Consider the following 57,671-nt stretch of genomic DNA (forward strand, 5'->3'; position numbering starts at 1 on the left):
TTCGACATTCGACATTCGACATTCGACATTCGACATTCGACATTCGACATTCGACATTCGACATTCGACATTCGACATTCGACAACAATTTATTAAACAACCCTTTGTTTGCGCAACAACTCACATGCTATATTCAGATGAATAAATTTAAAGCTTGTCGCTGAACATAATAAGAATAAAGAATAAAGGATAAATAGATGAAAAGGTCCTTAGGTTACGTGTTAATCGGTGTCATTAGCCTTACCGCATGTGGTGGCAGTAGTAACAATAATGACTCCTCTGGAGAGCTCACTCCTCCTCCCGTCATTCCTCAAGGTTTAGCTAGGTGTGATATACCCACTGAACTCAATCCTGTTGCAACAACCTCAGCGATTACCTTTTATACTGAAGACCAATACCTTGCCGAGCAACCAGGAGCAATAACGGTAACGCTTAACGGAAATAATGTGAGTGACTTTAGCTTTAACTGGACTCAACTATCCGGCCCTACGTTAACCTTAAAAAGTATTAAAAGCCCAGTATTAGCCTTTACCGCCCGCGAAAGTGGTAGTTACAAATTTGAAGTAACGGCTAGTAAAAATGACATAACCTATATTGAGTCAATCGAAATAAATTTAACTGCTGCCAGTGCAGAACAATTATCAGCTCGTGTTGATCATCAAGCAAGTGAAGGTAACTCGGTTAGCTTTAGGCTTGATACTCCAGAGACAAATCCACCCACTGAGATTAATTGGTGTCTAGCAGCGGGTCCAAGCTTAACAGTCGACATCAGTACGCCGGAACAAGCCTTACTTACCGCTCCAAGTGTCAACGAAGACACCATCAGTATCCTTAGAGCCACTGCTGTCATCAACGGCGAAACTGTAACCGATGACGTGCAACTTTTAATCACGAAAGAGGCAGCTATTACGTCCTCTTATTTCGATGAGAGAGTGGCTAAGACCTTTGCCTATAATGCTGATTCTCCCTATAAAAACGAACTACAACCCTGCGTTTATTCAAATCAGTTACAGCAGAGCTGTAACATTTCACGCCTGCCTCTGATTGGACAAAAATCAGGGATAGATAAACAAGCAATCTTAGACAGAGTATTGGTTTCGCACCAATGGATGGGGGAGAATTTCGAGCACTTTCTTGAAAACCTAGATCCGAATAGTGATTTTGCAACACTATTACAGTCGGTAACCGCTGTAGTTATTAGTTATGATGTAAGGCCATCATTTTATTGGGTAGTCACTGGGGCAATTTATCTAGACCCAAACGATCTATGGTTACTTGCACAAGAGCGGGACACCATTAATGAAGCGCCTGATTATCGAAGTGCCTTTGGTAATGATTTGAATTTTTTAATGCCATGGCGATATGTTAAAAACAACAGCTATACATCCTATATAACGCCTAGAAATGTAAGAGTTGACCGCACGGCCGAACAAATGATGCCGGATTTAGCATCCTTGCTCTATCATGAATTGGCTCACGCCAACGATTTCTTCCCAAATAGTGTACATGCCAGCCTATCAGGTCCAACATTACTCGATGATTACTTCCGTCGAAGTGATGCAAAGCAGTTAGTATCAGATCAACTTACTGCTCTTTACCCTCTAAATAGCCAGGAAATGACAAATTTAGCAGAGGTCAGCTTTAAAGGGGAAACGGCTAATGATCCCCAAAAAGCCTACATCGCTGCAGATATCACCAGTTTCTTCTCTCCCGATAGAGCCAGTGACTATTACGCCTATTCGACCAAACGCGAGGATGCCGCCATGCTGTTTGAAGAAGCCTTAATGAGTCATAGATACTCAATCCAGCGTGATGTAGCCGTAACAGATAAACCTGATAATCCCACAGCAAGCTCAATTAGTGTTAACTGGGGACAGCGTGGACGAATTGGTGATGCAAAACTTGAAAATCGCGCTGCATTTGTTATCAATCAAATGATGCCTGACCTTGATGGTGCAACATTAGTGAACCAGCTCCCAGACCCCATTGCCATGAAGCAAGGACAATCATGGGCGGATAACTTAGCCATATCACCAGTCAATAACGCAATAGAAAAATCTTTAGCCTTAAGTGGTAACGTCTCAGAGCCTACTTTTGTACCCAAGCTTAGATTTAGTGGAGACCGACACACTAAGCCCATGGATTAGAACTTGTATTTGAGCAATAGCAGACACAAAAAAGCCCAGACATCTCATCTGGGCTTTTTGTTATATCTGTTCAGCCTCATTAGGCAGAGGCTTTAATATCTGTTTATTAACTATTAACATAATGCTTAGTAGCACAAAGTTAAGTTTAGCAAACTCACACCCATCAAGCTTATGTTCATCAAGCTAGGTTATCAGTTTATAAACGCAGCATCTCTTTAATAAAAGGGATAGTCAATTTACGTTGATGCACCATAGATGCTTTATCGAGCCTATCTAACACGTCAAACAGTGTTCTTAAATCTCTGGCTAAGCGGTTTAATAAAAAGCGCCCTACATCTTCAGGTAACTGTAAGCCTCGCATCGCAGCACGGCGTTGCAGTGCCGCGAGTTTTTCTTCATCAGCCATAGGTTGTAGCTGGTAATTAAGCCCCCACTGCATTCGAGAGACTAAATCCGGTAAAGAGAAACCGCTATCACTTGGTGAAACACTTGCACTAACAATCAGCGAGCAGGTCTTCTGCTCAGAAATCCGATTATAGAGATCAAATATCGCCTCCTCCCATAAAGGGTGTCCTGCAATCGCATCGACATCATCAATACAGACGAGATCGAGTTTCTCTAAGCCTTCTAATAACGCTGTAGAAATACTCGCATGGATCCCTAAAGGAATATAAAAGCTACTTCGGCCTAGATCATTTGCATGAGCACAGGCGGCGTGCATAAGATGGGTGCGTCCGGACTTTTCTGGACCCCATAAAAAAACTGCACCTTCTGACCTACCCTCGGCACAAGCTTGTAAACTTTGAATAAGCTCATCGTTACCCGCTGCAGGATAATAACTATTGAAGGTTTCATCATCAGGTAGATGAACTGGTAATGATAACTGTAAAGGAGAGTTTGACTTCACTCAGGTGCTTCTCAACGACGCAATATTTCTATATTAGACACACATGGTAGCATGTGTGTCACTTGATTGGGAGTTATTGACCTTTCCAATAATAGATCTGTGTCTCTTTCTGAGCTTGAACTTGGGTCTCTATTGTTGAATAGTCCAAGTTTTGCAGGCTATTGCTCGATACCGACTCAATTCGAGGGTCAAGAGCCATTAATCGATGCAAGTCTGCTTCATTACCAAAAAGCCGCAAATTAAATTCAATCGTCTGTCCTTCAATACGGCTAATGCTTGCCGACTTGATGGCACTTAGCTGATCTAAGTAACGCTCAATCGCAACTAATTGCTTCATATCAGATATATCAGCAAAAGAAATCTTGGTGGTTTTCTGCTCCCCAGAGTCGGCTATCGCATACTGCCCCACATAATACTCACTGGTCGCTGCAACCATAGCGGCAACAGCCTCATCAATCGTAGCAGCCTCGCCACTCTTATTAATAACAGCTGTTAATTGCAGCGATTGAGGCGCTTTTTCACGTGGGTAAAGACTCATTTGATAACGGTATGTACTGCCTTGTGGCTCAATCGCAGCCATGATGAAGTAATTGGATTGATAACGTAAAGAGGCATCAGCCACATTGTCGCTAAAGTTACCACGAATATCATTTACACCGACCTTCATCGAGTCATCAAGATCCATTAACGGAAACAACACTGGCGCGCCTCGAGTCGCTGACTCACGATCAAAAACCTGGCGGCTAACATTGCTAGATGCATCACTTATTATTTCACGTTCACCATGTTCATTGATAACTAACCAGACTAAAGTCAAAGGTCTCTGTTTGCCCCAAACTGGCAACCCCGCTTCTCGTAACAGTGCAATAATACGTTTGTGGTCAAAGTTTACTTTCAAGAACAGTTCACCATTATCTTCAAAATATCCGTATTGCGTCATCAATGAGCTCGCATTACCAAGCTGCTTTTTTATTGCTTCGTTTGAAAGCGCGCTCTGAGTCCCTGAATTTTTTAAAATCACTTCTTCAAAGGCTTGTTTGATCCCTTGACTTCTAAGTGCCGTAGATCTTGAATCGATGGGCACAACACCTTCATCGAGGAACTTTACCTCGGCCGCAGTAACATGCGTTGAGAAGCCAACGAGAAAAGAGACAGTAATAAAAGTACGTAAAATGAGTTTTAACATGTTTTAGATTCAAAGACGGCTCGATAAATAAAATTGTATCACATCTATTATCACTTTTGCCGAGATAAAGAGACATCCTCATTAAAGGCTAAACCCCACTTTCATGTTCCACTTCACATACCAAAACATTAAAAACAGTTATCATTGATAGGTTTACTTAAAATAAGAGAGAAATAATGAAAAACCTGACAATGCCTTTGCAAGGAGCACAAATGCTGTTCGTAGCCTTTGGCTCGCTGGTATTAATGCCCTTGCTAACAGGCCTAGATACTAACGTTGCACTCTTTACCGCTGGTATCGGCACTCTGCTTTTCCAATTAATCACAAAACGTCAAATCCCCATCTTTCTAGCGTCTTCTTTCGCTTTTATCGCACCTATTATGTACGGCGTACAAACTTGGGGGATCCCATCGACCATGGGCGGTTTAATGGCTGCAGGTGTTGTTTATGTAATTTTAGCAACCGTCATTAAAGTTCGTGGTGGTGGCTTCATTAAACGCTTGTTGCCTCCAGTTGTTGTAGGGCCAGTCATCATCGTTATTGGCTTGGGCTTAGCGCCTGTTGCTGTCAACATGGCTGTCGGTAAAAGCGGCGACGGTAGCCTTGTGCTTATCGAGCAAAATACTGCATTACTTATCTCTCTAGCATCTTTATTTACCACCATCGCCGTCGCTATATTTGCCAAAGGCATTTTAAAACTAATGCCAATATTAGCCGGCATTACGGTAGGTTATGGATTAAGTTTGGCTTTCGGTATTGTTGACTTTACGCCAGTTAAAGAAGCAGCTTGGATTGCTATGCCCAACTTTGTGGCGCCAGAATTTAACTGGCATGCTATTTTATTTATGATCCCCGTTGCAATTGCCCCAGCGGTTGAACACATTGGCGATATCTTAGCTATCTCAAATGTAACAGGTAAAGATTACCTCAAAAAGCCAGGCTTACACCGCACCTTAGCAGGTGACGGTGTGGCGACTATTGCCGCATCAGCATTTGGTGGACCGCCAAACACAACCTACTCCGAAGTGACTGGCGCTGTAACACTTACTAAGAATTTCAACCCAGTGGTAATGACATGGACAGCTGTTACAGCCATTTTATTCTCTTTTGTCGGCAAGCTAGGTGCACTACTGCAAACGATTCCAGTACCCGTTATGGGCGGGATCATGTGTTTGCTATTTGGCTCTATTGCTGCTGTCGGTCTTAACTCTTTAATTAAGAATCAGGTAGACATGAATGAGCCACGCAACCTTAGTATTGTTGGTGTGACGTTAGTGTTTGGCATTGGTGGTATGGCATTTGGTATCGGCTCATTTAGCTTAACCGGGATCAGCCTTTGCGGGATCTTAGCTATCGTTATGAACCTCGTACTGCCAGATAATGCGGCCTCGCATACAAAAATTATTAATGAAGAGATCAATCCATCTTTGTAAAAGTCTAGACGTTTGCTCATATACGTTTAGGCCATAAAAAAGCCCCTAACGACTCACATCGTTAGGGGCTTTTTACAGACATAATCAAAATTAAGCTTGATCGTCTTCTGTTTTATATTTAGCAGCAGTTTCTTTAATAAGCGTTTGTAGCTCACCTTTTTGGAACATTTCAGTCAGAATGTCACAACCACCAATTAGCTCGCCTTCAATCCAAAGCTGAGGGAAAGTCGGCCAGTTAGCATATTTTGGTAGTTCAGCACGGATATCTGGATGCTGGAGGATATCAACAAATGCAAATTGCTCTTCACAATTAATCATGATTTGAGCTACTTGAGAAGAGAAACCGCAGCTTGGTAACTTTGGTGAACCCTTCATATATACAATAATTGGATTTTCGGCGATTTGCTGCTTGATCTTTTCTACTGTTTCCATTTTTCTTTCCTGATTAGAACTTCATTACAATCTCGACATTGTACGCCAGTCTTTGGCAGAACAAAAACCTACTTTTAATAGGGACAATAACTAATAGAAATAAACGATTAAGATAATCGCTCAATTTGAATAAACAATGATACACTTCACAAGTTTATTAGGTAAAATGTTCCGCAGTGAGCAAGAACGCACAAATAACAAACTAGAAGTTAACGGAGAAAACTAATGGCTTTTGAATTACCAGCATTACCTTACGCAAAAAACGCACTTGAGCCACATATCTCAGAAGAGACCATTAACTACCACTACGGTAAGCACCACAACACTTATGTTGTTAAGCTTAACGGTTTAGTTGAAGGTACTGACCTTGAGCAAAAGAGCCTAGAAGAGATCATTAAGACCTCTACTGGTGGTATCTTTAATAACGCAGCTCAAATCTGGAACCACACTTTCTACTGGAACTGTCTATCTCCAAATGGCGGTGGTGAAGCAACCGGTCCAGTTGCAGATGCAATCGTAGCGGCTTTCGGCTCATTTGAAGCATTTAAAGCACAGTTTACTGATTCTGCAGTCAACAACTTCGGTAGCGCTTGGACTTGGCTAGTAAAGAACGCTGACGGCACTGTTGCTATTGTTAACACAAGCAACGCAGCGACACCTCTTACAGATGAAGGTGTAACTCCAATTATGACTGTTGATGTATGGGAACATGCTTACTACATCGACTACCGTAACGTGCGCCCTGACTATTTAGCGCATTTTTGGGAACTTGTTAACTGGGAATTTGTTAACGCAAACTTCGCTGGTTAATCATTTAATTTCTCAGATAATAAAGAGGAGCCTTTAGGCTCCTTTTTTATTGTGTATTTACATCCCCTGCTTGCTTTATCTCAAGTGCAACTATTGCAAATGCAACTATTTCTTATTGTTTTTATTTACTTTTTTACTACACGGCTCACATTTAACGTCTAACATTAAAGATAGGGGGCCAAGTTAATTAGCCTCTAAACTTACCATTTGTGCGTTTCAGGGGGCCGGTTATGAGTATATTTGAGCATTACCAACAGCGCTATGAGAGAAAGCTTGATGAAGAATATTCATTAGAAGACTTTTTAACCATTTGTAAAAATGATAGAAGTGCATATGCATCTGCTGCAGAGCGCTTATTAATGGCTATTGGAGAGCCAGAATTCGTAGACACATCTAAAGATCCCATACTTAGTCGACTATTTTCCAATCGACTTATTTCTCGTTATCCAGCATTTAAAGATTTTTACGGTATGGAGGAAGCGATTGAGCAGATCGTTGCTTATTTAAAACACTCGGCTCAAGGTCTTGAGGAGTCAAAACAGATCCTTTACTTACTTGGACCAGTAGGGGGTGGTAAATCTTCACTTGCCGAAAAACTTAAAGCTTTAATGCAAGATGTACCTATATATGTACTGACTGCCGATGGCGTGCGCAGTCCTGTTAATGATCACCCATTTAGTTTATTTAATCTTGATGAAGATGGAAAGCTGTTAAAAGAAGAGTACGGCATTCCCGATCGGTATTTAAAAACAATCATGTCTCCTTGGGCCGTCAAGCGCTTACATGACTTTGGTGGTGATATATCCAAATTTAAGGTGGTAAAGGTCTACCCTTCTATCCTAGATCAACTCGCCATTGCTAAAACGGAACCCGGCGATGAGAACAACCAAGATATTTCATCATTAGTTGGTAAGGTCGATATTCGACAGTTAGAACACTTTGCTCAACATGATGCCGATGCCTACTCTTATTCTGGCGCATTATGTCGAGCGAACCAAGGTATGATGGAGTTTGTAGAGATGTTCAAAGCCCCCATCAAGGTGCTTCACCCATTACTGACGGCGACACAGGAAGGTAACTACAACGGAACAGAAGGGTTATCAGCCCTACCTTTTAGTGGCATTATTCTGGCTCACTCGAATGAATCTGAGTGGACAACCTTTAGAAACAACAAGACCAACGAAGCGTTTTTAGACAGGGTCTATATTGTTAAAGTACCTTATTGCCTCAGAATGACAGAAGAGGTACGGATTTACCAAAAGCTGTTGTCCAATTCAGAACTGGCTAACACCCCTTGTGCACCTGGTACACTAGAAACCCTCGCACAATTTAGTGTTCTTTCACGTGTAATTGCACCTGAGAACTCATCAATCTATTCAAAAATGCGGGTTTATGACGGTGAAAGTCTAAAAGACACCGATCCTAAAGCTAAATCCTATCAAGAGTACCGCGATTACGCAGGTGTAGACGAAGGGATGCAAGGTCTATCAACGCGCTTTGCCTTTAAAATCCTCTCTAGGGTGTTTAACTTCGATCATACCGAAATTGCCGCAAACCCAGTGCATCTGTTTTATGTATTAGAACGACAAATAGAGCAGGAGCAATTTCCATCAGAAACTGCTGAGCGTTATTTAGAGTTTCTAAAAGGTTATCTCATCCCTAAATATGTGGAATTTATCGGCAAAGAGATCCAAACGGCTTATTTAGAGTCCTACTCAGAATATGGTCAAAATATCTTCGACAGATACGTGACTTATGCAGATTTCTGGATCCAAGACCAAGAGTACCGCGACCCTGAAACCGGTCAATTATTCGATAGAGCAGCGCTAAACTCAGAGCTTGAAAAAATAGAGAAACCAGCAGGAATTAGCAACCCTAAAGATTTCAGAAATGAGATCGTTAACTTTGTCCTGCGTGCTAGGGCCAATAATGAAGGCACTAACCCATTATGGACAAGTTATGAAAAGCTCAGAACGGTCATCGAGAAAAAGATGTTCTCAAATACTGAAGATCTGTTACCCGTCATTTCTTTCAATGGCAAAACCTCTACTGATGATCAACGTAAGCACGATGACTTTGTGAATCGAATGATGGAAAAAGGCTACACCCAAAAACAAGTAAGACTACTCTCAGAATGGTATTTAAGAGTTAGAAAGTCTTCTTAATAAGCCCTAAGGGGAGTTTACTCCCCTTCTAATAGGCTAGGAGGTGCGCATGACAAGTTTCATTGATAGAAGACTCAATGCTAAAGGGAAAAGCACTGTTAATCGACAGCGCTTTATTAATCGATATAAGAAACAGATTAAAAAGGCGGTAAGCGACGCCGTGACTCATCGTAGCGTTACCGATGTTGATAAGGGCGAGAAAATTAGTATTCCGACCCGAGACATTAGTGAACCCACTTTTCATCAGGGTAATGGCGGCGTTCGAGAACGAGTCCATCCAGGAAATGACAAGTTTGCCAAGGGTGATCAAATTGAGCGACCACCTTCAGGACCGGGGCAAGGTGCAGGTCCTGGAGAAGCATCTGACTCTGGTGAAGGTGAAGATGACTTTGTATTTCAAATTTCAAAAGATGAGTATTTAGAATTGTTGTTTGAAGATCTTGAGCTACCTAATCTTCAAAATAACCGCTTAAATAAATTAGTAGAGTACCAAGTTTACAGAGCAGGCTTTACTAATGATGGCGTGCCCGCAAATATCAATATTGTACGATCTCTTCGTTCATCACTTGCACGAAGAACCGCAATGACGTCAACGAAAAGATCTAAATTGAAACTTCTAGAACAAGAGCTTAATGAATTGGAAAATACGCCAGGCTCTGAAGCTGAACGAATTTTAGCTCTAAAGTGTGAAATTAAAGACTTAAAAGAACGTATAAAGAAAGTACCTTTTATTGATACTTTTGATTTACGTTACAACAACTATGCCAAACGTGAAGTGCCTTCAAGCCAAGCGGTAATGTTTTGCTTAATGGACGTGTCTGGGTCAATGGATCAAGCAACCAAAGACATGGCAAAACGCTTTTATATTCTACTTTACCTTTTTCTCACCCGTACCTACAAAAACTTAGAAGTGGTATACATACGTCACCATACCCAAGCAAAAGAAGTTGATGAGCACGAGTTCTTCTACTCTCAAGAAACCGGCGGAACGATTGTATCGAGTGCACTTAAACTTATGCATGAAATTCAACAGAAGCGTTATCCAGAAAATGAATGGAATATTTACGCAGCTCAGGCATCTGACGGGGATAATTGGGCCGATGATTCCCCTTCATGCCATGAACTCTTAGAGAAGAAGTTACTACCTGTTGTTAGATACTTTAGCTATATAGAGATCACTAACCGCGCCCATCAAACACTGTGGCGCGAATATGAAGATCTTAAAAAGTCTCATGTCAATATTGCAGTACAACACATAAAACAGGCAGAAGACATTTATCCCGTTTTTAGAGAGTTATTTAAGAAACAGGCTGTTTAGGGGGCGTTTATGGATAGTCCAAATAAAAGAACACCAATGGATGATGGACCAGATTGGAACTTTGATCTGTTACAGACCTACCTTACCGAAATTGAACGAGTAGCGGGTATTTATCGTTTAGATGCCTACCCAAATCAGATTGAAGTTATTACTGCTGAGCAGATGATGGATGCCTATGCCGGTATTGGTATGCCTATTGGTTACACACACTGGTCATTTGGTAAACGCTTTATAGAGACCGAGCAAGGTTATAAACGTGGCCAAATGGGGCTCGCCTACGAAATTGTTATCAATTCAGATCCATGTATCGCCTATCTAATGGAAGAGAATACCATCACTATGCAAGCGCTGGTGATGGCACATGCGAGTTTTGGCCATAATAGTTTTTTTAAAGGTAATTACCTTTTTAAAACCTGGACCGATGCAAGTTCGATCATTGATTACTTAGTGTTTGCTAGAAATTACATTAGCGAATGCGAAGAGCTCTATGGCATTGAAAAGGTCGAAAGTATCATCGACTCTTGCCATGCACTCATGAGTTACGGTGTCGACAGGTATAAGCGCCCTAGTGAAATCTCATTCAGGGAAGAAAAGATTCGCCAAAAAGACAGAGAAGCTTACCTACAAAGCCAAGTCAATGAACTATGGCGAACCATACCCGAACTTCCGCAAGAAGAAGCAGAAGAGAAGCAAGCTTGCTTCCCTGCTGAGCCGCAGGAAAATATACTCTATTTTATAGAGAAAAATGCGCCTCTGCTTGAGCCTTGGCAACGGGAAATAGTGCGTATCGTCAGAAAAATGGGCCAGTACTTCTACCCTCAAAAACAGACGCAAGTCATGAATGAAGGCTGGGCCACTTTTTGGCACTATACCATTCTCAATCACCTATATGACGATGGACTGGTAACAGACCGTTTCATGTTGGAGTTTTTACAAAGCCACACTAACGTTGTCGCACAGCCTAGCTACAACAGCCCTCATTACAGCGGGATCAACCCCTATGCACTAGGCTTTAATATGTTTGTCGACATTAGACGGATCTGTGAAAACCCAACAGATGAAGATAGACAGTGGTTCCCGGAAATTGCTGGAAGTGATTGGTTAACCACGCTGCATTTTGCAATGGAAAACTTCAAGGATGAGAGCTTTATCAGTCAATACTTATCGCCAAATATTATTAGGCAATTCAAGTTATTTTCTATATTAGACGATGATAGGAAAAATCATATCAGTGTTTCAGCTATTCACGATGAAGAGGGCTATAAAGAGATCAGGCACAAACTATCTCAACAATATAACTTGTCCAATCTGGAACCTAATATTCAAGTTCAAAAAGTTGAAGTGACTGGGGATAGATCTTTAACGTTGAGATATATCCCAAGCGCTAGGATCCCGCTAGCAGGCACTTGCCAAGAAGTCGTTAAACACCTCCACCGCCTTTGGGGCTTTGATGTAAAACTCGAGCAATATAACGATGAGAGTAAAACGACTATCATCGCAGCCTGCCCTGAAGTCCTTGAGGAATAAAAAAGCTAAGCCTAGCTGCAGGTATAAAAAAAGCGCCTAATCAGGCGCTTTTATCAAATCAACTTAAAACTTAAGCGAATTTGAAGTCAACGTGTTCAATCATTGGCTTGAACGCGTGGCGTTGCATGTCTTGAACGCGAACTTTAACATCTTTACCTTCTAGAGCGATAGTTAGCTCAGAAGTGTAGAAATCTTGGTTCTCTTGAATGTTGATGATATCTTTGTGATCAAAAACAATAGAGATAGGCTCTTTACCTGGACCATAGATAACAGCAGGTACTTTGTTCGCGTGACGTAGGCGGCGGCTCGAACCTTTCCCGATTTCAGTACGAACTTGTGCAGCGATAGTGTAAGACATATTTAACTCACTTAATAAAAAATAACATAAAATTTAAGGTTATGATTTTCGACCAACCATGACCTGCTAAACGCGGGGCGGATTCTACCATAGAATATCCCGTTTAACAAAGATGATAATGCCCGTATTCTTTCACCACGCTAAAGCGACCTTACCAGTGTCTTACGGGGCCCGTATCAATATGGACAAAGCCTGAACTTGGGTAGTAACCCACGCCGCCAAGCTTAAGCTCAATAGCAGCCTCGCGTATATCAGCCAACTTTACGCCGGGCAAAGCAAGATCGAGTGCCATACCTTTCATATGGTAGCTCTTTTTCGCTACACCATTGCTTCTTTTCGCTAACATGGCATTCGTTTTTGGCGAACGATAGCCTGATATTACGTGTAATTCATCTTCAAAACTAAGTGACTCTCTCAATTGATAAGCAAAATCAAATAAGCGCTTATCCATTGGCGCAGCTTCATTTTGACGATGATCACGAAGAACTTGACTGAAGTCTGTCAATATTTCGTTTTGATAATCACCATCTATCCAGTAGCTTCCCTGCCCGCGTTCACCTGTATGGCGGTTATAAAAACCTAAATTTCTAACGCCTTTAGTTGAACGACTTGCGTGAGCTTTAGATGGCAACATTGAAAACATTGCAACACCACCTAGACCCAATAATAACTGTCTACGAGAGGAACATACTACTGACACACTTTCACCATCGATTACTTTTCCAACAACTGGCAGGCAAATTAACCCGAAGAATTGAAGAAAGCAAGTAATCAGGGTAAATTAGTTAAAACTGTTTTATAAGTCTTTGATTTCAGCAGTGGCACTGCCCGCAAGGGTATTTGAAGTTTGTAAATGGTAGATGTCATTTCTAAACTGGGCTTGATTGTCATCGTCGATCCAAGCGGTCCAATACACTAAATGAACATTTAATGTCGAATTTAGCGCAAACCACTGCGTTCGCGTTCTCTCTGCATGCCTATCAACCCAAGTCTGCTTATCCTTTATTAAATGAGCAGCCATCCAATTAGCAAGCCCCTCCACATTTTCCACACGTATACACCCTGACGATAGAGCACGATTGCTACGCTCAAATAGCTTGGGATCTGATGTGTCATGAAGAAAGATACTAAAATCATTGGGAAAGTAGAATTTATAACGACCTAATGTATTATTATTGCCCGGACGCTGTACAAATCGATACGGGAATGGACCTCTAGCTAAGTCACTCCATTGCTGAGCAGTCCTTACAACTAAATTATTATTACGGTCAAATACATCAAAATTTCTGTTTGTGATGTAATTACCATCTAACCTCACTTGCGGTAATAAGTCCTTATAAAGAATATTTTTCGGTACTCGCCAACTTGGATTGATCACAACATTTGATATTGCGCCGCTTAGTAAGGGCGTTGCTCTATAAGGTTTACCGACGATGACTCTGGACTCCAGTTCAATTTTACCTTTATTAAACAAAGCCATTTCAAATGCAGGTATATTAATAACTAAAAAGCGCTCATCTCGCTGAGCCATAAATTCAGCCTTCAACACAAAGTTGCTAGCTAACATCCTCGCCCTTTCATTGGGTTGAACATTTATCCATTTCATTGTTTCCGGGCCAATAATACCGTCTGGTTGTAAACCATGCCTTCGTTGAAATCGTTTTATAACCAATGCTAGCTCTTCATCAAGCATAGTAGATGTTGTTGCAGAGCCCTCTGCGTCCCCGAGTAACCACAAACGTTTAGCGATAGTTGGAATACTCGGGTGCTTTTTTCCTGGGCGGATCAGCTCGTCGATGATTATCGGTTGCCACCAGCCCTGCTGCGCTAACCATTGTAAATGACGAATTCTGTTTTGAATCTCAAGGTAACCATTGAGCTCTGGCTCTAATGCCATAGCCCTCATGAATGGATCTTCGAATTGATTTGCTGAGGAATTGCGAATGGGAATATGCCGCGTCAACCAAAATTGCGCAACCTCATGCTCAATCGGTTGCAACTCGGATTGAGAAAGGTCAGGTTGAGAAAGTAGTTGTTTATATTGGTCAAACTTGCTTTCACTGCCGACTAATGCCATTAAAGACACTTGCTGATACAGCATGTTTTGAGCCCGCATGAGTCGCTCATCAGCAACGCTAACAAAGGTGACGCAATACAAGGTAAAACAGCATAAATAACTACAAAAGCGCATCAAGCCCCCTTTCAATATCTCTATTTCAAGTATGGCAAACAATTATGTTTTGTATATGACGTTAGGCAGTATATAAGTAAGCAAATTTTCTATCTGACAAAAAATAAAAAGCCCCTTATATAAAGGAGCTTGATTTTATTAACTTTTAAAGAATATGTAAGCTGATTAAATACTCAAAGCACTTCGACCAACTTCGGTCTTTCCTGTTGCTGGATAGTATTTCAATTCCCAGTTCTCAGCACCTTTAGAGCGGTCATCTGCAATATAGTTGTAGTAGCAGTAAGTATTAGCATCAGTCATAGGCCCACCAGAGTACCAGTAAATAATATCATCGCCTTTATCAAAGGTATTGTTGATGTGGCTTTCTAATGTATATTCATCATTATCAAGCAAGCCCTGCCAAATTTCTTTGCAATTATCACCGTTTAAAAGTGTACCGTTTTTACTGGTAGAAGTATCTGTGCCTAAAGGATAACCAGTAACAGAAGAATCTAGAGTTCCATCACCATAACAAGCTAAATTCATTTGATAACCGCTTTTACCTGAAGTGAGCCAACAGCTATGATAGAGCTTCACCCCCGTGGTAAAACTAGCAAATGCACTCTTGATTGATGCATCGTGAGCATCCTGAGTCAAATTGATAAACCTTGGCGCTGCTACAACTGCTAATATCCCTAAAACAATGATCACAACGACAAGTTCAATTAGGGTAAAACCTTTAGCCATTACTTTCATAACACACTCCACGGCATTAAGATGGACGAGAATTTAACGAGTAAACACCACCATATAGCGTGTAATTAACTCATTTCAGATTAACCTACATGAGATTAAGTCATTTCAAAGTAGGTCATTCTATGTGATTTTAGCAACATAACACTCGCATGAAAACGGTACAAAAACAAACCCAGCTTCTAATGTGTTAGCTTTCTCTGTTGATGACTTGATGAAGACAGTCCCCGTGCCAGACTCGCTTTTATCAAAAAGAGTGACACGTTTATTCAGTGAGGGCGTCTGGATTTTAAGGTATACCATTATTTAACGAGCTAAATTTTAGGTACAAAAAAGCCCCGACATTGTCGAGGCTTATCTGCAACTCTCCGTAGAGGATTATTTGGTACCCGTGGCCAGACCTGTTTTATCAAATGAGTGGCACGCTTATTCAGCGAGGCATCTTTTATAAGAAATAAATCCCTTGTCGATTATTTCATTTTTCAGAATTATCTACTCAAACTCTAGACGTAAAAAAAACAGCTCAATGGCTGGTTTAGTCACTCTTAGTATGCAGATAGTCCCCGTGGCCAGACCTGTTTTATCAAATGAGTGGCACGCTTATTCAGGGCTTAATTTGAAATACAAAAAAGCCCCGACATTGTCGAGGCTTATCTGCAATTCTCCGTAGAGAATTATTTGGTACCCGTGGCCAGACCTGTTTTATCAAATGACTGGCACGCTTATTCAGCGAGGCATCTTTTATAAGAAATAAATCCCTTGTCGATTATTTTATGCTTCAGAATTATCTACTCAAACTCTAGACGTAAAATAAACAGCTCAATGGCTGGTTTAGTCACTCTTCGTATGCAGATGGTCCCCGTGGCCAGACCTGTTTTATCAAATGAGTGGCACGCTTATTCTGGGCTTAATTTGAAATACAAAAAAGCCCCGACATTGTCGAGGCTTATCTGCAACTCTCCGTAGAGAATTATTTGGTACCCGTGGCCAGACTTGAACTGGCACGCTTATTCAGCGAGGGATTTTAAATCCCTTGTGTCTACCGATTCCACCACACGGGCAAACTCTTTGACTTTGACGATACGTATTATCGGTATCAATACTGCCTGACTTCTTAATGATTAAGTGTCAAACTCACCAAACTCTTGTTCTTTATAACTATAAAAAGTTATGGAGGCGCGACCCGGAGTCGAACCGAGATCGACGGATTTGCAATCCGCAGCATAGCCATTCTGCCATCGCGCCATAACTTTAAATTGGAGCGACATATCGGGTTCGAACCGATGACCTATACCTTGGCAAGGTATCGCTCTACCAACTGAGCTAATGTCGCTTTTCAATTTAAACTGCATTCAAGTTCTTGCTTAGTTCGCTTCCCCTTGACTACGGAATGGCATTCTACCGATAAAATACCAAGAGTCAACGCTATATTTATCGATAAATGACTGTTTGCCCACTTATTGATCTCATTGTCCCTTTAACGAGCTATTCCGCAGTTAAATCGGCCCAAGCGGCCAAAATATAACTTACCATTGACCAAAATGTCAGTACAGCTGCAATATAGAACAAGCCGAAAGCTGCATAAGTTATCAACTCGTTTGGCTGCCAAATTAAACCGGTAATGGCCGCCATTTGAGCAGCGGTTTTATACTTGCCAATCCAAGAAACGGCAACTGCACCTCGTTTACCTATCTCAGCCATCCATTCACGCAATGCTGAAATGACTATTTCGCGGCCAATCATAAATAAAGCCGGTAATGTTAACCAAATATTGCTGTATTCGGAAATAAGTAAGACTAACGCCGTTGTTACCATGATTTTATCGGCAACGGGATCAAGAAAAGCACCAAAACGAGTCGATTGCTTCAACTTTCGCGCAGCGTAACCATCTAGTGCGTCAGTCACTGCTGCGAGCCAAAAGACAAATGCAGCGGCAAAAGGAGACCAGGGTTCTGGTATATAAAAAAGTACAACAAAAACAGGAAGCAGAGCTAACCTGAAAAGTGTTAACGCAATAGGAATGTTAAACGGCATTGTAGAACCTAATATTCAAAAGCAGCGCCAATCTTGCCTTAATTTTGTTACCCTCGCAATGCATCATGTATCGTTTGTGCCATTTCTAAGCTAATACCGGGAACTTTTACCAATTCAGACACACTTGCGCCTTTCACTTCTTGCAAACCACCTAAATATTGCAACAAAGCTTTACGTCTCTTAGGACCAACGCCAGCGATGGACTCTAACGTTGAAGTGTTACGCGTTTTTTGTCTTTTATTACGATGCCCTGTGATCGCAAAGCGATGGGACTCATCACGAATGTGTTGGATTAGGTGTAACGCGCCAGAATCTGCAGGTAAAGTGAATGACTCCTCATTCTCGCCATAGATTAATGTTTCTAAACCTGGCTTTCGTCCTTCGCCTTTAGCGACACCAATTAACGTTGGGGCATTGTCCAGTGCCACAAACTTTTCATCTACGACTTTTTGAGCAATCCGCAACTGCCCTATACCACCGTCGATAAACAGAATATCGGGAATTTTCCCGCTGCTACTGATTTTGTCAAAACGACGACTAATAGCTTGCTTCATCGCAGCATAATCATCACCAGGGGTGATACCAGAGATATTATAGCGCCGATAATCAGCCTTGCTTGGTCCCTCTCGATTAAACACCACACAAGATGCTACCGTGCTCTCTCCCATAGTATGGCTAATATCGAAACATTCCATTCGCTGGATTTTATTGGTCGACTCAATTGCTTCTTCTAACAATAAGAAACGTTGCTCTACCGTGTTTTTATGGGATAAGCGAGTATTGACTGCATTAGTCGCATTAGTGAGTGCTAGGCGTAAGAAACTGGCTCTTTCACCACGAACCTGAGTCTTTATTTCCACTTTCTTATGTTGCGCGGCCTCTATCGCCTCGGCCAATTCTGCTTGTTCTTCGAAAGCATTGCTGATCAAAATTTCTTTCGGTGTTATGCGTTGGCTATCCGAGTTTAGGTAGAACTGCAGCATAAACGAGCGTAAAACTTCTGAGACTTCCGTATCAACAGGTACTTTCGGATAATAACTGCGGCTGCCAAATATTTTTCCTTCCCGAATAAATAACAGATGAAAACACGCTACGCCGGATGCATAGTAAGCGCCGATAACATCCATATCACCAGTGGCATTCGACACCTCTTGCTGCTCTGACACCCGTCTTAATGCGGTAATTTGATCTCTAAAGAGTGCCGCCTGCTCATAGCGCATATCACTGGCCGCTTGCTCCATTTTACCCACCAGAACAGACATAACTTGGTGATCTTTACCTTTTAAAAATAAGGTTGCCAACCGCACCTGCTCTTGATAATCCTCAGCAGACACCTTACCTACACAAGGCGCACTACAACGACCTATTTGATATTGCAAACATGGACGTGAACGTGACTTGTAATAGAGGTCATCGCATTGCCTTATGGGAAAGAGTTTCTGCATTAAGTGCAAGCTTTCTCGCACCGCGCCACCATTGGGATAAGGCCCAAAGTACAAACCTTTATCTCGTTTGGGACCACGGTGATAGGCTAAGCGTGGATGCTTATGATTACTGAGTAAAATGTATGGATAGGATTTATCATCTCGTAGCAATACATTGTATTTAGGCATGTACTGCTTGATATAGTCATTTTCTAAAATTAACGCATCAGTTTCACTGTGTGTCAGCGTCACGTCAATATTAGCGATATGTGACACTAAAGCTTGGGTTTTCACATTGGCGAGGTTTTTGCGAAAATAGGAGGAAAGCCGCTTTTTTAAGTCTTTGGCCTTCCCCACATAAATCACAACAGCTTTGGCGTCATACATCCGATAAACACCGGGTGATGATGTCACTGTTTTTAAAAACTCATTTGCATTAAACGCTTCAGGCATAAATTTGTAAGCCAGTTATTTAAAATTGTCCTGTATCCAACATTTTATATCGAATAGCTAAACGAGTCAGCTCTACATCTCCCCCAATACCTAACTTGGCAAACAAGCGGTATCGGTAGCTATTGACCGTTTTGGGGCTAAGGTTTAACTGCTCTGAGATCTCACTCACCTTTTCACCATTGGTGATCATCAGCATTATTTGCAGCTCTCTTTCTGATAAAGACTTAAAAGGGTTCTCTTCAGATTGGTTAAACTGACTCAGTGCCATCTGCTGTGCGATTTCTGGTGACAAATACCTTTGCCCATGAGCAACCTGTCTAATGGCTTGTAGAACCTCTGGTGAAGTCGCCCCTTTTGTTAAATAGCCAGAAGCACCTGCTTGCATCACTTTTGTAGGAAAAGGGTCTTCTGTATGAATAGTAAGTACGATTATCTTAGCATGGGATTGAAAGCGAAGAATTTTGCGAGTTGCTTCTAACCCACCAATACCCGGCATATTCATATCCATCAAAATCACGTCGGCTTCGTTTTTTCGACACCACTGGACTGCGGTTTCGCCATCACCAGCCTCACCCACGACTTTAATGCCTCGTTCATCTTCGAGGATCCGTCTAATACCCGTTCTCACTAATTCATGGTCATCAACTAAATATACAGAAATCAAAGCCGTCTTACCTTTAGATGCTTGATTTAAATCCATGTAAAAAGATTCAAGTCAATAATGTTATAAAGGTTAATTTATCGCATCTAACTGCATATAGAAAGTAAAATCGCTCTAATCCTATAGAGATAGTCACAGAAAATATCACCAAATAACAATGACTTAATTTAAAAAGCAAAAAGGCAGCCATAAGGCTGCCTTTTCTAAATGTGGCGGAGAGATAGGGATTTGAACCCTAGATGGGCTATAAACCCATGCCGGTTTTCAAGACCGGTGCATTCGACCACTCTGCCATCTCTCCGAACGAAGTAGATATTATTCGTTTCCGGTAATCTTGTAAACCCATTTCCAACAAAATAGCGACTCAACCCGCTCTACCGCTTAACTATTGGACGACAGATAAGAACCGTTATCTGGGCAGCTTAAATGAGCCTAGAGAAAGTTAACCCTTGTCTTAAACACACTGGCAAATCGTTAACTGTCAAAGCCTGTCGAAAAATGTGCTAGTATCACCCTACTAAAAATAGACATATACTTTTATGAACTCAAACGTCATTCCTGCTTCTGCTCTTGTTCCCAGTTTCAACCTTCCAGCTGAACAGGCGTTCACCTCCAGCCCAAAGGCCGATCTTCTAGGTCAAGAACGCAGTCTCGATGCATTTCGACTACTTACTGTAACCGATAATCAGCACATGTTTTTAGCTGATTATTTTGGTTGCAATCGAAAGCGGATTATCGATGCCTTAGTAAAAGAACAAGGCCAGTTCCCTCCCCTTAGCTTAGTACTTGATGATAAAGTTACAGCTTGGGTTGAGCATGATGAACATAGCGACAATCGCCTTGCGACTAAGACTCACGAGTATCAGTATCTGTCCGGTTCAATACGTAAAGTCGATTTAGTCGGTCGCTACCATAGTGAATCACAAACTTATGAAGCTGGCTTACTTGCCAGCTGTCATTATCTGTTTATCTGTGCGGACTCCCTTTGGAAGAGGGAGAATTTGTGGGACCTATTGCTTGAGATCCTCGATAAACAGACTTATCAAGTCCACTCGCAGTTACCGGCTCTAGCATTAAACTGCAAAATCATCCTGATTGGGTCCAGCCATCAATATGGTAGCTGTTGGTTAGGTGAACCTAGCTTTTCAAGGCACTTCCCACTTCTTGGGGAGTTAATCAATGAGGTAGATCTCACTGAGCATTCAGCATTAGAGTACTGCCATTGGTTAGCGAGTATATTTAATAATCTTAATGTCAGTTTGACTTGCTCTGCTTTACTGTTATTACTGCAATACAGTGCAAAACTTGCCGACCATCAGCAGCGCCTTAGTCTAATGGCTGTCAATATTGAACACTTGTTGGCTCAAGCCAAAGCCTATGCTCAAGATTATGAGATCTCAGAGCAGGTATTACTGCACAGTATTACCATGATTAACCAACGTCATAATGCATCTGAACAACTTTCTGCACAAAACTTTGATGACCTATTTATTAACCTACCCACTCAAGATGAAATCGTAGGCCAAATTAACGGGTTGACCGTAATTGAAAACGCAGAATTCAGTTACGGTGAGCCAGCCAGAATCACAGCTTCTGTTCATTACGGTGATGGTGAAGTGGCCGATATTGAGCGTAAGTCTGAATTGGGCGGTAATATTCATGCCAAAGGTATGATGATCCTGTCGGCATGTCTGTACCGGATCTTTGGTAAAGATGCCCCACTCCACCTCAATGCTAATATCGTATTTGAACAATCTTATCAGGAGATTGATGGTGACAGTGCCTCTCTTGCTGAATATTGCAGTTTAATTTCAGCTATTTCAGAAAAGCCAATTAAACAAAGTTTAGCCGCTACCGGTGCCATAGATCAATTTGGTAATGTACAGGCCATCGGCGGTGTTAACGAAAAAATTGAGGGCTTTTTTAAACTATGTAAACGTCGAGGGCTCACTGGCCAACAAGGCGTGATTATCCCTAGCTCTAATATGCAACAACTGAATCTACATCACGATGTTGTTGAAGCCATTACTGCGGGTAAGTTCACCTTATACCAAGTAAAGCATATTGATGAAGCTGTGGAGATCTTAATGCAGACGCAGGCTGGTAATGCTGATGAAGATAATCAGTTTCCAGACGATTCAATCTATGGATTAGTACAATCTCGCTTAGAAAGCTTGGCGGGCTACCAGGAAGAAGAAAAAGGTCTTTTTGCAAGATTGATCGAAAAACTAAGATTTTCTAGCTGATCGGAGTTGTTTAGCGTACACGTGTTCGCTAACCTTGGCAGCTCAAATTGCTGGAGTATCAAAAATAATGAGTAACGCAAATAGTTTTACCAAAGAAGATCTTATTGCCTGTGGACTTGGCAAACTATTCGGGCCTAATTCTCCGAGACTGCCAAAAGACAATATGCTGATGATCGACCGAGTGTTAAAAATTAACTCTGACGGTGGTGAATTCAGTAAAGGTGAGATTATTGCAGAGCTCGATATTAACCCAGACCTTTGGTTTTTTGACTGCCACTTTGCAGGCGACCCTGTTATGCCAGGCTGTTTAGGTTTAGATGCGATGTGGCAGCTAGTAGGCTTCTTCTTAGGCTGGGAAGGTGCGGAAGGCAAAGGAAGAGCCTTAGGCGTTGGCGAAGTGAAATTTACAGGCCAAGTTCTACCTGACGCTAAAAAAGTCACCTATAAGCTTACCATTAAGCGTAAGGTCTATCGTAAGTTGGTTATGGGTATTGCAGATGCCACGATGGAAGTTGATGGTAGAGAAATTTATAGCGCTAAAGATCTTAAAGTCGGTATATTTACTGATACAACAAGCTTCTAATTCGCTCAAAAACCAAGTTAGATTGCTAAAAGAAAAATGCCCTCTTTAACAGAGGGCATAATATTGTTTAAATCATTCAATTGTTAAAGTGAAAAGTTTATTAGAATAGGTTACTCAGTCTTACTTATTAAATAAGCCGCTCAGCCGACCGTCAATGCCCTCACGCCACCCGCCAAGCCATTGTGATTTAGAATCAAGCGTCGAATAGGGACATATCTCTTTCGACCGGCCTCCAACTCCTGCTTGAAAGCCTTTTGAAAAAGCTCTATCTAATCGATCTCTTTTCTGTCTTTTCATGCAAGCACCCTCTCTTCGATAACAAAAGAAGCTAACGCTTCACCTACATTGATAAAGCTTTTTTAAGTTGAGATCAATCCTAAAAAACGGCCTTGTATACGGTTATTATTTAAGCTACTGAGATATCTTACAAATTTATTGCAAAAAAATCGAGGCCGTAGCCTCGATTATTGATTACTTAAACAATATCAATTGAATCGACGTCTAAACCACAATAGAGGCAACATCAAGATCCACGCAAAGCTAGCTGCGCCTTTACGCTCATAGTTGTCATTGCTACCATCATCATCAATAACAGTACACGCTTCTGCGCCTGAGACTGCAGGCTGTAATACCACCATACGTGGTAAGAAAGAGGTCACAGGATCGCCATAGCCGTTTAACTCAAAAAACGGTAAGCCGTTATCACCGATTACAATATTGCCGTCATCATCAAACTTATAAGAAGGCTTACGGATAAACGCCGTACCAACAATCGTACCGTCTTCATTGATGCTATTGCCTTCAACAACAAGGATTTCGCTCTTATAGGTTAGTGTCTTGCCTGAACCATCTTGTACTTCAACCTGGTGACGTTGCCAGTTTCCTTCAGCGTTCTTCTCATAACCTTTCGACTCACAGGTCAGTAGATTATTGACGTTGTTAAACTCGCCATCAGGAAACTCACTATTTGGCAGTTGATACAGGAAACCAGCCTTTGGACGCGGCTTTTCCTTGTCATGAGTGGTGTCAATATAACCAACAACCTGGCCCTTATTGTTTATATCACGGCCACGGCTACTTAAATCAGAGATATTGTTATAAAAGTCGTTTGGTGTCACCAGTGCAGTTTCTGGGGTGTTGGTGTCAAAGTAGAAGAATTTATCTCTACGGTAGCCATCGATATATTTGTTATAGCTACCAACTAAGATCCCGGCATCATTGATGTCATAAGCGATAGAGGAATACACATCTCGAACCTCATCGACATTGACCCAGTTGTACTTGTACTCACCATTAGCATCTTTAGTCCAGTAGGCTGCGTCATAATATAATCTGTCTTTATCATTTTGACGGTATACATAAGAGCGACCTGCAACAACGCCCTCATTATTTACACCAAGACCCTGTGCGCTATAAACACTGTCATTAGTCACTTCAAGACCTAATGGCAGCATGGTCGCTGTCGGTGTATTGTTACCTGCTTCATATTGCCAAACATAGCCACGGATCTGATATTGAATATCGCTATAACCATATTGATTTGGAAATTGTGCTGATTGAATACAAATATTCTGCGGCGCGGTATCGCTATTATTATCAACACAAGAATTGATGATATTTGCGCTATTATCACTAATGTCTGTACTGGCGTAACCGGCGACTAAACCGCTATCGTTAACGGCTGCAGCACTTGAGAAACCACCAACGATAATCGTTTGTTCTTCGGCCTCACCCGCTTTATAGACATACTCGGAATAAGCTGGAATTAACGCAATTTCGGCATCGGCTCCTTGTTTTACAAAGCCACGCTGCTCATAATCACGGTAATACCAAAACTCTTGTTCTTCATTACTTCCATCATAAGGCAGTGTTTGCTGCTTTGACGTCATAGCGCCCACTTGAAGGCCACTATCATTGATATCGTAGAAGAAAGTATCAATCGAGTTGACTGTCGCATCATCTTCAGGAAGAGCTGGCGGCGTGGTGCCGTTAACACTTTCAAATGTTGGGATCCAAGCGTTACCATTTGAAGTGAAAGTAAAATTATTTGCGATAATTGGAAGGTTAACTGAATAGGTAATGGTTTCAGAATCGGCAACACCGTCTTCGATATCAATAACACCATCATCATCTTCAGAAACCGTTAGTTTCTTTTTACCTTTAGCGGCACCGACGGCTTCATTATTAATATTAACGGCCATCCCATAACCGTTACGCGTGTTATCAATAGTGCCGTTTAGGTTATAAGTGTCTAGATCGATATTAATAATTTCATAAACAGGTGCAGCTTGAACACCTTGAAGTACGCTTAATACACCAACAGCTACTAACGATAGGGTTTTATCCAACTTAAACTTCATTAACTCGCTTCCTATTTCTTATTTTTAGCTTATACCAATCATATTAATCATCTGGCCGCTTTTAATCGTTAAAATGGGCTTTGTTACATCGTAAATTCATAACTAGCAAGCTAGTAATTCGAACCACATTGTATATAAGCCCATTTTGTCCTCAACACACCATCAGTCTAATTAATTAGTATTACTTCAATGATTCGAGCTCTTCCCATCGCTCAAAGCAACTTTCAAGCTGACTTTCCTTATCGGACAATGCTTTCAAGTTTTCATTCACTATTTTTTGCTCCTGAGCGTAAAACTCAGGTGAACTGACAATGGCTTGTAAATTTTCAAGTTCTTGCTCTAACTGCTCCATCAAAGCAGGTAGAGACTCTAATTCGCGTTGTAATTGATAAGAAAGTTTCTTTTCTACTTTCTTAGCAACAGACTGTACTACTGGCTTTACTTCAACAACAGGAGCTTTGACAGCATTTATGCCTTGAGGTTCCTCAGAGTAAAATCTTGCACCTTGAGAAACTGCATCTTCGTAACCACCAACGTACTCACTCCAGCCGCCATTGCCGGTAAACCACCAACTACTGGTTACGGTATTATCGATAAAGGCACGGTCGTGGCTGACCAACAACAAGGTACCTTTATAATCTGCAAGCAGAGACTCTAGCAATTCTAGGGTCTCGATATCAAGATCGTTGGTTGGTTCATCGAGAATAATAAGATTTGCAGGTCTTAGTAATAGACGTGCTAACAACAAACGATTTTTCTCGCCACCAGACAAGGCTTTAACCGGTGTTCTAGCGCGCATAGGCGAGAACAAAAAGTCTTGTAAGTAACTTAAAATATGACGGTCTTGGCCATTAATCGTTACCGTTTTCTTACCTTCGCCAACGTTGTCTTCAACCGTTTTTTCAGGATCTAATGCTTCACGGTATTGGTCAAAATAAGCGATTTCGAGCTTAGTACCGACTTTAACACTACCCGATTGTGCTTCTAACTGACCAATAAGCAACTTAACTAACGTCGATTTACCACAACCGTTAGGGCCAATTAGCGCTATACGGTCACCACGCATCACTGTTGTACTGAAATTCTTAACCAGATTCTTCTCTGGTAAATTGTATTCAAGATTTTCAATATCAAAAACGAGCTTTCCTGAGCGGTCTGTATCAGCAACGGCCATTTTAGCACCGCCTTGGCGATTAAGACGAGCCATACGTTCTACACGCAGATCTTTAAGTGCTCGAACACGGCCTTCGTTACGAGTACGACGCGCTTTAACGCCTTGACGGATCCACACTTCTTCTTCAGCTAGCTTTTTATCGAAGTGGGCATTTTGCTCAGCTTCAACACGTAGCCATTCCGCTTTACCATCTAAGTAAGCTTGATAATTGCCGGGCCAAGAGGTGACTACGCCGCGATCTAAATCAACAATTCGAGTCGCCATACGTTGAATAAAGCCACGGTCGTGACTGACAAATACTATCGCGCCACGGTAGCTCAGTAGAAACTGCTCTAACCACTCAATTGTATCGATATCTAAATGGTTGGTCGGCTCATCAAGAAGCAATAGATCTGGATCGCTAACTAAAGAACGCGCTAGTGCCACTTTACGTTGCCAACCACCTGATAATTCAGATAGTGCCGCGTCGGGGTCTAATCCTAATAGCTCACAGTTTTGATTAATGCGGTTATCAAGCTGCCAGCCATTAAGATGATCGATATCATCTTGCAAACGTTCCATCTGCTTTAGCATTCGATCCATTTCATCTGGAGACGCAGTGCCGACATCATGAGAAAGTTGATGATATCGTTCTAACTTTTCTCCAACCTCTTGCAAGCCAGCAGCAATATATGAATATACAGAGCCCTGTTCAGCTTTAGGCGGATCTTGCTGTAAACGGCTCACCTTAACGTCAGTGGCAATGTTAAACTCACCTTCATCAAGCAGCACATCACCGCTCAATACTTTCATCAAACTAGACTTGCCTGCGCCATTGCGGCCTACGATACAAACACGTTCACCGGGTTCAATGGTAAAATCAGCTTTTTGCAATAATGGGGTGTAACCGTAGGCTAAAGAGCCGTTATTAATACGTACTAGACTCAACTTACGCTCCTAAAAATTTTTTTAATGCTGCGAGATCAAACGGCCAATTTAGTTCATTTTGGGTGTCGACTATTTTGACAACAGGAATACGAATGCCGTACTGCTCTGCTAGATTTTGATCATCACAAATATCAATCATGCTATAAGCAACATCGGTTTGCTCAAGCAGCTCAGCTGCCAGCTCACACAGATGGCAAGCATCTGTGTGAAACAAGACTACTGAAACATTACTTGGCATGAGTAATTAGCCAAGTATTATGGATATGCGGGTTTCTCTTGAAATCCATTGGCAGAGTTTGGCTATCAATATTCTTAACTGACATACCAAAGGCTTCAAGTTGCTCAACTTCCATCTTAAATTTACGCTTGTTGTTTGAGAAAATGATTTCTCCACCCGGATTTAGCAACTTAAACACATTCGCTAACATATCCACGTGATCACGTAGCACGTCAAATGAGTCTTCCATACGCTTTGAGTTTGAGAAGGTCGGTGGATCGATAAAAATCAGATCAAACCTGTCGTGTGTGCGCTTCATCCACTGTAGGCAGTTCGCCTGAACAAACTGATATTTATCGCTATTTAAGCCATTTAATGCGAAGTTTTCTTTTGCCCAATCAATATAAGTATTAGACATGTCAACAGTTGTGACAGAAGCCGCACCGCCTAAAGCTGCGTGTACCGATGCTGAGCCGGTGTATGAGAACAGGTTACATACACTGCGACCTTTTGATTTTTCACCCACTAACTTACGCGTTAATCGATGATCTAAAAATAAGCCTGTATCTAAATATTCTCTCAGGTTTAGTTTGAATTTAGCACCATATTCTGTCGTGATGAGCTCAAGCTTACTCGCGGCTAATTTCTCATATTGATTAGTACCCTTCTTGCGCTCACGGGTTTTCAAAATGATGTGATTAGGGTCAATACCAATCGCACTAGGTAAAGAGATCAATACGTCGGTTAATCGACGCTTGGTGACAGCTTCTGGAATTTCAGAAGGTGCTGAGTACTCTTGAATAACGACGTAATCAAGGTATTTATCAACCGCAACATTATATTCCGGCAGATCAGCATCATATAAACGGTAGCTATCAATACCCTCTTTCTTAGCCCACTTCTCTAACTGCTTAAAGTTCTTTTTAATACGGTTAGCAAAAGGCACTGCGATGTCACTCACATCACCTTCAATCTTGATATTGGTAGGATCGACTCGACGAGTATTTTCAGCATGAACAGTATAAAGGTTAAACGCACACTCTAAAGCGCCGTTATTCATCTTCATCTGCTTATCTGCTTTCAATTTAAGTGCAGATAAAAGCTCTACATCACTATTTAAAATAGCGATACTCCAGCCACCGAAGTCGGCCTTGAACTTATCACCCAGTTGATAATAAAGCTGAAGCAATGAGGTTACATTACCTAAACGTTCACCATACGGTGGGTTAGATATTAGGAAACCAGATTCAGCTGGAACCTTAATATCTAATGCGTTTGCCACGCTGAAGTCGATTAAATCAAGCACGCCTGCATTTTCAGCATTGCGCTTCGCAAGCGCAATGAGTCTAGAATCGATGTCTGAGCCGTAGAACTTAATTTCGCAACGGGTTTTACCGATGGATGCGCGAGCACTTGCTTCGTTTAATAACTCTTCCCATACCTTTTTGTTGTGAGGTAACCAATGGTCAAAACCAAAACGCTCACGGTGAATACCAGGTGCAATATCACAAGCCATCATCGCCGCTTCGATTAAAATGGTACCACTACCACAGAAAGGATCGAGCAAATCTACTTGTGCCGCCTGCCAACCACTTCGGACCAGCATATTGGCTGCAAGGTTCTCTTTTAGTGGTGCTTCACCTGTAGTAGAACGGTATCCACGCTTGTGTAGTGCAGGACCTGAGAAATTAATACCAATAGTGATCTCGCCACGTCTAAAGTGGGCATCAATTCTAAAGTCGGCATCAACTCTTTCAACGTTTGGACGAGAAAAATCATCATCGCGAAAACGATCTACAATCGCATCTTTAATTTTTAACGCACCAAACTGAGTGTTCTTAATAAAACCACCCAAGCCATGGAAGTCGATACTAAAAGTACTGCGATTTGAAAACTGCATCTGCCAATCGATACCGTAAGCGGCGTTATATAGCTGCTCAGGTGACTCGCATGGACCTTTATAAATGACAAAAATGATTCTGCTCGCCAAGCGTGACCATAGCGTAATACGATATCCCAGCTCTAGCGAAGCAGAAAAATAAACGCCCGCTACACTTTCTTTAATATTAGAAGCGCCAAGCTCAGCGAGTTCAAGTGATAACGCATATTCATAGCCCCGAGGAGCTGCAGCAAAAAAATTTAACATTGATTAAGTCGACACACAGTAAAAATTAGTTCGACATTATACCTGTTAGTACTACTAAATGATAAAAGTTATTGGCTAAAGCGAAATTTAATCCCTTAAGCAACTGATTGAGGCAACATATGCCTTGACTCGTTTCTTTCAAATCACCGGCAAAAAAACTGAAAGTTTGGCTTCTAGAAGTTGAGGTATTGCTCAGGTATCAAAGACTTACCATATCATGTATCTCGCAGCACCTCATAGAGTTCCAAGTTTTTTGCAGATACTTGCAAAATATCCAGCTGCCGTGCAATGCACACTTATAAGCAGCGCTGAGCTTGGCTTAATATAACTTACTGCAAGGCCTAACGTTGCCAGCCGCCACCACTAGAACACAGCTAAAAAGAAGGCCAGCCGTTTTGACACTCTCCAAAAATATCCAGAGATACATGATCGCCGAACCAGCAAGGGTATATTGTTAAAACATACGCCGCCAGCTCATTGGCCGCATAAGCCTTACCTCTATTAACACCAAGATGCGACACTTTGTAACCATTACCGGCATTTGATTGATCTATAGACTGAAATAGATAAAATCACACTGGCCCCACAATTTACACATAAAAATAACAATAAACACACTTTCACTACATGCGTGGTGCGAGTTTTAAAAAGTGAGTACTTTTATGAAAACAACACTTCCTCTACTACTTTGTCTTGGATTAACCGCTTGTGGCGGAAGCGATAGTAATGAAACAACTCCGCCTCCAGTACAAGTGCCTGAGCTACAAGCCGATGCCTGCTATATCATGTCTACAACGATGGGAGAGATGACATTTGCCATCGATTTAACCAATATGCCTATTACAGGGAATAATTTTAAAGATTACGTCGATAGTGATTACTACCCAGGAACACTATTTCACCGCAGCATAAACAACTTTGTGATCCAAGGTGGTGGCTTTAACACTGGCTTAGTCGCCAAACCGGGAAAAGAAGCAATTGTTAATGAAGCTCATGTTGGCATTAGCAATGTACGCGGCACGATTGCAATGGCGCGCACAAACGCACCGGACTCTGCCACGACTCAGTTCTTCGTTAACGTACTCGATAATCCACAACTTGATGCCTCTGCCTCAAATTATGGATATGCGGTATTTGGGAAAGTCATTAAAGGAATGGATGTGGTCGATCAAATAAGCATTGTAAAAACTGGAGCCAATGACGTACCTTTATCAGAAATCTTGATTAACTCAGTTATTGAAACGAGTTGTTCAAGTAATTAAGCAGTAATAATGAGGCGTTTAATTATGCTGCAAGCGCCTCATTAATATTATCGTCAGTTATGCTGGCTCATAATCATTAAGGGAACGGGCAAACAATTTTTGTTATTGGATGGCCAATAATCTATCTAATGGATTAACAGTCAACTGGATTCGACTTTTCATAAGCAAGGCACCGTGAAAGTCTCCTCGGCATAAAAATCCCCCAAAACTATCCAAGCTAATTTTCAAAGCAAACTAGTTATCAGACAAGCTAGTTATCAAGCCAAACTACTTACCAAGCCAAGCTAGTTATCTTGGCTAATTATTAAAGGCTGTAGAGAAAATCCTGCCAAAAAACAGCTTAAGTTCAAGAGTAAATAATGCTATGAATCGTTCTAAGCTGCGTTAACTTGTCTTTGAGTTGACATAGGTGAAAGCCTGTCATGCATCACTTTTATCGTGTCAAATTGATCAAGCTTTTTAGAGTCGGTTAATCGACATTCTGTCGACATAATCATCACCAATGAGGCTTGCAAACCAGACTCGATAACCATAGCAATGACAGTATGCTGACTCGTGGTTAACTGAAAGAGTTTACCCACTTCACTATAAGCACATTGATGTGAGACATTAAAAAACCAAGATTTAGGCATCTGAGGTTTCAGTAAGAAATGAGCAGCGGTAGCATTCAATGCAATTTGCACTAATAGTGCATCATTTAACGACATGGACTTTGATAAACGGTCGACCAAGTCAATATAGAACTTAGCGTGCTCTACGCTAAACTCCATTGTTTCTTTGGCATCAGGTATTAAGGATTTTAATTTATAAGGCGATAAAAATTCCATATCATCCCCTAACGAAACGCTTAATACTCCGTACGCTTCATTATATCCCCACTGCCAATCCCTTTTTGGCATTAATAACATAACGTTTACCTTTATTTAGATACAATTGAATAATAGATGATTATTTCACCAATATCAAAATAAATTTAATTCGAGATAATAATTAATAGTGGAATAAAAACGATCACTGAGATCCTTTACGGATCTTAATGATCGTTTTATGATCTAATAAATAATATTAGATCGAAGTCAGATTACTTAATTCGATATGCTTCTACAATATCTTTAATTAGTTTTGGTCCTTGATAAATAAATCCTGAATAAATCTGGACCATTTCAGCACCAGCATCTAATTTATCTAATGCATCTTCAGCCGCATTAATACCACCGACGCCAATAATCGGAAGTTTACCTTTCAAACAGTCAGCCAATTGCTTAATAACCATTGTTGACAATGAATTCAATGGCTTACCACTTAACCCACCCGCTTCATTAGCATTCAGCAAACCGCTAACACCGTCACGAGTTAGCGTCGTATTGGTCGCAATAGCAGCGTCAAATTCACTCTTTATCAGTGCTTCAGCGATTTTTTCAATCTCTTCAATTGACAAGTCTGGTGCAATTTTTAAAGCAATGGGTACGTACTTACCATGTTTTTCAGCGAGTTCTTTTTGTTTTGCCTTTAGAGAGCCAAGCAGATCATCTAATAGATCGCCATATTGAAGCGATCGCAAACCAGGCGTATTTGGCGAAGAGATATTTACTGCAATATAAGCTGAATAAGCATACACCTTATCCATACAGATTAAGTAATCCTCTTTACCCAGCTCTACAGGTGTATCTTTGTTCTTGCCAATATTGACGCCGACCATCGCATTAGACTTAACTGCTTTGAGGTTTTCAACTAGGTTATCTACCCCTTTGTTATTAAAACCCATGCGATTAATAATCGCTTTAGCAGGCTTTAGTCTAAAGCAGCGTGGCTTATCATTACCTGGCTGTGGACGCGGTGTTACTGTGCCGACTTCAATATGGCCAAAACCCATAGCATGAAATGCATCAATACATTCACCGTCTTTATCCATGCCAGCGGCAAGACCTACTGGATTTGGAAATGTCAGTCCCATCATAGTGACAGGCGCTGGCTTGATATTTTGCGCATAAAAGCAATTTAAAGGCGTATTACCAGTAGATTTTAAACTGCCAATAGCGAAATTATGCGCCAGTTCTGGATCCATCTGAAACATGAACTTTTGTGCGATTTTATAAAACATGTTTTCTCCTAGACCGAAAAAAGCCCCGGCATTTGCCAGGGCTTCTGATTTAAATCAGATTACTTTTGACCTTCACAGTGAAGGATCAAAAGATTAAGTTCACGTAGGGCTACAGAGAACTTTGCAAACTCATGGCTTTGCGAAGTCTTGAAGTCAGCAAGCATATGGAACCAACGCTCCAATAGGCTTTGATTTGACTCAATCCATTCTGAAATGATCTTATTCGCATCACATGTTTCAGTACAAGTTCTTAAAACGACTGAACTTAATGAACGCTGCTGCCAATCAAGCTCTTCTCTAAAGGCCGCTCTTGCTAATGCTTGCCAATGGTTAGTCACAGGCTGCGCACTAATTTGCTCAAGGAACCAGTGTAAATCAACACTAGCACCAAGCTTAAAGTACGTTTCAGCAACTAATGGTACGGGCTTGTTTTCTAGAGCACAGATTTGTGCAATATCCAATGCAGAGAACAAGGTGCTGACATTAGCCACTACCATAGCGACATCTTCAGGTACACCTTCTTTGATCAATGCGTTCGATTCAGCTCGAATACCCTCAACCTCTTCATTAACCATATATTGGTGAACACTTGCTTTTAATTCATCAAATACAGGTTTAAAGAACTCAATTGTTTGTTCAATATTCAAGCTACGATTACGATGACGCAAGAACCAACGACTCGCACGACGGATATTACGGCGCAACTGATGCAGCATTTCACACTGTACAACGGCTGGAATAACACCATTTAAATCAGTAATAGATTTAGTTAAATCAGCTAAACCAAATACTTCGCGAGCCATAGTATAACAAATGGCAGCTTCTGCTACTGAGGCACCTGTCTCATCTTGCATACGTTGAACGAAATTAAGTCCCATATCATTAACCAATTCATTGGCTAAAGACGTGGCGATAATTTCACCGCGTAACGGATGCGCAGCCATGTTGTCGATATACTTCTCTTGCAGTTGCTTAGGGAAGTACTCAACTAAAAGCTGACTTAAGAAGCTATCTTCAGTAATTTCTGATGTTAGCAACTGCTCTTTTAGGACCATCTTAGCGTAAGCAACAAGTACAGATAACTCTGGACGAGTAAGAGACTTACCATTTACTAGGCGATCGGCAAGCTCATCTTCATTTGGCAAGAACTCAAGAGCCCTATCCAACTTACCTTCTTTCTCAAGATAGTGAATGAAGCGAACTTGCTCTTTTAGTTGCTCCGCACCTCGTACTTGTGTGACCGAAATCGTACGAGTCTGATCTTTACAGTCTTGCAGTACGATGCGGCTAACTTCATCAGTCATCTCTTCTAGCAAGCGATTTCGCTGTTTAAGCGTCATCTCACCGTCAGCGACTAAAGCGTTAAGCAAAATCTTAATGTTAACTTCATTATCAGAGCAATCGACACCACCTACGTTATCAACAAAATCAGTGTTCATACGGCCACCATTAGCGCAGTATTCAATACGGCCTAATTGGGTACACCCTAAGTTTCCACCTTCACCAATAATTTTAGCTTGAACTTCATTGCCGTTAACACGAATTGCGTCGTTAGCTCGATCGCCAACTTCAACATGCGATTCACTTGTCGCCTTAACGTATGTGCCAATACCGCCATTCCAAATAAGATCAACTTGCATCTTAAGTAGCTCTTTGAGTAACTCAAGTGGCGCCATTGACGCTTTTTGACTACCCAGCATTTTCTTCATTTCTGCAGACAACGGAATTGACTTAGCAGAACGCAAGAATATGCCGCCACCTTTAGAGATAAGCGCTTGGTTGTAATCTTCCCAACTTGAACGAGGTAGCGCAAATAAACGCTCACGTTCAACATAGCTAGTCGCAGCATCAGGATTCGGATCGATAAAGATATGCATGTGGTTAAAGGCAGCAACTAAACGAGTGTGCTTAGATAACAACATGCCATTACCAAATACATCACCCGCCATATCGCCTACTGCTAAACAGGTGAAATCAGTCGTCTGACAATTAACCCCCATCTCGCGGAAATGGCGTTTAACCGATTCCCACGCACCACGTGCGGTAATACCCATTTTCTTATGGTCGTAGCCGTTACTGCCACCGGAGGCAAATGCATCACCTAACCAGAAGTTATATTCGATAGCGATTTCATTGGCGATATCAGAGAAGGTTGCCGTGCCCTTATCGGCCGCAACAACTAAATACGGATCGTCTTCATCGTGTCTAACCACATTTTCGGGGGCAACCACTTCACCATTGATGATGTTATCGCTGATATCAAGTAAGCCACGAATAAATAGACGATAGCACTCTTGTCCTTCTGCGAAGAAAGCTTCACGACCGCCATCCGTTGGCAATTGTTTACAAACAAAACCACCTTTTGCACCAACAGGAACAATAACCGTATTTTTTACCTGCTGCGCTTTAACCAGACCCAGTACTTCGGTACGGAAATCTTCACGTCTATCAGACCAACGTAGACCACCACGAGCCACTTTACCGCCACGAAGGTGCACACCTTCAACGCGTGGTGAATAGACAAAGATTTCATACTTAGGCAGAGGCTTAGGCATCTCAGGGATCAATGCTGGCTCAAACTTGAATGAAATGTATGCTTTAGGTAAACCCGTTTCAGCTAACTGATAGAAGTTAGTACGACTGGTCGCATTAATTAAATCGAGATAACGGCGAATGATACGGTCATCATCTAGGCTAGATACATCGTCAAGACGAATGTCTATCTGCTCTATAAACTTGTTTAGTGTCCGTGTTTTCAGCTTAGGATTAAACTTTCGTATGTACATTTTAACTAGCAGATCAGCAATTTGCGGATAGCTTGAGAATGTTTCTTCAATGTAAGCTTGGCTAAATGTAGAGTCGATTTGACGCATATATTTAGCATATGCACGCAGCACAGAAACTTCACGGCCAGTTAAACCGGTAGACAGTACTAAGCGGTTAAAGCCATCGTCTTCAAGCTCTTTCTTCCATACTTGAGACAAGGCAGTTTGGAAGCGTTCTTGACTGTCTGCTAAATCATCTGAGGCAACATTTTGGGTTGTCATCAAGAAATCTAAGATCCAGTAAGTCGCTCCATCAGCTGTTTTAACTTCGTACGGTCTCTCATTGATAACCCGTAAGCCGAAGTTTTCTAACATAGGCAACACATCAGAAAGATGGATAGGCTCATCTTTATGGAAAAGTTTTAAGCGAACTTTGCTGTTATTGAGAGCAGTCTCTTGCGGCTGATAAAACAGCATTCCCAACTTATGGTCATCATCAAGTTCTTCTAAGTGCTGAATATCAACCACTGATGAACTTGGTAACACATCTTCTTTATAACTACGTGGGAACGCGTCTACATAACGCTTAATTAGGCTATTACCTAACTCTTCACCTTGAGCGCTGTATACAGCGCTTGCAAGTTTATCTTCCCAAGAGCGAGCTGCTTCAGTCAAATTATTCTCTATCGCTGCCACATCGACGTCCATATTATTGTTGTCAACTTTGATGATGTAATGGGTTCTTGCCAAAGTAGACTCTGAGAAATAAGTTGTAAATTCAACGTCCTCTGAACTATTAAAGTGTTGAGCAAGGATGCGTTGAGTATCTTCACGTAATTTAGTGTTATATCTATCTTTTGAGACATAAACGAGACAAGAGAAGAACCGGCCGAAGCCATCCTTACGGACAAACAATTTAAGTTTGTCGCGATCTTGCATCTCTAAAACACCATGAGCAATTGAGGCTAACTGTTCAACACTTGCTTGAATAAGCTCATCACGTGGCAAGGTCTCAAGGATATGCATCAGTGCTTTATAGTCATGCGAACGTGGGGTAAGACCGGAGTTGTCGAGTACACGTTGAACTTTTTGAGCTAAAAGCGGAATTTCACGAGGACTGCGGTTATAAAGGTTAGATGCGTAAAGACCTATAAATCTGTCTTCACCAATCACATTACCTTGCTCATCAAAACGCTTTACACCGATATAATCAACATAAGCAGGACGGTGAACTCGGCTTTTCTCGCTACTCTTGGTTAATACTAATAAACTCTTATCAAGTGCTTCTTTACGGGCACTTTCAGAGAAATTAGACAGCAGTAAGCCTGTTTCTGTTTTAGCTTTGGCTGATTTAGTCATTAAACCTAAACTGGTCGACTTATCAGCGACTAACTCTAAATCACCCTCAACTTTATGCAAATCATAGCGACGATAACCAAGTAAGGTGAGGTGGTGATCATTTAGGTAAGATAAAAAGTTCTTCGCTTCGTTAAGCTCTTCTTTAGTGCCAGGGTACGGACGCTCGTCGAGCTCAGCAATTGTATCGCAAAGCTTAGTAGACATAGCTTGCCAGTCATTGACCGCGGCGCCTACGTCACCAATTACCGATTCAATCTCTTTAGTGAGTGCTTTAATGTCAGCGTCGCTACTTTGTCTATCGATTTCAATTAGAAATACAGCGACTTTATCAACATTACTTTGATCATCTGAGCTATAGCTTACATGCGTCACTGAGCCGTCTTTTCGCTCAATTGCCATCGGTGTATGCAACATCATATGTGCCGTAATACCGAGACGATTAATTGCCATGCCAACAGAATCAACAAGAAATGGCATGTCGGGTTGAATGATCTCAATAATTGAATGGCTTGACTGCCAACCATGCTTAGACTGGCTAGGGTTAAATACTCTAATATGACCATCCCCGACGGCGGTCTTATTTAGTGCATTCCATTGACTCAAAACAGCACCATATAGGTCACTGTCATTACGCGCGTTGAGGTCATCTTTTGACATGTGCGCATAGAGGCAAGTAGCGAACTGTTCTACTTGTTTTGCTTGTGAATTGGGTACTTTAGCGTGAATTAGGTTGACTACATTTTCGAGCAGTACTGAAGGCATTGCATCTTTCAAGGCCATGTTGCTATTTCCTTAGGGGGCTATGGCAGCGCTTTTTAATTTTTATGGATGCTTATCAAACGGACCTGAGCTATTTCTGTGACCTAGGTCATAGCGCGAAGTTTATTACTAAATCCCCTATATTTCGAGAACTATTTTAGTGGTACATCCTCATCAATATTAACCTTGTACCGATTTTATTCACACTGATGACATAACAATCGTATATAACGTTTTTTTATGCATAAAAAAAGAGGAGCTAATGCTCCTCTTTAGTCGATTCTACTTGGGCTGCCGCCAAAACATCGCGGCGATGGCCGGTAGGATAATTATTGCCCCCAACATATTTACCAAAAACATAAATGTTAGCAATATTCCCATGTCCATTTGGAACTTAAGCGCCGAGAAGAACCAAGTACTCACACCTATTGCCAAAGTCAGGCCGGTGAAAATAACCGCACTCCCGCGTTCAACTAATGCTTCATAATATGCTTGCTGAACTGGCATGCCGTCTCTTAAACGAACCGCCATCGTCGATAAAATATAGATCCCGTAATCGACCCCGATACCAACACCGAGTGCAATAACAGGCAAAGTACTTACCGCAAGGCCAATATCAAGCTGAGTCATCAATGCCTGAGCTAATGTAGACACTACATATAGCGGTAAAATCACTGCAATCGTGGCACGTAATGAACGGAAGCTAATTAGGCAAAGAATAAAGACCGCACCATAGACATATAACATCATAGGCAATTGCGCTTCAGCTACCGCTTCATTAGTTGCAGCCATCACACCAACAGGACCAGATGCTAACTTAAATTGGATCTTATCGTTATCCATCTGCTTTTTAAGCTGATTAACTTTATCAATAACAACTTCTATGGTTTCAGCTTTATGATCTTTAAGAAACAGATACACAGGCATTACCGAGCAGTCGCTATTAAGTAAACCTGAAGTTGTAGGAACCCGTCCAACGGCTTGTACCAAACTCGCAGTTGTACGCGGCAATACACTCCATTTAGGGTTACCTTCGTTAAAACCAGCATTAACACGCTTAGCGACAGATGCCAGGCTCGCTGTCGCCTCAACGCCTGGGGTATTACTCACTTGCCATTCAAAGTCATCTATTTGCGTCAATACCGAGTGATAAGTACACGCCTCAGGGAATGCTTCCACAATAATGGTCATGACATCGGTAGTAATTGAAAACTTATCAGTAATAAAAAACGTATCTTGATTATATCGAGAGTCTAAATGCAAAGCTGGCGCGCCACCTTGCAGATCACCAATCTTCATCTTGTTGGCCTGCTGTAGGCCCACTCCGTAAAGGATCCCTGTAATGATAAGCACCCAAACCGCATATTTTGGCGTGGCAAAATTTGATAGTGTTATCCAGATTTTACTCGACTGTGCATTTTGCGCATCTTTGTTTGGCGTTACTGTAGTAAATGAAATAAGCAGCGGCAATAACATTAAGTTGGTTAAAATAATGACAGCGACACCAAGCGATGCAGAAATAGCCAACTCTCTGATAATTCCAATATCAATGGCCAGTAGTGTCATAAAACCAATGGTGTCTGATAGCAATGCGACACCACCTGGGATCAACAAGCTTCTAAAGGCTAATGCCGCCGCAGCTTTCGTCGTTTGCCCGTCTGTTACCCGCCTCCTCACCGCATTGATCATCTGCACACTGTGGCTGACACCAATCGCAAATACCAAGAATGGTATGAGTATCGACATTGGATCTAAACCAAAACCAACAACGGTTAATAAGCCTAATTGCCAAATAACCGCGATTAAACTACAAACAAGCGGTAAAATAGTCAGTGCAACCGATTTTGAAAAGAAGTACACCATGACTGCCGTCACTAGGATGGCTATTAAGAAAAACAGCAGCACACCTTTTGCGCCATCAGCCACGTCACCAGCCATCTTTGCAAAACCGATAATATGAATTTTTATGTCATCAGTTTCATACTGCTCACGTAACTCTTTTTCAAGTTGCGCGGCAAATGCTAAGGTATCAAGCGCCTCACCCGTCTGTGGGTCAAAATCCATTAATTGGGCGCTAACCATGGCCGCTGAATAATCTTCAGCAATTAAACGACCAACAATGCCTGCCTTTTCAATATTTCCACGAACAATTTTTAAGCCCTGCTCTGTGGTTGAGAAATCTGCAGGAATAACAGGCCCCCCAGCAAAACCATCTTCAACCACTTCAGTAAACCGAGTCGAGGGAGAAAACAGCGATTTAACCTGAGCTCTATCTACACCGGGAATAAAAAACAGTTGGTCATGTACGTTCTTTAACGCATCAAAAAAGTTAGCGTTAAAGATATCACCGCTAGTATCTTCGACTGCCACCATAATGCTATTAGCACCACCAAATTGCTTTTGGTGCTTAAGGTAGGTCTGCATATAACTATGATTAAGCGGGATATTCTTTACAAATGCCGCATCCATTTTTAGGTTACTTGCTTGTAAGCCTAAAAAGAGGGTTACGATAGCAAATAGAAATATGACAAAAGCTCTATGACGAAATAGATAAGATTCAAATCCATTAACTAATTTATCTAACATAGTAAGGTCCTATTTTTTTTGTTCTAATTTGATGAGACCTTTATTACCTGCGACCCATAAGTTTCCTTCTGAGTCTTCAGCAATAGCGACTAGATTTTCACCCTGTCGTTGCTCCACTAGCTGGCTTTCACCAGAGGCTGAAATATCGATAATGACTCCTGCATTACCAATAACCCGTAATGTGCCCTCGCCCAACTTAATACCTGCATTAATGGTGGAATCAACTGGAAGCGCTACTTTTCTCCAATCAATAAGAGTTAAGTCAGAGGTAAAAACATTGCCTCTAAGGCCCATTACATATGCAGTGTCATCGACAATAGCGGCGTTAAACAATGAACCTTCGTAGATAAAATCCTGTTTAATCCAGCTGCGACCTTGATCAACTGAGGTGGCAACTAAGCCAAGCTCGCCAACCATAATCAGCATATCGTCCGTTACCGGGATAATACGGTTAAAGTGCGGCAATAATGTACTTCGCTCAGATAAGTACAATGCTTCATCTTCGGCTTTAAGCTCTTCTAAATAGGCGACATCCTCCTCGAATAGTAATTCTTGATGATATTCGCTGTTCCAGCTGTTTCCACCATCTTCAGTACGGTAAAACAAACCGTACGCACCGACTGCGACACCTTGTTGCTCATTAAAGAATAAAATATCTAACAATGGCTTTTCTATCTCTGCTGACTGCATTTGCAACTGCCAAGATTGGCCTGCATCTTCGGTATGCAAAATTGTGGCGTCATGCCCTACCGCCCAACCTTTTTTGGGCGTGATGAAAAACGCTTTGGTTAATAAAGCTTGTGTGGGAGTCTCAACCTGTTTCCAGGCATCTTGATAAACAAAGGCATGGCCTCGCTCACCAACTGCAACTAAGGTATGTTGATTTTTTGTAATATCTAAAACGAGTGAGTCTGCGGCAAGAGGCTGTATTTGTTGTTCGAATGTTGCCTCTTGTGCTAGTAACGAAAAAGACTGAAAAAGGCTTAATACACTCAATATTGAGATTAATCGAAGCATGCTAAACGACATACAAACTTCCTTTAAATAGAGAGGGGCTTGCGCCCCTCTTTTATGGTGGATTAACGAATACCTGCACGGCGCAATGCAGCTGGAGTAAAGTTTGCTTCACTCAATTTTGCATCGAAGTCGTACATACGGCCTTCATTATCTAGACCCATAGCAATATAACGACGTGACTGAAGATCATGGAACACTTCCAATGTACTCCACTGAGTCGGCACTTCGTAATAGTTCAAGCCATGGGCTATTGCCACGCGATATAGCTCATCACGGTTATCGTAAAGATCGGCAACGGATACCTGCCATGAGTCTTCATCGATATAGAAAGTACGTGCCTTATAGATATGACGCATTCCTTCCTTAAGCGTTGCTTTTACGACCCACACACGGTGCTTTTCGTATCGCACGTGGTCAGGATTAATATGTCCAGGCGTAATGATTTGGTCATATTTAAGCTTATCCGAGTGCAACTTGTAGTCATTGTATGGAATAAACAGCTCTTGCTTACCTACTAACTCCCAGTTGTAGCGCACGGGCGAGCCGTTAAACATGTCAAAATCATCTGTTGTTCTCAGGCCGTCTGACACGGTACCAGGCGTATCAAAAGCAACATTTGGCGCCTTACGCACTCGACGTTGGCCGGTATTGTAGGTCCAGGCTTGGCGAGGCAATTTTTCCTGATCCATGGTTTCTTTAACTAACAATGCGGTACCCGCTAAACGTGCAGGCTGAGTAACAACTTGTTTAAAGAAAAACAACGTATTATCTTTGGACAGCTTATCCAGTGTCATTTCTGGGCGAGAGTATTGGAAACGAATTTCTTCTGCCGTTTCAACTAAGGTATAGCTCCCCCCAGCAGTCGGTGCAGCCTGACTACGAGATGTTTTAATATCTACACCGCGAAAGCGAAGTACATGGTTCCAGATAACTTCTAAACCATTTTCAGGCATTGGGAACGGAATACCAATTGAGGCTCCCGTAATACCGTTGCCACCATCAATTAACTCTGCACGGGTTGCATTTTCTTTGGTCGCATCATAGACGAACTGCGGTACAGAAGCTGAGCGGCGAGTCTGATAGACATTCATCTTGAATGTCTCAGGATACAACTCAAACAACTTAATTTGACCATCAGAGAGAAACTCTTTGTACTGATCTTTATTTGCATTAGTAATAGTAAATTCTATTTTATCGCTTGGGAATGGATCTGGGTGATGCATTCCTTGGCTATATCCTGCTACAGGTTTAGTGATGCCACCGTCCCATGCAGGAATAGAACCATCAGCATTTGCCGCTTTTTCTCCGCCAAGTGGCGTCAACTCAGTGCCTAATTTAGCTGCATCTGCTTCAGAGACTTTAGCCAAAGCACTTGGAGCACTTAAAGCAAACATCACTGCTACAGGCAATATCGCAAGTTTATTCATTGTTATTGTCCTTGTGATTTAGATTGAATACTTAATGTTGAACGAAACGTAATCTCGGTCAGCTAATGAATTTGTCGTGCCGACGCCACCAAAGAAGGTGTTATAAGAGATATCTGCGCCCCAACGACTTTGATAATCAAAGTTCACGCCTAATGCCACTGATTTTTTGCCTTCGGTAAACAGGAACATCGGATCTGGCGTAATACCATCAACGTCATGAGAGAAAATGATCCGAGGCGCAATATTTACCCCACCCAACACGTTGTTATAGTCCGCTTTCGCAACGAGGCGATAACCCCAAGCAAAGTCAGTAGGGAAAGGGTTCGTTTCAGGTCCGTTATGAAGTGCCTCAATGATCCCCGGCATATCTGGGTTACCACCTGAGCGCGCAGTACCAGGACCATTTAATCTAAGCTCATCATGGCTTGGCATATCATGGATCCACACGCCACCAACTTCAGCTAACATAGTAAGATTATCGGTGCCCAATGTCGGGCCAAATAGATGGGTAAATGTCGTCTGTGCTTGAGTGGTATCTAGGCGGATAAAGCCTTCTGCATATTCGCCTGGGCCGTAATTTTCAACTTGAGAAATACCGTCCAAATCTGGGCGCAAACCTGCATTCGCTAACTGCTGTGGCATTGCCGCAAATAGTAACTCTACATCATCAATTTGTAATGGTTCATCTAGGCGGTGAGCAATTTCTCCCGCAACAGAAGTGTCACCAAGCAGTGTATTAAAGCTCACACCCATTAATTGGATATCTTCAGGGTAAACAATCTGCGCCTTAGAGAATGTTTCTAACGCTAACAAGTCTTCACGCGTCATGGCTTCGCCAGACTGTGCTTTGCCGCCTAGACGTTGTAAGTCGCGGCCAATAGCCTCTTCAGAGAAGTTAGCAGTAGTACCACTAATGAGTGGACGACGACTGTGGTAATTCATGTAATACAAACCGAATTCAGTCTCGCCCAATTCTGGTGCGTAGTAACCGAGCTTTATACCCCATTGACCATCATCACTTGCCGATGCAGGATCTTCAACTAACGTTGCTTTTGTTGGATAAGCCAGTGCAAGTTTAGCCAAATCTGCGGGATCAACAGCACCTGAGCCGACCATACCAACGAGGGTATTGTATTCAGACAACAAGAAGTCGAGATCCATATCTGGGTTTGCGTTAAAACCTAGCTGTGCATTTTGGTAATAGCCGCCATAGCCGGCGAAATCATTAGTTGATAAGAATGAGCCTGGTGTTGGTACCCAAACAGGCTCCCAATCATATTGGTAGAAACCTTCAACAGATAAATTGTCGGTCACCCCAAGAGAAACCCAAACCATACCTTGTGGTCTAAATGCTTCTTTAAGTTCTGCACCTGGTGCATTAAGAATATTTAAATCAACTGGATTGATGACACCAATTCCGTGTGCAATCAGTGTGCTTTCTCCCCAAGAGACAACCTGATTACCCACACGAATTGAAAGAGGATTTGCACCATCATTAAAGTCAAAGTCAGCATAAACAAACGCATCTAGTAGACGTATATCTTTACATTGTACTTCTGAAGCTTTTTTATCTTCACAAGGATCGTACTCTTTGCCTGTTAATGGATTGCTATAGCCATAATCTCCATCATTTGCCTTACGATCGTAAAAATACATACCACGAGCAAATACACCGAAATTCTTATACTTTAAAGAAAGCTCATGTAGTCCTTTAACAATCTCTGCAGTCGTATCACCTTGCGTATATAGCAGATCGGCTAAATCGCCATTACTAGAATAAGAACCTGGTTGCGCCCAAATCTCAGCGGCACTGTATTTAGTGTTACCGAATGCTGAATATCCAGACCAATCAAATTGTGGGTGATTCACCTTACCTATTTGATTATCCCAATCTCGACCTTCAACACGCCAACTAGCACCAGCAGTCCATGTCGAATCGAATGTTCCTTCTACTTCTCCCCAATTAAATGAGACCGCATTGGCCTGATTTGTTATGCCAAAACCGAGCGCCGCGACTATCCCCAAAGCAAGCGTCGACTTATTTAAGCCGTTTTTAACCTTTTTCATTTTAGCTTCTCTCCGTAACCTGCTGGATTCTTTTGTTATAGGAATTGTTAACCAACATGCTGTTAGCTTACAGGTAACACTATTGTTACAGCATTTTTACGAGGCGAGCAAGGTTGAAACATGGAAAATCTTTAAAAGATTTCGTCACTTAAGGGAGGTAAGCAAGCAAGAATTTGTTGCTGTATTTAAATCAGTAATTGATGAAGTGGTATGCGTCTACTTTTAAGCTTATATACAATGTAATTACAATAACTTATAAGTTAGATAGCCAATAAAGAATTCATGTTTAAAGCAATCGACCGTTTGAAGTAATTACTCTAACTTTTAATAAGGCTAATTAGGTTTCCTTGGCTATCTACAGTCATAGTAAAATATGCCTTTATACCCTCACGAGTCAAAAAGGGCCGAAAATGCCTAGCGTTAATCCATAATGTTTGGCCATTAAGGTCGATGACTTCAACTTTATTTATCTCGCCTCGATAATAAGGTAAGAATGTTTGATAACTGATATTGAGTGGGAAATTAAATACTTTATTGGGTGCCACGGTGACATTCTCATTAACATAGGGGCTTAGACCTGCAGTAATCGTCTTAACAGGCTAAGACCCCATAACTTTATCGAAGATTAAACCAGTGCTTTAGTGACTTTCTCATATAGATCTTTCGAAAGTGCTTTAATTTCTAAGATTCGCTGCAGTTCGTTCTTCATCAATGCTTGTCTTTGATTATCAAACTTTTTGAATTGGATCAGCGGCGTAATAATCCTAGCTGCGACTTGCGGGTTAAGTTTATTTAACTTAATAATGGCATCGGCCAAAAATTGATAGCCCTGCCCGTCTTTTCGATGGAACTCAAGCGTATTGCCAGCTGCAAATGCGCCGATTAGAGAACGAACTCTATTCGGGTTATTAAAACTAAATGCTTGATGCTCAAATAAAGACTGCAACTTTTCGATGCAATCATGGCTATTTAAGGTCGCATGTAAAGCAAACCATTTATCCATGACCAAAGGAGTATCGATCCACTCTTGTTCAAATTTCCTCATCAATTCATTACGAATAGCTGACGACTCACAATTTAATGCCGATAGAGCGCCTAAACTGTCAGTCATATTATCAGCCGAATCGAACTGTGACTTAGCCACTTCGCCGTAACTTTTCTCTATTTTTAAAAGTAAGCTTAGGCAGATATTTTTTAATGAACGAGCTGCAGCCTCATCGATACTGCTTAACTCACGCACTTTAGCCAATAACTCATCTTCACCGTCTGACGCAATCTCAAGCACAACAAACTCTCTTGCTAATGCGAGGTTATCTAGGTCAACGGCACTTTTCTGTTCAATCAGTGAACCAGCGCTTGGCAGGGTTAGGATCTCAGCCATGAGTGCCTTATCAAGATCTTGTGCCAGGATGACCCCTTTAAAAGCATCAAGGATCCTTGGGTCGATAAACATTGCTTGCTTATGTTGTAATCGTTCAACATTTTGCCACACAGATTGACTAAATAGTGAAACTGATGCTTCCCATTTGGCGACTTCGCTAGTAGCAAAACGCATAATATGAACAAGTTGTTCAATGGAGTAATCAAAACTCAGTTTAACTGGCGCAGAAAAATTTTGCAGTAACGACGGTATAGGCTTTGAAGTCATGCCACTAAAAGTAAAGGTTTGTTGTTTATCAGTAAAATTCAGAACTTCGCTAATAACTGAATCACCATGAGCACTGATCATCTCCACATCAAATGGGATATGTAAGGGCTGCTTATCAGTTTGGCCAGGTGTATCAGGGGTCGACTGAGACAATGTTAGCTTGTAGCTGTTATTTGCAGCATCATAGTGCTCTTCGACTTCAACTTGCGGTGTGCCTGCTTGGCTATACCAGCGTTTAAACTGACTTAAATCAACTTGACTTGCATCTTGCATTGCTGACACAAAATCATCACAAGTCACAGCCTGTCCATCATGACGCTCAAAATATAAGGCCATGCCTTTTTGGAATGCCTGTTCGCCTAATAAGGTATGCATCATTCTAATAACTTCAGCACCTTTATTGTAAACAGTAACCGTATAAAAGTTATTCATCTCAATCACTGACTCGGGTCTGATAGCGTGTGCCATTGGCCCAGAGTCTTCTGCAAACTGTTGGTTCTTCATTACTTTAATGGCATGAATACGGTTTACCGCGCGAGAACCAAGATCAGAACTAAACTCTTGGTCTCTAAATACGGTTAAGCCCTCTTTCAAGCTTAACTGAAACCAGTCTCTGCAAGTTACCCGGTTACCAGTCCAGTTATGAAAGTACTCATGCCCTACAACAGACTCTATTCCATGGTAATCATCATCAGTCGCAGAAGCTTTATCCGCCAATACAAACTTAGTATTAAATACATTGAGTCCTTTATTTTCCATGGCACCCATATTGAAAAAATCGACCGCCACAATCATGTAAATATCTAAGTCATATTCTAAATTAAAGCGACTTTCGTCCCAAGCCATCGACTTTTTAAGTGATGCCATTGCATGGTGAGCTTTATTTAAATTACCTTTATCAACAAATACCTGCAACTTAACCTCACGATTACTACAGGTAGTAAAGCTGTCTTCCAACAGGTCAAAGTCACCTGCTACTAGCGCAAACAGATAAGCAGGCTTTGGGAAGGGATCATGCCACAGTGCGAAATGCCGACCATCTTCTGTGTCACCTGAATCGACCAAGTTTCCGTTACTCAATAAATAAGGGAAGGCCTGTTTATCTGCTTCAATACGCACAGTATAGATAGCCAATACATCTGGGCGGTCTAAAAAGTACGTTATACGCCTAAACCCTTCAGCCTCACACTGAGTACAGTATGCACCATCCGACATATATAAGCCTTCCAGACTGGTATTTGCCTCAGGATCTAACTTAGTCGTTATTTTTAATTCAAATTCATTAAGCTTGGTATCAACAATCAGCTCACCCGACTGCTGTTGAAAAGCAGTATCTTTCCCATCGACGGTAACACTTAGCAGCTCAATCTCATCACCGACGAGGACTAATGCCTCATTATGTTGTCCGTGACGAACAACCTGACTGGTCGCAATGATCTGTGTTTCTTTTCCTGCAAGTGAAAATGCTAAATCGATATGGCTGATCTTAAATTGTGGTTGTTGATAATCTTTGAGGAATTTTGCTTGGGGCTGTGACATGAATAAACCTCTAATTTATTAATTTTGAATTAAAAAAAACGCGCATAAAGCGCGTTTTTTTATTGAGTCGATTTTACTTTTTTTGATTCTTTGCCAATTTTTCAATATCCGCTAAATCTAGCGTGATAAAGGCTGTTTCATCTAAGAAAGCATCGGCCACTTCGACATCATCAGAAATATCATCCAATGACTTAACTTTTTCTTGGCCTTCTCTTACGAGTCGGTCGTTAGCACGATCAAGTTGTTTCTTGTCGTTTGCATCTCGTTCAGCTAGACGTTCCGTCTTAACTAAAGAAACCGTTTTATCATCATGGTTTTCTTTAAACTCAGCAATATCTTGGAAAATATAACTAAATTCAACATCAGATTGAATACGATCTTTATGCTTACCGTCCAAGTTCTGAATAAGCTGCGGATAAATTTCACCAAGTGTACCGTATTGTGCTACTGGTACTTTGTCCCATGGTAATGCATTTTCTTCTTCAGCTTCACCATACTCGCCTGGCTCTAAAGCGCTCGGGAATGGAATATCTGGTGTAACACCCTTAAGCTGAGTACTTCCACCGTTGATGCGGTAAAACTTAGCAATCGTGTACTGCACATGCCCGATAGGCTTTTCGTACATATCATAGATACGACCAAGGCTCTTATGTTGCTGCACCGTACCTTTACCAAAGGTAGACTCGCCAACAATAAGTGCACGGTCATAATCTTGAAGTGCTGCAGCAAAAATTTCAGAAGCCGATGCACTGTATCTGTCAACCATCACGGTTAACGGACCATCATAAGTGACTCGTCCATCATTATCGCGATTTTGTGATACTCGACCGTTCGCATCTCGAATTTGAACCACTGGACCCTGTTCAATAAACAAGCCTGTTAACAACGTTGCTTCAGTTAATGCACCGCCGCCATTGCCACGAAGGTCAATAATAATACCTTCGACTTTAGCTTCTTTTAATTCGGCAAGTTCTTTAGAAACGTCTTTTGACAAATCCATATAAAAACCGGGTATTTGAATCACACCCACTTTACGATTTGCGTAAGGGCCGTCTGTTGGCTCAATCACTTTAGACGTTGCAGCTCTATCTTCTAAACGAATTTTATCGCGAACAATTGTCAATTCGAACGTTTTCGCGTTGGTGCCGCCTTTCTTTGGTAAAATCTCAAGAACAACCTTACTGCCCTTTGGACCTTTAATCAGTTCGACAACATCATCAAGACGCCAGCCGATGACATCAACGATCTCTTTGCCTTCTTGACCTACACCAATAATTCTATCTTCAGGTGATAATTTTTCGCTTGATGCTGCCGGGCCGCCAGCAACCAGACTCTTGATCACTGTATAGTCATCATCGACTTGAAGCACTGCACCAATGCCTTCTAAGCTCAAATTCATTTCCATTTGGAAACGCTCAGCATTTCGTGGGGAAAGATAGCTTGTATGAGGTTCCACTGTGCGGGCGAATGCATTCATTACGCCTTGGAAGACATCTTCGCTATGGGTTTGGCTTAAACGTTTAATCGCATTGTTATAACGTTTCTCAAGGACTTCGACGATTTCATCCCAATTCTTACCAGTAAGAGAGAGGTTTAATGCATCGTATTTTACACGTTGACGCCAAAGCTCGTTTAACTCAGCTTCGGTTGTTGGCCAGTTTGCATCTTCGCGGTCGTATTCATAAACGTCATTAGCAACGTCAAATGCCATCTCTTCATCAAGCAAAGACAATGCATAAGCAAATCGCTCATAGCGACGTTTTTGAACAAGCTCAAACATCTTATAAGCTTGATTCAAATCACCACTTTTCAACATATCATCAAATTCAGATGAATAGCCTTTGAAACTATCGATATCAGACTGCAACAATACATTCTTGCGATAATCTAATTGCTTTAGATATCGATTAAATACCTGTTCAGAGAAGGCGTCATCCATATCAAAACGATGATAGTGGGAGCGAGTGAATAAACCTGTCACTCGTTTACTGGCAACCTTATGTTGCGGTTCCTGCTTAAGAGCGGGCAACTCGCTGAATTGAATAGTAGGGCTTACGGCCCACGCCGAGAATCCGACAAAAATACCGGCAATGGATACAGCCAGAGAAAGTTTTCGCATCAACAAGTTACTCCTTTAGGTGCTAATAAGCCATTACAGCAGTATATGTTCAGCTCTAACTTTGATGGTTAAACCAGAGTCTAACTGAACTTGAACATCTTCTTTTTTGATGTCCAAAATCACACCAGCTACTGGTGCCTTACCTAATTTGACATTAACACGCTGCTTTGGTTTCAGTTCAGCTAAAACCGCAGGTACTAAATTTTCTGCCACAACAGGCTCTTTTGCAGGTTTGCTGCTTTGAGCTTGCTTAGGACGTTTAGCAACTGGCTTCTTAACAGGCTTCTTAGCCGTTTTTGCAGCTGGGTTAGCACTCTTGGCCTGTGCAACTCTTTTCGCCTTAGCTTTGTCTTGGCTCTCTTTTAGTGTAGCTTGAGCATGATCAATGTGCTCTTGCTCTAATTCACCACAAGCATTACCGTCTAAATCAATACGCTGTACGCCTGCTTTCACGCACTTTAAGTAGCGCCAGCTACTCGTGTATCTTCTTAACGCGATTCTGAGCTGAGTTTTACTGACTTTAGAATCATCAGCTAACCTTTCCGCTAAATCTTGAAACAACCCAATTTTTAATGGCTTAGTTTCACCTTCAGCTATAAAGCATAAAGGAAATGTTTCGTACAAATACGCAAGAATAGCGTTGGTATCGGTCAACTTTTCTGTTGATTCCATCTTTACTTCCACAGTTTAAAAAAGGGACACCACCGTAGAGCTTTATCACTCGTATCAGTTAAGTGTCGTTTATATTTGTCTGATCTGCGCATAAACAACAAATGAAAAATCGTTAACATTTGTTTTTATACCTAAAATCAAACCTACCTTAGCAACAATAATACACAAACTCTAAGCATTCATATCTTGAATGTAAACGTGTTTGTTTTTTTCATTACTCAAACCGCTTATTATAGAGAGGCTTCAAATGATTGCGACCTCCAATTAGCGATAATTGGTCGTAGATTAACCAAATAGGCAAAATTCGAGACTTTTTACCAAAGTTTCGACCCCTTGTTGATCAATTTTACTGAACCTTGATAACGATGGGCTATCAATATCCAGCACACCGATAACAGATCCGTTTTGTCGTAAAGGTACAACCAATTCTGAGTTACTGGCACTATCACATGCAATGTGACCTGCAAACTGGTGAACATCATCAATTCGTTGTGTTGAATTTAATGCCACCGCGGTACCACAGACACCTTTACCGACTGGAATGCGAGAACAAGCTACCTTACCTTGAAACGGCCCTAATACTAATTGATCATTTTTCAATAGATAGAAGCCAACCCAATTAAGATCATCAAGGTTGTCATTGATAAAAGCTGAAAAATTTGCCAATGCTGCAATAGTGTCATCTTCATCTGTAAATAATGCCCGCACCTGACGTTCTAGCGTGCCGTAAAAAGCGTCTTCCATTAATACTATCCAACCGTTATATCTAAAACAAAAAAGCATACTTACAACATTCTAACAACAAACCTACCTGCATTAACAAGGAGTTTTATTTTTCTGCCTTGTCCTCAGCTTTTTTAGCTGTTTTCTTAACCGATGCTTTTTTCTCTAGTGATCCACCTTTAAGTAACACTTGCAGGTCATCTTTGTTCTCGGCCAAGAAAAAGCTTAACTTTTCAATATTAACCTCCTCCAAACCTAAGTCACTCTTACTTAAAAACGGGATTAGGTTATCAGCGATATCTAGCATCTTATCGTAGGCATCAGCCTCCTTCTTAGATGTAAAAGTCATCTTTTCAACCCCTTCTCTAACAACTACAAATTGAGTTACAACGGCCATATTCAACCTCACACTGTTTTTATATACAGTAGAGAGTCTCATAGATTGAACTTCTTATGCAAGTTTTCTTGAATATCTGATAAACTTATTCGGTTAATGGCTCTGTATTTTCAATCGCATACGTGAAAATACTCACCTTGCGTACTCGATTAACCGTTTATATCGCAAACTTGGATATTAAAAAAAGATGGCTATGGAAGCAGTAGATAATAGTATTACTTTGTGTCAGTCCTGCGACTTAGTCATTAGGAAGCGAGCACTGCCAACTGGCGTACGTGCTATCTGTCCAAGGTGCCACACCCCTCTTTACGATACGCCATACTGTTCTATCAACGGTATGTTAGCCCTGTGTTTAACGGCGGTTTTCTTTTTCGCACCTGCAAATTTATACCCGGTCTTAGAGCTTGAGTTTCTTGGAAGTATTAGGACAACTACAGTCATAGAGGGGGCGTTATCTGTTTACCAGCAAGGTTATTGGTTAGTGGGTATTGCGGTGTTGGTTTCTGCCGTTGTCGCTCCGGGGCTATTGTTATTATCCATTTTGTCTCAAACACTCATTATTAAGTTCGGGCTCAGTTCTGTCATACTGAGGACGACACTCAAACAATTACTAAAAATTCAAGGAATGCTCACCCAGCTCACCATGCTTGAAATCTATGTCATCAGCTTCCTCGTCGCGGCGTTCAACCTAGCAGATTTTGCCAGTGTCTCTTTTGGTTTTGGTACATTCTGTTTCACCATGTTATTTGTAATGACGTTATTTTTAATGCGCGAGTACGATTTAGAACATATGTGGAGCTTTCTTGATGAACACAAATGACTCAGCAACGCTTGGGAAAGATATCGGCTTAACCTCGTGTCCAACATGTCACAAGGTGACCTGCAGTAAGTCTGCAACATGTAGTCGTTGCGATGCTCCACTTAAGGTTAGAGATTATGACAGTGTCCAAAAAAGTTGGGCGCTGCTAATCACCGCAGCTATTTTGCTGATCCCTGCCAATATTTACCCCATTACAACGCTGACGAATCAGGGACGAGTGACCCAAGACACCATTTTTTCTGGGATCGCTCACCTCGTTAAAACGGACATGATCCCCATCGCAATCATTTTGTTTACTGCGAGTATTTTGGTACCGATCTTAAAAATTGTAGGCTTAACGATTTATTTATCTGCAATCAGTTTCAAACTCCCTATTTCGAAAAAGAAGTTAATGACTGGCTTTCATATTATTGAATGGATTGGTCGATGGTCGATGCTCGACTTATTTGTTATTTCACTTACTGTAGCTGTCGTTAATATGGGACAGTTACTCGACGCTAAGCCGGCTCCAGCAGCAACTGCATTCGCCTTAGTTATTTTACTCACGCAGCTCGCTGCAAAAGTTATAGATACCCGATTACTCTGGGATAGATTGGAAGCAAAAGATGACTCAAGTACAAACGCCTAAAGTCGTAAAGAAAAAGTTATTCTCACCGATTTGGTTATTACCCATTATTGCACTTGCATTAGGCGCGTGGCTTGGGGTGAAGAGCATACGCGAGTCGGGAATTGAAATTACGATTCATTTCCCTAGTGCCACAGGAATGGACATAGGTAAAACCTTAGTCAAGTACCAAGGGCTTACAGTGGGTAAAGTCGTTGATATGAGTATTGATGATGATCTTCAAGGCGTAAACGTCTCAGTTCTCATGGATTATCGTGCCGCACCATTTATCAACCAGGGGACCAAGTTTTGGTTGGTTAAACCTAAAGCAACAATCACCGGCATCGAAGGTCTAGATACCCTTTTTTCTGGTAATTACATTAGTATGTTACCCGGTGGCGGCGACTCAAGATCCTATTTTGAAGCAGAAACAACTGCCCCCGTCATCACACCCGGCGTAGAAGGACTAATTGTCCATATCACTTCTGACAAATTAGGTTCTCTTGATGTGGGTTCTCCTATCTTTTACAGACAGATCCCAGTAGGACAAGTAGTTGGTTATCATCTTGAAAGTGCGGAACAAATTCTAGTAACAGCATTTATTCAACAGCAATATGCTGAGCTAGTTAAAACCGACTCTCAATTTTGGAATGTCTCGGGGATCAGCATCGATGCCTCCTTATCTGGTGTAAAAGTCAGTAGCGAAAGTTTAGCCTCGATACTTGCAGGTGGCATTAGCTTTAGCTCCAATACCTTATCTGAACCCGTGGAAAATAAGCATGAATTCACGTTATATGACAGCCAAGATGACGCCTTAGGCGGATTGCAATTTAACCTACTCGCAAGTGGTACCGACGCCGTATCTCAAAATACCGCCATTGTTTATCGTGGGATCCAGATAGGCCAGGTAACTCATAAAGCATTAAGTGATGATGGCGTTGTGTTATCTGCAAGAATTGATAACGCCTATAAAGAGTTACTCACTGAAAGTGCTGATTTCTGGTTGGAAGGCGCCGATATATCTCTATCCGGTATAAAGCACCCTGAACGTTTAATCACAGGTAGTGTAATTAACTTCATTCCAGGTACAGGAGCTGCAAAACAACAATATTCATTGTTAACACAGCAACCTGAGCCCACAAATACTGGTAAACTGCTCCTCACGCTGCACGCAAAAAGCAACCCAGGTATTAGCGCCGGTGCAGAAATTCGCTATAAGCAGATCAAGATTGGTCACGTACTATCCAGTCAGCTCAATAAAACTTTTACTCAAGTAGAATATCAAGCTGAAATAGACGCTGACTTTGCGACGCTTATCAGCGCAAATAGCCACTTTATTGCAGAGTCTGCATTAACCATAGATGCGAGTCTCGATGGTGTTAAAGTCAGTACCCGTGATCTGACGACTTTGACTAGTGGCGCGTTAAGCTTAGTTAGAGGCACAAACAAAGCCTTGGCAAAGAGCGGCGACTCGCTGTATGTTTTTGGCAACAGCAAACAGGCTACGTCTTTTTTCAATAATCAAAAGCTTATAAAAAGAAGACTCTACAATCAAGATGGCGCAGATCTCACTGCTGGCTCTCCTATCTATTACAAGAAAATGCAAATAGGCCAGGTGTCTGGCGTAGAGTGGCAAGCCACAAATAATGACTTTGCAATTGATATCGCTATCGAACGTGACTTTAAAAGTTTACTCACTGATCAAACTATCTTTTGGCGTAACAGTGCTGTATCAATCAATGCCAGTTTAAGTGGCGTTGAGGTTGAAGTCGCGCCATTAATGGGAGCTTTAAAAGGCGGAATAAGCCTTGGCTTGCTTGAAGGTAATACCGTCGCAAACGGCACCGCGCTTTATGAAAGTAAGTTCCTTGCATTCAGCCAGGCGGTACCCATTCAGCTCACCTTCCCTGCGACCGTAAAATTAACCCGCAAAGCAGCCATTCGGTATTTAGGCCATAAAGTCGGTGAAATTGAGTCGGTAACCTTAGCCGCCAATTTAAAGCAGTTAAATGTTACTGCTTATTTATATGGTGAATATGCCACTAATTTTAATCAAAAAGATGCCTCGTATTCTGTTGTCGATGCGGATATTTCTTTAGCTGGGATTAAAGCGCCTGAAACCCTGATAACCGGTGCCTATATTGAAGTCTTCCCGGGACAAAGCAACATCAAGGCGACAACCTTTGTTGGACAAGTTGATACGCCATTTCATAATATCGATGGTGCGTTAACCTTTAATTTAAGTAATAGCACCTTAGGCTCGGTTAAGTCAGGAACAGCCATTTTCTTTAGAGGGATAAACATTGGCCAAGTCGATAGTTATGCTCTTTCAGATCAAGGCACTGGCGTTGTAATGCACGTTCATATTAAAAATAAGTATCAACATCTTGTAAACCAAACCAGTGTGTTTTGGGATCTCTCAGGCGTAAAAGTTGATCTTGGCCTATTCTCAGGCGCGCAAATCGAGACAGGTTCGTTGGAAACAATTTTAGCCGGTGGCATCGGGGTCGCAACACAAGAAACCACCACGGTAGCAAACACCATCAACAACGACCAAACATTTACGCTTCAGTCTGATTTTGATGCAAAATGGATGACTTGGTCACCAGTACAAACACCTAAAGCAGACTAACGATTCAGCTGCTAAGAAATATTAACTAACAGTTGATAACTTGGAAATGATAGTTAATAACGATTATCTACCAACTGAATAGAAAAACGAGGCTATAAGGCCTCGTTTTTTTATGTCTGTCAGCATGTTTGCTAATGGGAAAATGCCATGTGATCGCCGAGCAATTATGTCATCTATTCGCCTTGAATTAGTTTGCCCAAAAACACTCTGAGTAGAACAACTACTTATTTTGATTGGTATCATCAACCATAAAAATGGTAGCAGACCAGTATCGCCGCGATGATCCCCGCTAAATCTGCAAATAAGCCACAAGCTAACGCGTGCCTGCCATTACGGATCCCAACAGCACCAAAATAAACGGCCAATACATAAAATGTCGTCTCGGTGCTGCCTTGCAATATTGCAGCTAAGCGACCAGCAAATGAATCCACTCCATAGTGCTGCATGGTTTCAAGCATCATAGCCCTAGCCCCTGAGCCACTAAAAGGTTTCATGATAGCTGTAGGCATGGCATCAACAAAGCGTACATCCCCTCCAGCAAAAGCGACTAAGCCTGCTATAAGCTGTAGCAAATAATCGAGCGCACCGGAAGCTCTGAGTAACGCAATAGCGAGTAACATCGCCAGTAAGTATGGGATTAGCTTTATGGACTGCGCAAAGCCCTCTTTCGCACCTTCTATAAATTCATCATAAACTGCAACCTTTCGGATACCAGCAACCAGTACAAAACTAAAAATAAGCAGCAATAAAATACCGTTACCAAGGCTGGTACTGATTTCACCAATAGCCGATACAGATAAGGTACTTAAATAAAATACCAAGCCGATAATGGAAGATAAAATGATACCGGCATAACCCAGTACCACAGTATTGAGTAAAGATAACCTTTGTACTATCGCGACTACCGTTAGACCTGCCAGTGTCGATGCCGTTGTTGCCAGTAAAATCGGCAGAAAAATATCAGCTGGTGCGACAGCTCCCTGCTGAGCACGATACAAAAATACTGTGACAGGCACTAAAGTTATAGAAGAGGTATTTAACACTAAGAACAGGATCTGGGCGTTAGTCGCAACGCTCTTATTAGGGTTTAAGGTTTGTAGATCTTGCATTGCCTTGAGGCCTAACGGCGTTGCAGCATTATCTAAACCCAGCATATTGGCAGTCAAATTCATGGTGACGCTACCAAAAGCCGGGTGCCCTCTAGGTACCTCTGGCATCAGTTTAGCGAGTAAAGGTTCAAACATTTTAGAGAATAAGCCAACGACCCCCGCCTTTTCGCCAACACGCATCAAGCCCATCCACAGTGATAATACACCGATTAAGCCCAATGCGATTTCAGCGGCTAATTTTGAACTCGAAAAAATGGCACTGACACTTTCTGAAAGTACTTGAGTATGGCCTGTTAGCACCTGCGCCAAAATAGCGAATAATGCGGTTGCAAAAAAGCCAAACCAGATCTTATTTAGCACTCAAGTTCCCTCTTATCATTTGGTAAATCTGTTATAATCCCGCTACTTTACCGCATTATCTTCGACATATGGCTCATTTTAATCAGAATTTTCTCGACAATATTGAACGTGATCTCCCTTCTCACCTTTCAATGGAAGACTTTATTGCTTACAGCAATAAACCGTTACGTCTCTCTATTCGGGTCAATACACTCAAAATTAGTACCGCAAGCTTTATTGACTTAATGTCAGAAAAAGGCTGGAGCTTTGAGCCTATTCCATGGTGTGACCAAGG

The 57,671-nt window shown here is 41.6% G+C and carries 42 protein-coding genes and 4 tRNA genes (1 of these 46 running past the window's edge); 13 read left to right on the plus strand and 33 right to left on the minus strand.

The genetic code is table 11. The features are described 5' to 3' along the window. Window positions 1-197: 197 nt before the first annotated feature. A complete protein-coding gene (locus tag ACVBJC_RS13560) occupies window positions 198-2,147 on the plus strand; it encodes a PKD domain-containing protein (protein WP_447161302.1) in 1,950 nt (649 codons plus the stop codon). A 196-nt stretch (window positions 2,148-2,343) separates the two neighbouring features. Here ACVBJC_RS13560 and hda read toward each other — a convergent pair whose 3' ends face one another. Continuing rightward, a complete protein-coding gene (hda, locus tag ACVBJC_RS13565) occupies window positions 2,344-3,054 on the minus strand; it encodes a DnaA inactivator Hda (RefSeq protein WP_447161303.1) in 711 nt (236 codons plus the stop codon). Window positions 3,055-3,127: 73 nt separating this feature from the next. Next, a complete protein-coding gene (locus ACVBJC_RS13570; protein WP_447161304.1) occupies window positions 3,128-4,240 on the minus strand; it encodes a DUF2066 domain-containing protein in 1,113 nt (370 codons plus the stop codon). A gap of 176 nt (window positions 4,241-4,416) precedes the next feature. Between ACVBJC_RS13570 and ACVBJC_RS13575 the strand changes: the two genes are divergently transcribed. Next, complete coding sequence (locus tag ACVBJC_RS13575; protein ID WP_447161305.1) at window positions 4,417-5,673, plus strand: uracil-xanthine permease family protein; 1,257 nt, start codon at window positions 4,417-4,419, stop codon at window positions 5,671-5,673. Window positions 5,674-5,763: 90 nt separating this feature from the next. On the opposite strand, the gene ACVBJC_RS13580 is transcribed toward ACVBJC_RS13575, so the two are convergent. Further along, a complete protein-coding gene (locus ACVBJC_RS13580) occupies window positions 5,764-6,105 on the minus strand; it encodes a Grx4 family monothiol glutaredoxin (protein WP_447161306.1) in 342 nt (113 codons plus the stop codon). A 225-nt stretch (window positions 6,106-6,330) separates the two neighbouring features. Between ACVBJC_RS13580 and sodB the strand changes: the two genes are divergently transcribed. From sodB to ACVBJC_RS13600, 4 genes are all read left to right on the plus strand, one after another. Continuing rightward, window positions 6,331-6,915: a superoxide dismutase [Fe] gene (sodB, locus tag ACVBJC_RS13585; protein ID WP_447161307.1), complete on the plus strand. Its 585-nt coding sequence runs from the start codon at window positions 6,331-6,333 to the stop codon at window positions 6,913-6,915. Between the two features lie 230 nt (window positions 6,916-7,145). Further along, complete coding sequence (locus tag ACVBJC_RS13590; RefSeq protein WP_447161308.1) at window positions 7,146-9,080, plus strand: PrkA family serine protein kinase; 1,935 nt, start codon at window positions 7,146-7,148, stop codon at window positions 9,078-9,080. Between the two features lie 49 nt (window positions 9,081-9,129). Beyond that, window positions 9,130-10,398, plus strand: a complete 1,269-nt coding sequence (locus ACVBJC_RS13595) for a YeaH/YhbH family protein (RefSeq protein WP_447161309.1) — start codon at window positions 9,130-9,132, stop codon at window positions 10,396-10,398. A 9-nt stretch (window positions 10,399-10,407) separates the two neighbouring features. Beyond that, complete coding sequence (locus tag ACVBJC_RS13600) at window positions 10,408-11,925, plus strand: SpoVR family protein (protein ID WP_447161310.1); 1,518 nt, start codon at window positions 10,408-10,410, stop codon at window positions 11,923-11,925. Between the two features lie 70 nt (window positions 11,926-11,995). Here ACVBJC_RS13600 and rplY read toward each other — a convergent pair whose 3' ends face one another. The 11 genes from rplY to ACVBJC_RS13655 all read right to left on the minus strand — a co-directional run bounded on the left by rplY (window position 11,996) and on the right by ACVBJC_RS13655 (window position 20,079). Next, window positions 11,996-12,283 carry a 50S ribosomal protein L25 gene (gene rplY / locus ACVBJC_RS13605; protein WP_447161311.1) on the minus strand — a complete coding sequence of 96 codons (288 nt, stop codon included), beginning with the start codon at window positions 12,281-12,283 and terminating at the stop codon, window positions 11,996-11,998. A 151-nt stretch (window positions 12,284-12,434) separates the two neighbouring features. Further along, the gene (locus ACVBJC_RS13610; RefSeq protein ID WP_447161378.1) at window positions 12,435-12,926 is read right to left on the minus strand and encodes a DUF882 domain-containing protein; all 492 of its coding nucleotides are present in this window, start codon (window positions 12,924-12,926) and stop codon (window positions 12,435-12,437) included. Window positions 12,927-13,079: 153 nt separating this feature from the next. Beyond that, window positions 13,080-14,399, minus strand: coding sequence for a L,D-transpeptidase family protein (locus ACVBJC_RS13615; protein WP_447161312.1), 1,320 nt, complete (start codon window positions 14,397-14,399; stop codon window positions 13,080-13,082). A gap of 240 nt (window positions 14,400-14,639) precedes the next feature. Further along, the gene (locus ACVBJC_RS13620; RefSeq protein WP_447161313.1) at window positions 14,640-15,209 is read right to left on the minus strand and encodes a type II secretion system protein; all 570 of its coding nucleotides are present in this window, start codon (window positions 15,207-15,209) and stop codon (window positions 14,640-14,642) included. Window positions 15,210-16,181: 972 nt separating this feature from the next. Next, a tRNA-Leu gene (locus ACVBJC_RS13625) sits at window positions 16,182-16,267 on the minus strand. A 110-nt stretch (window positions 16,268-16,377) separates the two neighbouring features. After that, a tRNA-Cys gene (locus ACVBJC_RS13630) sits at window positions 16,378-16,451 on the minus strand. A 12-nt stretch (window positions 16,452-16,463) separates the two neighbouring features. Further along, window positions 16,464-16,539, minus strand: a tRNA-Gly gene (locus tag ACVBJC_RS13635). Window positions 16,540-16,691: 152 nt separating this feature from the next. After that, on the minus strand, window positions 16,692-17,240 hold the full coding sequence (gene pgsA, locus ACVBJC_RS13640; protein ID WP_447161314.1) for a CDP-diacylglycerol--glycerol-3-phosphate 3-phosphatidyltransferase: 549 nt from the start codon (window positions 17,238-17,240) through the stop codon (window positions 16,692-16,694). Window positions 17,241-17,287: 47 nt separating this feature from the next. Next, entirely contained in the window at window positions 17,288-19,117 is a 1,830-nt protein-coding gene (gene uvrC, locus ACVBJC_RS13645; RefSeq protein WP_447161315.1) for an excinuclease ABC subunit UvrC, read from the minus strand. Window positions 19,118-19,136: 19 nt separating this feature from the next. Further along, a complete protein-coding gene (gene uvrY / locus ACVBJC_RS13650; RefSeq protein ID WP_447161379.1) occupies window positions 19,137-19,781 on the minus strand; it encodes a UvrY/SirA/GacA family response regulator transcription factor in 645 nt (214 codons plus the stop codon). 207 nt (window positions 19,782-19,988) lie between these two features. After that, a tRNA-Ser gene (locus ACVBJC_RS13655) sits at window positions 19,989-20,079 on the minus strand. 238 nt (window positions 20,080-20,317) lie between these two features. Here ACVBJC_RS13655 and ACVBJC_RS13660 point away from each other — a divergent pair. Both ACVBJC_RS13660 and fabA read left to right on the plus strand, forming a co-directional pair. Next, window positions 20,318-22,024, plus strand: coding sequence for a S16 family serine protease (locus tag ACVBJC_RS13660; protein WP_447161316.1), 1,707 nt, complete (start codon window positions 20,318-20,320; stop codon window positions 22,022-22,024). 67 nt (window positions 22,025-22,091) lie between these two features. Then, window positions 22,092-22,607: a bifunctional 3-hydroxydecanoyl-ACP dehydratase/trans-2-decenoyl-ACP isomerase gene (fabA, locus tag ACVBJC_RS13665; protein ID WP_447161317.1), complete on the plus strand. Its 516-nt coding sequence runs from the start codon at window positions 22,092-22,094 to the stop codon at window positions 22,605-22,607. Window positions 22,608-22,727: 120 nt separating this feature from the next. Here fabA and rmf read toward each other — a convergent pair whose 3' ends face one another. The 5 genes from rmf to rlmKL form a co-directional block, all read right to left on the minus strand. Continuing rightward, the gene (gene rmf, locus ACVBJC_RS13670; protein ID WP_202289406.1) at window positions 22,728-22,904 is read right to left on the minus strand and encodes a ribosome modulation factor; all 177 of its coding nucleotides are present in this window, start codon (window positions 22,902-22,904) and stop codon (window positions 22,728-22,730) included. A gap of 188 nt (window positions 22,905-23,092) precedes the next feature. Further along, entirely contained in the window at window positions 23,093-24,967 is a 1,875-nt protein-coding gene (locus tag ACVBJC_RS13675) for a DUF3466 family protein (protein ID WP_447161318.1), read from the minus strand. Between the two features lie 181 nt (window positions 24,968-25,148). Then, window positions 25,149-27,068, minus strand: coding sequence for an ABC transporter ATP-binding protein (locus ACVBJC_RS13680; protein WP_447161319.1), 1,920 nt, complete (start codon window positions 27,066-27,068; stop codon window positions 25,149-25,151). A 1-nt stretch (window position 27,069) separates the two neighbouring features. Next, window positions 27,070-27,306 carry a glutaredoxin family protein gene (locus ACVBJC_RS13685; RefSeq protein ID WP_447161320.1) on the minus strand — a complete coding sequence of 79 codons (237 nt, stop codon included), beginning with the start codon at window positions 27,304-27,306 and terminating at the stop codon, window positions 27,070-27,072. After that, a complete protein-coding gene (gene rlmKL, locus ACVBJC_RS13690) occupies window positions 27,296-29,431 on the minus strand; it encodes a bifunctional 23S rRNA (guanine(2069)-N(7))-methyltransferase RlmK/23S rRNA (guanine(2445)-N(2))-methyltransferase RlmL (RefSeq protein WP_447161321.1) in 2,136 nt (711 codons plus the stop codon). Before rlmKL ends, ACVBJC_RS13685 begins: the two co-directional genes overlap by 11 nt. A gap of 662 nt (window positions 29,432-30,093) precedes the next feature. Between rlmKL and ACVBJC_RS13695 the strand changes: the two genes are divergently transcribed. Then, on the plus strand, window positions 30,094-30,693 hold the full coding sequence (locus ACVBJC_RS13695; RefSeq protein ID WP_447161322.1) for a peptidylprolyl isomerase: 600 nt from the start codon (window positions 30,094-30,096) through the stop codon (window positions 30,691-30,693). A 374-nt stretch (window positions 30,694-31,067) separates the two neighbouring features. Here ACVBJC_RS13695 and ACVBJC_RS13700 read toward each other — a convergent pair whose 3' ends face one another. The 13 genes from ACVBJC_RS13700 to ACVBJC_RS13760 form a co-directional block, all read right to left on the minus strand. Beyond that, on the minus strand, window positions 31,068-31,601 hold the full coding sequence (locus tag ACVBJC_RS13700) for a cell division protein ZapC (protein WP_447161323.1): 534 nt from the start codon (window positions 31,599-31,601) through the stop codon (window positions 31,068-31,070). Window positions 31,602-31,774: 173 nt separating this feature from the next. After that, window positions 31,775-32,794 (minus strand): quinone-dependent dihydroorotate dehydrogenase, encoded by a 1,020-nt coding sequence (pyrD, locus tag ACVBJC_RS13705; RefSeq protein ID WP_447161324.1) that lies wholly within the window; start codon window positions 32,792-32,794, stop codon window positions 31,775-31,777. A 59-nt stretch (window positions 32,795-32,853) separates the two neighbouring features. Next, a complete protein-coding gene (locus tag ACVBJC_RS13710) occupies window positions 32,854-37,698 on the minus strand; it encodes an NAD-glutamate dehydrogenase (RefSeq protein ID WP_447161325.1) in 4,845 nt (1,614 codons plus the stop codon). A gap of 261 nt (window positions 37,699-37,959) precedes the next feature. Continuing rightward, the gene (locus ACVBJC_RS13715; RefSeq protein ID WP_447161326.1) at window positions 37,960-40,263 is read right to left on the minus strand and encodes an efflux RND transporter permease subunit; all 2,304 of its coding nucleotides are present in this window, start codon (window positions 40,261-40,263) and stop codon (window positions 37,960-37,962) included. 9 nt (window positions 40,264-40,272) lie between these two features. Next, window positions 40,273-41,292, minus strand: a complete 1,020-nt coding sequence (locus ACVBJC_RS13720; RefSeq protein ID WP_447161327.1) for a YCF48-related protein — start codon at window positions 41,290-41,292, stop codon at window positions 40,273-40,275. Between the two features lie 50 nt (window positions 41,293-41,342). Continuing rightward, window positions 41,343-42,707: a DUF1329 domain-containing protein gene (locus ACVBJC_RS13725; RefSeq protein ID WP_447161328.1), complete on the minus strand. Its 1,365-nt coding sequence runs from the start codon at window positions 42,705-42,707 to the stop codon at window positions 41,343-41,345. An 18-nt stretch (window positions 42,708-42,725) separates the two neighbouring features. Beyond that, window positions 42,726-44,774, minus strand: coding sequence for a DUF1302 domain-containing protein (locus ACVBJC_RS13730; protein ID WP_447161329.1), 2,049 nt, complete (start codon window positions 44,772-44,774; stop codon window positions 42,726-42,728). 317 nt (window positions 44,775-45,091) lie between these two features. Further along, the gene (locus ACVBJC_RS13735) at window positions 45,092-45,319 is read right to left on the minus strand and encodes a DUF2835 domain-containing protein (RefSeq protein ID WP_439267608.1); all 228 of its coding nucleotides are present in this window, start codon (window positions 45,317-45,319) and stop codon (window positions 45,092-45,094) included. 80 nt (window positions 45,320-45,399) lie between these two features. Next, window positions 45,400-47,961: an aminopeptidase N gene (gene pepN / locus ACVBJC_RS13740; protein WP_447161330.1), complete on the minus strand. Its 2,562-nt coding sequence runs from the start codon at window positions 47,959-47,961 to the stop codon at window positions 45,400-45,402. A 73-nt stretch (window positions 47,962-48,034) separates the two neighbouring features. After that, window positions 48,035-50,080 (minus strand): carboxy terminal-processing peptidase, encoded by a 2,046-nt coding sequence (gene prc, locus ACVBJC_RS13745; protein ID WP_447161331.1) that lies wholly within the window; start codon window positions 50,078-50,080, stop codon window positions 48,035-48,037. Window positions 50,081-50,113: 33 nt separating this feature from the next. Beyond that, window positions 50,114-50,752 carry an RNA chaperone ProQ gene (gene proQ / locus ACVBJC_RS13750; protein WP_447161332.1) on the minus strand — a complete coding sequence of 213 codons (639 nt, stop codon included), beginning with the start codon at window positions 50,750-50,752 and terminating at the stop codon, window positions 50,114-50,116. 285 nt (window positions 50,753-51,037) lie between these two features. Then, window positions 51,038-51,496 carry a GAF domain-containing protein gene (locus ACVBJC_RS13755; RefSeq protein ID WP_447161333.1) on the minus strand — a complete coding sequence of 153 codons (459 nt, stop codon included), beginning with the start codon at window positions 51,494-51,496 and terminating at the stop codon, window positions 51,038-51,040. Window positions 51,497-51,581: 85 nt separating this feature from the next. Further along, window positions 51,582-51,872 carry a YebG family protein gene (locus tag ACVBJC_RS13760; RefSeq protein WP_447161334.1) on the minus strand — a complete coding sequence of 97 codons (291 nt, stop codon included), beginning with the start codon at window positions 51,870-51,872 and terminating at the stop codon, window positions 51,582-51,584. Between the two features lie 187 nt (window positions 51,873-52,059). Between ACVBJC_RS13760 and ACVBJC_RS13765 the strand changes: the two genes are divergently transcribed. From ACVBJC_RS13765 to ACVBJC_RS13775, 3 genes are read left to right on the plus strand one after another with little or no spacing between them, the layout of a single operon-like run. Further along, complete coding sequence (locus tag ACVBJC_RS13765) at window positions 52,060-52,692, plus strand: paraquat-inducible protein A (protein ID WP_447161335.1); 633 nt, start codon at window positions 52,060-52,062, stop codon at window positions 52,690-52,692. Next, a complete protein-coding gene (locus ACVBJC_RS13770) occupies window positions 52,679-53,320 on the plus strand; it encodes a paraquat-inducible protein A (protein WP_447161336.1) in 642 nt (213 codons plus the stop codon). The genes ACVBJC_RS13765 and ACVBJC_RS13770 overlap by 14 nt, the downstream gene beginning before the upstream one ends. Then, window positions 53,298-55,928 (plus strand): MlaD family protein, encoded by a 2,631-nt coding sequence (locus ACVBJC_RS13775; protein WP_447161337.1) that lies wholly within the window; start codon window positions 53,298-53,300, stop codon window positions 55,926-55,928. The genes ACVBJC_RS13770 and ACVBJC_RS13775 overlap by 23 nt, the downstream gene beginning before the upstream one ends. A 242-nt stretch (window positions 55,929-56,170) precedes the next feature. On the opposite strand, the gene ACVBJC_RS13780 is transcribed toward ACVBJC_RS13775, so the two are convergent. Then, window positions 56,171-57,397, minus strand: coding sequence for a nucleoside recognition domain-containing protein (locus tag ACVBJC_RS13780; protein WP_447161338.1), 1,227 nt, complete (start codon window positions 57,395-57,397; stop codon window positions 56,171-56,173). A 68-nt stretch (window positions 57,398-57,465) separates the two neighbouring features. Between ACVBJC_RS13780 and rsmF the strand changes: the two genes are divergently transcribed. Then, window positions 57,466-57,671: the beginning of a 16S rRNA (cytosine(1407)-C(5))-methyltransferase RsmF gene (gene rsmF, locus ACVBJC_RS13785; RefSeq protein WP_447161339.1), read on the plus strand. It continues 1,234 nt past the right edge of the window; only the first 206 of its 1,440 coding nucleotides appear in the window; its start codon is at window positions 57,466-57,468; its stop codon lies beyond the right edge, outside the window.

It is taken from the genome of Shewanella sp. 0m-6, from assembly GCF_052977325.1.

Bases quoted from the DNA above. Each gene is read 5' to 3' on its own strand.
- ACVBJC_RS13560 (WP_447161302.1), top strand. From the start codon at position 198: ATGAAAAGGTCCTTAGGTTACGTGTTAATCGGTGTCATTAGCCTTACC.
- ACVBJC_RS13570 (WP_447161304.1), bottom strand. From the start codon at position 4,240: ATGTTAAAACTCATTTTACGTACTTTTATTACTGTCTCTTTTCTCGTT.
- ACVBJC_RS13575 (WP_447161305.1), top strand. From the start codon at position 4,417: ATGAAAAACCTGACAATGCCTTTGCAAGGAGCACAAATGCTGTTCGTA.
- ACVBJC_RS13580 (WP_447161306.1), bottom strand. From the start codon at position 6,105: ATGGAAACAGTAGAAAAGATCAAGCAGCAAATCGCCGAAAATCCAATT.
- sodB (WP_447161307.1), top strand. From the start codon at position 6,331: ATGGCTTTTGAATTACCAGCATTACCTTACGCAAAAAACGCACTTGAG.
- ACVBJC_RS13590 (WP_447161308.1), top strand. From the start codon at position 7,146: ATGAGTATATTTGAGCATTACCAACAGCGCTATGAGAGAAAGCTTGAT.
- ACVBJC_RS13595 (WP_447161309.1), top strand. From the start codon at position 9,130: ATGACAAGTTTCATTGATAGAAGACTCAATGCTAAAGGGAAAAGCACT.
- ACVBJC_RS13600 (WP_447161310.1), top strand. From the start codon at position 10,408: ATGGATAGTCCAAATAAAAGAACACCAATGGATGATGGACCAGATTGG.
- rplY (WP_447161311.1), bottom strand. From the start codon at position 12,283: ATGTCTTACACTATCGCTGCACAAGTTCGTACTGAAATCGGGAAAGGT.
- ACVBJC_RS13610 (WP_447161378.1), bottom strand. From the start codon at position 12,926: ATGTTTTCAATGTTGCCATCTAAAGCTCACGCAAGTCGTTCAACTAAA.
- ACVBJC_RS13615 (WP_447161312.1), bottom strand. From the start codon at position 14,399: ATGCGGGCTCAAAACATGCTGTATCAGCAAGTGTCTTTAATGGCATTA.
- ACVBJC_RS13620 (WP_447161313.1), bottom strand. From the start codon at position 15,209: ATGAAAGTAATGGCTAAAGGTTTTACCCTAATTGAACTTGTCGTTGTG.
- pgsA (WP_447161314.1), bottom strand. From the start codon at position 17,240: ATGCCGTTTAACATTCCTATTGCGTTAACACTTTTCAGGTTAGCTCTG.
- uvrC (WP_447161315.1), bottom strand. From the start codon at position 19,117: ATGCCTGAAGCGTTTAATGCAAATGAGTTTTTAAAAACAGTGACATCA.
- ACVBJC_RS13660 (WP_447161316.1), top strand. From the start codon at position 20,318: ATGAACTCAAACGTCATTCCTGCTTCTGCTCTTGTTCCCAGTTTCAAC.
- fabA (WP_447161317.1), top strand. From the start codon at position 22,092: ATGAGTAACGCAAATAGTTTTACCAAAGAAGATCTTATTGCCTGTGGA.
- rmf (WP_202289406.1), bottom strand. From the start codon at position 22,904: ATGAAAAGACAGAAAAGAGATCGATTAGATAGAGCTTTTTCAAAAGGC.
- ACVBJC_RS13675 (WP_447161318.1), bottom strand. From the start codon at position 24,967: ATGAAGTTTAAGTTGGATAAAACCCTATCGTTAGTAGCTGTTGGTGTA.
- ACVBJC_RS13685 (WP_447161320.1), bottom strand. From the start codon at position 27,306: ATGCCAAGTAATGTTTCAGTAGTCTTGTTTCACACAGATGCTTGCCAT.
- rlmKL (WP_447161321.1), bottom strand. From the start codon at position 29,431: ATGTTAAATTTTTTTGCTGCAGCTCCTCGGGGCTATGAATATGCGTTA.
- ACVBJC_RS13695 (WP_447161322.1), top strand. From the start codon at position 30,094: ATGAAAACAACACTTCCTCTACTACTTTGTCTTGGATTAACCGCTTGT.
- ACVBJC_RS13700 (WP_447161323.1), bottom strand. From the start codon at position 31,601: ATGTTATTAATGCCAAAAAGGGATTGGCAGTGGGGATATAATGAAGCG.
- pyrD (WP_447161324.1), bottom strand. From the start codon at position 32,794: ATGTTTTATAAAATCGCACAAAAGTTCATGTTTCAGATGGATCCAGAA.
- ACVBJC_RS13710 (WP_447161325.1), bottom strand. From the start codon at position 37,698: ATGGCCTTGAAAGATGCAATGCCTTCAGTACTGCTCGAAAATGTAGTC.
- ACVBJC_RS13715 (WP_447161326.1), bottom strand. From the start codon at position 40,263: ATGTTAGATAAATTAGTTAATGGATTTGAATCTTATCTATTTCGTCAT.
- ACVBJC_RS13720 (WP_447161327.1), bottom strand. From the start codon at position 41,292: ATGTCGTTTAGCATGCTTCGATTAATCTCAATATTGAGTGTATTAAGC.
- ACVBJC_RS13725 (WP_447161328.1), bottom strand. From the start codon at position 42,707: ATGAATAAACTTGCGATATTGCCTGTAGCAGTGATGTTTGCTTTAAGT.
- ACVBJC_RS13730 (WP_447161329.1), bottom strand. From the start codon at position 44,774: ATGAAAAAGGTTAAAAACGGCTTAAATAAGTCGACGCTTGCTTTGGGG.
- pepN (WP_447161330.1), bottom strand. From the start codon at position 47,961: ATGTCACAGCCCCAAGCAAAATTCCTCAAAGATTATCAACAACCACAA.
- prc (WP_447161331.1), bottom strand. From the start codon at position 50,080: ATGCGAAAACTTTCTCTGGCTGTATCCATTGCCGGTATTTTTGTCGGA.
- proQ (WP_447161332.1), bottom strand. From the start codon at position 50,752: ATGGAATCAACAGAAAAGTTGACCGATACCAACGCTATTCTTGCGTAT.
- ACVBJC_RS13755 (WP_447161333.1), bottom strand. From the start codon at position 51,496: ATGGAAGACGCTTTTTACGGCACGCTAGAACGTCAGGTGCGGGCATTA.
- ACVBJC_RS13760 (WP_447161334.1), bottom strand. From the start codon at position 51,872: ATGGCCGTTGTAACTCAATTTGTAGTTGTTAGAGAAGGGGTTGAAAAG.
- ACVBJC_RS13765 (WP_447161335.1), top strand. From the start codon at position 52,060: ATGGCTATGGAAGCAGTAGATAATAGTATTACTTTGTGTCAGTCCTGC.
- ACVBJC_RS13770 (WP_447161336.1), top strand. From the start codon at position 52,679: ATGAACACAAATGACTCAGCAACGCTTGGGAAAGATATCGGCTTAACC.
- ACVBJC_RS13775 (WP_447161337.1), top strand. From the start codon at position 53,298: ATGACTCAAGTACAAACGCCTAAAGTCGTAAAGAAAAAGTTATTCTCA.